The sequence below is a fragment of the Spirochaeta lutea genome (assembly GCF_000758165.1).
Taxonomy (GTDB): Bacteria; Spirochaetota; Spirochaetia; order DSM-27196; family Salinispiraceae; genus Spirochaeta_D; species Spirochaeta_D lutea.
Genome location: NZ_JNUP01000071.1, coordinates 10,604 through 68,274, shown reverse-complemented (window position 1 = coordinate 68,274; position 57,671 = coordinate 10,604). Strand labels below are relative to the sequence as shown.

At 57.4% G+C, this 57,671-nt stretch carries 43 protein-coding genes, 2 pseudogenes and 1 other annotated feature (1 of these 46 cut by a window edge); of the genes and pseudogenes, 30 read left to right on the top strand and 15 right to left on the bottom strand.

Features of this window, described 5'->3' with window-relative positions; all coding sequences use genetic code 11:
- On the bottom strand, positions 1-1,158 hold the 5' portion of the coding sequence (locus DC28_RS12980) for a M28 family metallopeptidase (protein WP_037549522.1). It extends 267 nt beyond the left edge of the window; only the first 1,158 of its 1,425 coding nucleotides appear in the window; it begins with the start codon at positions 1,156-1,158; its stop codon lies off the left edge, out of view.
- A gap of 93 nt (positions 1,159-1,251) precedes the next feature.
- On the opposite strand from DC28_RS12980, the gene DC28_RS12975 reads away from it, so the two are divergent.
- Positions 1,252-2,343 carry a hypothetical protein gene (locus tag DC28_RS12975; RefSeq protein ID WP_037549519.1) on the top strand — a complete coding sequence of 364 codons (1,092 nt, stop codon included), beginning with the start codon at positions 1,252-1,254 and terminating at the stop codon, positions 2,341-2,343.
- Positions 2,344-2,702: 359 nt separating this feature from the next.
- Here the strand turns inward: DC28_RS12975 and DC28_RS12970 are convergent, their stop codons facing one another.
- Complete coding sequence (locus tag DC28_RS12970; protein ID WP_037549516.1) at positions 2,703-5,411, bottom strand: CHASE2 domain-containing protein; 2,709 nt, start codon at positions 5,409-5,411, stop codon at positions 2,703-2,705.
- Positions 5,412-5,534: 123 nt separating this feature from the next.
- Here DC28_RS12970 and DC28_RS12965 point away from each other — a divergent pair, with 123 nt between their 5' ends.
- The 17 genes from DC28_RS12965 to DC28_RS12885 all read left to right on the top strand — a co-directional run bounded on the left by DC28_RS12965 (position 5,535) and on the right by DC28_RS12885 (position 25,766).
- Positions 5,535-5,987 carry a hypothetical protein gene (locus DC28_RS12965; RefSeq protein ID WP_037549513.1) on the top strand — a complete coding sequence of 151 codons (453 nt, stop codon included), beginning with the start codon at positions 5,535-5,537 and terminating at the stop codon, positions 5,985-5,987.
- The gene (locus tag DC28_RS12960; RefSeq protein WP_037549511.1) at positions 5,984-7,378 is read left to right on the top strand and encodes an alginate export family protein; all 1,395 of its coding nucleotides are present in this window, start codon (positions 5,984-5,986) and stop codon (positions 7,376-7,378) included. Before DC28_RS12965 ends, DC28_RS12960 begins: the two co-directional genes overlap by 4 nt.
- A gap of 15 nt (positions 7,379-7,393) precedes the next feature.
- Positions 7,394-8,320, top strand: coding sequence for a FecR family protein (locus tag DC28_RS15870; RefSeq protein WP_052078887.1), 927 nt, complete (start codon positions 7,394-7,396; stop codon positions 8,318-8,320).
- Position 8,321: 1 nt separating this feature from the next.
- Positions 8,322-9,857 (top strand): hypothetical protein, encoded by a 1,536-nt coding sequence (locus DC28_RS12950; RefSeq protein WP_037549508.1) that lies wholly within the window; start codon positions 8,322-8,324, stop codon positions 9,855-9,857.
- Positions 9,858-9,987: 130 nt separating this feature from the next.
- Positions 9,988-11,073 carry an alpha/beta fold hydrolase gene (locus DC28_RS12945; RefSeq protein WP_037549505.1) on the top strand — a complete coding sequence of 362 codons (1,086 nt, stop codon included), beginning with the start codon at positions 9,988-9,990 and terminating at the stop codon, positions 11,071-11,073.
- Positions 11,074-11,129: 56 nt separating this feature from the next.
- Positions 11,130-12,035 carry a helix-turn-helix transcriptional regulator gene (locus DC28_RS12940; RefSeq protein WP_037549502.1) on the top strand — a complete coding sequence of 302 codons (906 nt, stop codon included), beginning with the start codon at positions 11,130-11,132 and terminating at the stop codon, positions 12,033-12,035.
- 18 nt (positions 12,036-12,053) lie between these two features.
- Complete coding sequence (locus DC28_RS12935; protein ID WP_037549500.1) at positions 12,054-13,004, top strand: sugar ABC transporter substrate-binding protein; 951 nt, start codon at positions 12,054-12,056, stop codon at positions 13,002-13,004.
- The gene (locus DC28_RS12930; RefSeq protein ID WP_037549495.1) at positions 13,001-14,485 is read left to right on the top strand and encodes a sensor histidine kinase; all 1,485 of its coding nucleotides are present in this window, start codon (positions 13,001-13,003) and stop codon (positions 14,483-14,485) included. The genes DC28_RS12935 and DC28_RS12930 overlap by 4 nt, the downstream gene beginning before the upstream one ends.
- Positions 14,470-15,993, top strand: coding sequence for a response regulator (locus DC28_RS12925; protein ID WP_037549491.1), 1,524 nt, complete (start codon positions 14,470-14,472; stop codon positions 15,991-15,993). The genes DC28_RS12930 and DC28_RS12925 overlap by 16 nt, the downstream gene beginning before the upstream one ends.
- On the top strand, positions 15,986-17,155 hold the full coding sequence (locus DC28_RS12920) for a substrate-binding domain-containing protein (RefSeq protein ID WP_238565824.1): 1,170 nt from the start codon (positions 15,986-15,988) through the stop codon (positions 17,153-17,155). The genes DC28_RS12925 and DC28_RS12920 overlap by 8 nt, the downstream gene beginning before the upstream one ends.
- Before the next feature lie 314 nt (positions 17,156-17,469).
- Entirely contained in the window at positions 17,470-18,567 is a 1,098-nt protein-coding gene (locus DC28_RS12915; RefSeq protein ID WP_037549488.1) for a substrate-binding domain-containing protein, read from the top strand.
- Between the two features lie 98 nt (positions 18,568-18,665).
- Positions 18,666-20,207, top strand: a complete 1,542-nt coding sequence (locus DC28_RS12910) for a sugar ABC transporter ATP-binding protein (RefSeq protein ID WP_037549485.1) — start codon at positions 18,666-18,668, stop codon at positions 20,205-20,207.
- The gene (gene mmsB, locus DC28_RS12905; protein ID WP_037549482.1) at positions 20,200-21,396 is read left to right on the top strand and encodes a multiple monosaccharide ABC transporter permease; all 1,197 of its coding nucleotides are present in this window, start codon (positions 20,200-20,202) and stop codon (positions 21,394-21,396) included. The genes DC28_RS12910 and mmsB overlap by 8 nt, the downstream gene beginning before the upstream one ends.
- 331 nt (positions 21,397-21,727) lie before the next feature.
- Entirely contained in the window at positions 21,728-22,726 is a 999-nt protein-coding gene (gene osmF, locus DC28_RS12900) for a glycine betaine ABC transporter substrate-binding protein OsmF (protein WP_037549479.1), read from the top strand.
- Complete coding sequence (locus DC28_RS12895) at positions 22,719-23,891, top strand: ABC transporter permease (RefSeq protein ID WP_156104691.1); 1,173 nt, start codon at positions 22,719-22,721, stop codon at positions 23,889-23,891. Before osmF ends, DC28_RS12895 begins: the two co-directional genes overlap by 8 nt.
- Positions 23,888-25,015 carry an ABC transporter ATP-binding protein gene (locus DC28_RS12890; RefSeq protein WP_052078884.1) on the top strand — a complete coding sequence of 376 codons (1,128 nt, stop codon included), beginning with the start codon at positions 23,888-23,890 and terminating at the stop codon, positions 25,013-25,015. Before DC28_RS12895 ends, DC28_RS12890 begins: the two co-directional genes overlap by 4 nt.
- Complete coding sequence (locus DC28_RS12885; RefSeq protein ID WP_052078883.1) at positions 25,008-25,766, top strand: ABC transporter permease; 759 nt, start codon at positions 25,008-25,010, stop codon at positions 25,764-25,766. Before DC28_RS12890 ends, DC28_RS12885 begins: the two co-directional genes overlap by 8 nt.
- Before the next feature lie 95 nt (positions 25,767-25,861).
- On the opposite strand, the gene DC28_RS12880 is transcribed toward DC28_RS12885, so the two are convergent.
- The 3 genes from DC28_RS12880 to DC28_RS12870 all read right to left on the bottom strand — a co-directional run bounded on the left by DC28_RS12880 (position 25,862) and on the right by DC28_RS12870 (position 28,784).
- The gene (locus DC28_RS12880; protein WP_037549476.1) at positions 25,862-26,764 is read right to left on the bottom strand and encodes an AraC family transcriptional regulator; all 903 of its coding nucleotides are present in this window, start codon (positions 26,762-26,764) and stop codon (positions 25,862-25,864) included.
- A 164-nt stretch (positions 26,765-26,928) separates the two neighbouring features.
- On the bottom strand, positions 26,929-28,044 hold the full coding sequence (locus DC28_RS12875; RefSeq protein WP_037549473.1) for an ROK family protein: 1,116 nt from the start codon (positions 28,042-28,044) through the stop codon (positions 26,929-26,931).
- Between the two features lie 182 nt (positions 28,045-28,226).
- A complete protein-coding gene (locus DC28_RS12870; RefSeq protein WP_037549472.1) occupies positions 28,227-28,784 on the bottom strand; it encodes a hypothetical protein in 558 nt (185 codons plus the stop codon).
- A gap of 214 nt (positions 28,785-28,998) precedes the next feature.
- Between DC28_RS12870 and DC28_RS12865 the strand changes: the two genes are divergently transcribed.
- On the top strand, positions 28,999-30,858 hold the full coding sequence (locus DC28_RS12865) for a methyl-accepting chemotaxis protein (protein WP_156104690.1): 1,860 nt from the start codon (positions 28,999-29,001) through the stop codon (positions 30,856-30,858).
- A 108-nt stretch (positions 30,859-30,966) separates the two neighbouring features.
- Here DC28_RS12865 and DC28_RS12860 read toward each other — a convergent pair whose 3' ends face one another.
- The 6 genes from DC28_RS12860 to DC28_RS12835 all read right to left on the bottom strand — a co-directional run bounded on the left by DC28_RS12860 (position 30,967) and on the right by DC28_RS12835 (position 37,629).
- Positions 30,967-31,485: a flavodoxin domain-containing protein gene (locus DC28_RS12860; RefSeq protein ID WP_037549466.1), complete on the bottom strand. Its 519-nt coding sequence runs from the start codon at positions 31,483-31,485 to the stop codon at positions 30,967-30,969.
- Positions 31,482-31,754 carry a hypothetical protein gene (locus DC28_RS12855; protein WP_037549464.1) on the bottom strand — a complete coding sequence of 91 codons (273 nt, stop codon included), beginning with the start codon at positions 31,752-31,754 and terminating at the stop codon, positions 31,482-31,484. The genes DC28_RS12860 and DC28_RS12855 overlap by 4 nt, the downstream gene beginning before the upstream one ends.
- Positions 31,755-31,759: 5 nt before the next feature.
- Positions 31,760-34,477, bottom strand: a complete 2,718-nt coding sequence (locus DC28_RS12850; protein WP_037549462.1) for an efflux RND transporter permease subunit — start codon at positions 34,475-34,477, stop codon at positions 31,760-31,762.
- Entirely contained in the window at positions 34,474-34,788 is a 315-nt protein-coding gene (locus DC28_RS12845) for a transcriptional regulator (protein ID WP_037549460.1), read from the bottom strand. The genes DC28_RS12850 and DC28_RS12845 overlap by 4 nt, the downstream gene beginning before the upstream one ends.
- Positions 34,781-35,416, bottom strand: coding sequence for a hypothetical protein (locus DC28_RS12840; RefSeq protein WP_037549459.1), 636 nt, complete (start codon positions 35,414-35,416; stop codon positions 34,781-34,783). The genes DC28_RS12845 and DC28_RS12840 overlap by 8 nt, the downstream gene beginning before the upstream one ends.
- A gap of 95 nt (positions 35,417-35,511) precedes the next feature.
- Positions 35,512-37,629, bottom strand: coding sequence for a putative bifunctional diguanylate cyclase/phosphodiesterase (locus DC28_RS12835; RefSeq protein WP_037549456.1), 2,118 nt, complete (start codon positions 37,627-37,629; stop codon positions 35,512-35,514).
- Between the two features lie 237 nt (positions 37,630-37,866).
- Between DC28_RS12835 and sdhA the strand changes: the two genes are divergently transcribed.
- The 8 genes from sdhA (at position 37,867) to DC28_RS12795 (ending at position 50,108) form a co-directional block, all read left to right on the top strand.
- The gene (sdhA, locus tag DC28_RS12830) at positions 37,867-39,597 is read left to right on the top strand and encodes a succinate dehydrogenase flavoprotein subunit (protein WP_052078882.1); all 1,731 of its coding nucleotides are present in this window, start codon (positions 37,867-37,869) and stop codon (positions 39,595-39,597) included.
- 18 nt (positions 39,598-39,615) lie between these two features.
- On the top strand, positions 39,616-40,509 hold the full coding sequence (locus DC28_RS12825) for a succinate dehydrogenase/fumarate reductase iron-sulfur subunit (RefSeq protein WP_037549453.1): 894 nt from the start codon (positions 39,616-39,618) through the stop codon (positions 40,507-40,509).
- Between the two features lie 14 nt (positions 40,510-40,523).
- On the top strand, positions 40,524-41,666 hold the full coding sequence (gene sucC / locus DC28_RS12820) for an ADP-forming succinate--CoA ligase subunit beta (RefSeq protein ID WP_037549450.1): 1,143 nt from the start codon (positions 40,524-40,526) through the stop codon (positions 41,664-41,666).
- Positions 41,663-42,532, top strand: coding sequence for a succinate--CoA ligase subunit alpha (gene sucD, locus DC28_RS12815; protein ID WP_037549446.1), 870 nt, complete (start codon positions 41,663-41,665; stop codon positions 42,530-42,532). The genes sucC and sucD overlap by 4 nt, the downstream gene beginning before the upstream one ends.
- A 1-nt stretch (position 42,533) precedes the next feature.
- On the top strand, positions 42,534-45,572 hold the full coding sequence (locus DC28_RS12810; RefSeq protein ID WP_037549443.1) for a 2-oxoglutarate dehydrogenase E1 component: 3,039 nt from the start codon (positions 42,534-42,536) through the stop codon (positions 45,570-45,572).
- Between the two features lie 9 nt (positions 45,573-45,581).
- The gene (odhB, locus tag DC28_RS12805; RefSeq protein WP_037549440.1) at positions 45,582-46,958 is read left to right on the top strand and encodes a 2-oxoglutarate dehydrogenase complex dihydrolipoyllysine-residue succinyltransferase; all 1,377 of its coding nucleotides are present in this window, start codon (positions 45,582-45,584) and stop codon (positions 46,956-46,958) included.
- 212 nt (positions 46,959-47,170) lie between these two features.
- Positions 47,171-48,967, top strand: a complete 1,797-nt coding sequence (locus DC28_RS12800) for an FAD-dependent oxidoreductase (protein ID WP_052078881.1) — start codon at positions 47,171-47,173, stop codon at positions 48,965-48,967.
- 4 nt (positions 48,968-48,971) lie between these two features.
- Positions 48,972-50,108 carry a citrate/2-methylcitrate synthase gene (locus DC28_RS12795; protein ID WP_037549437.1) on the top strand — a complete coding sequence of 379 codons (1,137 nt, stop codon included), beginning with the start codon at positions 48,972-48,974 and terminating at the stop codon, positions 50,106-50,108.
- A 117-nt stretch (positions 50,109-50,225) separates the two neighbouring features.
- Here DC28_RS12795 and DC28_RS12790 read toward each other — a convergent pair whose 3' ends face one another.
- Complete coding sequence (locus tag DC28_RS12790; RefSeq protein ID WP_037549434.1) at positions 50,226-50,897, bottom strand: DNA alkylation repair protein; 672 nt, start codon at positions 50,895-50,897, stop codon at positions 50,226-50,228.
- 133 nt (positions 50,898-51,030) lie between these two features.
- Between DC28_RS12790 and DC28_RS12785 the strand changes: the two genes are divergently transcribed.
- On the top strand, positions 51,031-51,798 hold the full coding sequence (locus tag DC28_RS12785) for a hypothetical protein (protein WP_037549431.1): 768 nt from the start codon (positions 51,031-51,033) through the stop codon (positions 51,796-51,798).
- Positions 51,799-51,926: 128 nt separating this feature from the next.
- The gene (locus tag DC28_RS12780; RefSeq protein ID WP_156104689.1) at positions 51,927-52,157 is read left to right on the top strand and encodes a helix-turn-helix transcriptional regulator; all 231 of its coding nucleotides are present in this window, start codon (positions 51,927-51,929) and stop codon (positions 52,155-52,157) included.
- Positions 52,158-52,202: 45 nt separating this feature from the next.
- Here the strand turns inward: DC28_RS12780 and DC28_RS12775 are convergent, their stop codons facing one another.
- Together DC28_RS12775 and DC28_RS12770 are read right to left on the bottom strand one after the other, a co-directional pair.
- The gene (locus DC28_RS12775; RefSeq protein WP_037549426.1) at positions 52,203-53,783 is read right to left on the bottom strand and encodes a chitobiase/beta-hexosaminidase C-terminal domain-containing protein; all 1,581 of its coding nucleotides are present in this window, start codon (positions 53,781-53,783) and stop codon (positions 52,203-52,205) included.
- A gap of 185 nt (positions 53,784-53,968) precedes the next feature.
- Positions 53,969-55,241: pseudogene (locus DC28_RS12770) on the bottom strand (IS3 family transposase).
- Positions 54,850-54,960: a sequence feature (AL1L pseudoknot), on the bottom strand. Its footprint overlaps the pseudogene before it by 111 nt.
- A 475-nt stretch (positions 55,242-55,716) precedes the next feature.
- On the opposite strand from DC28_RS12770, the gene DC28_RS12760 reads away from it, so the two are divergent.
- Positions 55,717-56,406, top strand: a complete 690-nt coding sequence (locus DC28_RS12760) for a hypothetical protein (protein WP_037549421.1) — start codon at positions 55,717-55,719, stop codon at positions 56,404-56,406.
- Between the two features lie 71 nt (positions 56,407-56,477).
- Here DC28_RS12760 and DC28_RS16965 read toward each other — a convergent pair.
- Positions 56,478-57,671: pseudogene (locus DC28_RS16965) on the bottom strand (IS256 family transposase); the annotation flags it as partial.

The following is a 57,671-nucleotide window of genomic DNA, read 5'->3' as shown; positions in this document are numbered from 1 at the left end:
GGCCGATGCCAGGGTTAGGGCGGTCTTGTTGGAATGGGCCACCATATCGATGTTTACGACCCATACACCGGGTCCTGCCCGTCCTGCCAGCGCTCCGGCAAAGGCCCGGGACCCCAGCAGCCCCTGTTCCTCCCCGTTAAAAAAGAGAATCCAAACCGGACGGCTCGGTAAATCATTCCCGGAGGACTTGCCCACTCCGGCACGGTTTTCTGAAAGGCTTCGCGCCAACTCCAGCACCAGGGCGGTTCCCGAGGCGTTATCGATAGCCCCGGGATACAAAACCTCAGAGCCGAGCCGGCCCTGACCGTCGAAATGAGCCGACAGGATGATCGGCGGCAGATCCCCGTCTCCCCCGGGTATGGCCCCTCCAATATTTACCGCCTCTTGCACCGCGACCTCCTGATGCACGGATATCCGGACCCTGGTTCCTTCCCCCTGGGAGAATACCTCGGAGGCTCGGTGGCTTACCTGGATAAAAACCGGACCAACCTCGGGATAGGACTCTTCGGTTAAAAACACCCCCCGGGGAAGGCTGTTCATACCCGCGGGCATGGCCAAGATGATTCCTCTCGGGCTGTGTTCCTCATGGAAGAGGGCCTGCATGACCGGTGTATTGTGGACAATGGCCTCAAAGTCACGGGCGTGGATGAGTAGTACCGCATCCCGGTTCTCCCGAACCCACCCCGGACTGACTGAGGAGGCTTCCAGGGTGACGACCCGGGCCTCAATATCTGCCCTCAGCCGGACGCCCTTGCGGACCAGCACCTGGTAATCCACTCCGGCGGACAGACTGGTCCCGGCACCCGAACCCTTGGGAAAAATCTCCACCACGCTCGGCGTCCTCTCCCGGAGAACGGGCTGAGGGTAGGGAAGATAAAAATCCCCACGGCCGGGCAGGGGCTTCAGCCCAGCCTTGGAAAGTTCCTCGGCAAGCCACCGACCTGCCCGGGCATTGCCAGCGCTCCCGGTTAGGCGACCCTCCATTTCCGGGGAGGAAAGCCGCCTCAGGGATTCCCCGAGGCTGTCACCATCCAGGTCCGGTTCCCGCCCGGCCGGGACGGCGGAAGGCAGGGTGACGGATTCATTCTGAGGCCCCGCCATCAGGGGACTGAAAAAGGTAACTAAAATTGCCAGGATTATGCATAGTTTTCGAGCCATAGTACCCATAATACATTAGAATACAGGGAAAAGTGAGTTGAAACTGATATATTCAGTGATAATCATGTATCATATATAGAAGGGGCCTTAGATATGAAACGACTTTTACCCTTGATCCTTATACTTTCCCTGGGAGCTGCGGGACTCTCCGCCCAGAGCGGTGCTATAAACCTTACTCCCTTAGAAGAGGATTTTAGTACCGTATTTGATTCTATAGCCTCGGGGGTTGAGAATTCCATGCTCCTGAGTCAGACCTCAGGGAATATCATGGGCCAGGCAACCCTGGGCAACCGGAGTTTTTATATAAGCCTGCTGCCTCCCCTCGGGGTTACATTTGGAACCGGTTTGCTAAACCTTCCGGATGCAGAGAGCGAAACCTGGCGCTTTGATGTACCGGTGCCTACGATCCTGGAACAAGCCTTAGGGGAGAACGAGGATATTCTGAGCTTTGCCCAGAAGCTCATGGCCTACCCGAATCTTTCCATGGTTCAGTTCGGATTCAAGCTGCCCGCGGATCTGGAGCTTCATGCCAGGACGATGATTATGCCCGCAGGGTTGACCAAGGTGATTCTGAATGCAGTAGATCCCACCATTGGGGAAGCGGTCAGCCTGCAGATGATCGGCGGCAGTGTTCAGGTGCGCCGGACCCTGGTACAGGACCGGGGGTTTGCGCCGGGTCTGTCCATCGGCGCAGTGTACGGCTTCAACCATTTTTCCGCCGGCTTCGACCTCGGCGGCCTCGGACTGGAGCCTATCGATTTTAGCGGCCAGGAACTGGTGTTCGGGGGCGGCATCTCGACGGTAGCCAACGCCCATACCTTCGGTCTGGATCTCCATGTGTCAAAACAGCTGCTTTTTCTTACGCCCTTCCTGAAGATTTCCCCCCGGTATCAGGTCCGTACAATTGATGTAACCTCGGATCTTACCGCCGATGTAGCCGGCGAGGAGAGCTCCTTCGCCCCGGGAATCGCCCGGAACACCGCTGCATCCTCCCTGGTATTTACCACAGGTATGGAGATTAACCTCTTTGTACCGGTCATTCATCTCGGGCTGGTCTTCGACCTCCAACGCCCGGAGATAGATCTGACCGATGCAGGAAACCTCTTCGCCGGGGATTTTGCCAATCTGGATAACCTGAAACTCAACCGGGTAGGTCTGAACATCGGCTTACGGCTCCAGTTCTAGTCCTCAGCGGGTCTGTAGAGACCGCCGCCGGGCCATCGGTTGTCCGGGGGTCTCTCTTCCTCCCATGTGCGGGTACAAAAACCGGGTGCCACCCTTGGGTGAACCCGGTTTTTATGTGCCCTGAGCCCTGAGCCCTGAGCCCTGAGCCCTGAGCCCTGAGCCCTGAGCCCGGATACCAGGATCCTCCTACCTTCGGGGCATCCGGATCTGGTTTCTCCGGTAGGTAGTTCGAAACAGGATCCTAGTGCGCACAAGGTTGTAAACCACACCAGGTACAGCGCCGCTACCCACGATTCTACCTAGGGTAGTGTAACTGTGATGAAATGGTGCACCCTTTTGCAACCGGCCTTTTTGAACGCCTACTTGGTTGTCATGTTGAAAACCCCGTCCCAGTCAGCCTTCGGTGGGGAGGAGATGAATTTTTCACAGCGTTCCAGGTACAGCTTGCTCGGGCCGTCTTCCGGGGCCTTGGATAGGATCTGGGCGAACCCCTTCCGGGCGGCCTCCCAGTCCTTGGCTTCAAAGAGGTCGAAGGCCCTATGGTATGCCGGGAGAATCTCGGACAGCTGGCCGTCGAGGTGGTCCCGTTCCTCCACTACCTCGTAGAGGCGGACGGGTTCCTTAATGCCCACTACCCGGACTCGGTCCAGTTTTCGGAACACTAGGTCGGAAGTGCATGCAGTCTTGGTGGCTTCGCTGGTAAGGATCCAGGTGCCGTAAAGCTTATTTACCCCCTCTAACCGGGCGGCCAGGTTCACGTGGTTCCCCATGATGGTGTAGTCCATCTTCTTTTCGGTTCCCATGTTACCCACTACCATTTCACCGGTGTTTATACCGATCCGGGTCAGGAGATGGTCCGGGCTCATACCCTGGGCTTGAAATTCCTGGTTTAGTTGTTGCTCCAGGCGTTTCATCCGTACTGCGGAGAGGCAGGCCCGGTCCGCATGATCGGGAATATCAATGGGGGCGCCGAAGAAGGAGATAATGGCGTCTCCCTCGTATTTATCGATGGTTCCGTTCATATCCAGGATGATATCGCTCATGGCACCCAGGTAGCGGTTCAGGAGCTTAACCAGATCCACGGGGTCAAGTTTCTCGGAGATAGTGGAGAACCCCCGTACATCGGTGAATATGGCCGTGAGCACCTTTTTATCTCCCCCGAGCTTCAGGCGTTCGGGATTTGATACAATCTCCTTAATAACATCCGTTGACAGGTAGTGGGAAAAGGCCTTCCGCAGGAAGCTCTTCTCGCGCTCTGTGGAGAAAAACTTCACGATGCTGGTGGTAATGAAGGTCAGGAAGAAGGCCAGAATCACCCGGGCGCTATCGGGGTAGATGCCCGTCAGGATAAAGAATACCAGCAGGGCCACCACCAGGATGGTCAGAAGGATGATTCCCAGGATCAGGATTTTTTTGGAATCCAGATTCGATGCAACGATCCCGTAGGGAATACAGATCAGGGCGGCAATAAGTAGTCCGACCCAATCCGGTGTCTGGTCTAAGAAGCGGTTGTTCAAAATAGTATTGGCTATGGACGCGTGGGTACCGACGTTCATGTATTCGCCGTGGAAGGGGTTCACCCCGATATCGGTGGTCGCCGTGGCGGTGTGACCGATGATGGCGAATGCACCGTCCAGGTATTCGGTTAAGCGCTGGCGGGAGGCATTTAAATCCCTTAGAACCTCAGCGGTAGCCTCAAACCACTGGGGAATATCCTGGCGGAGAACCTGATAATCCTCTTCTGGTAGATTCCCCGCTGCGTAAACCTCCTCGATGCTGGACTCCAGAGCCCGGCGCGTTTCGGGCTGGAGCAGGCTGGCTACCTCGGCGAGGAACTGTTCCCGAATCTCATACACGCCCTGGGCGTCCAGCTGGTCCGGGGCGGATTCCATCTCCAGAATGAGGCTGTGCCAATAATTCAGGAAATCCCCCAGGGGGGTCTGCCCCTGATGAGCCTGGAGATAGCCCCAATCCCTGCGGGCGTCAAGGTTCCTGATGAGCAGGGTAAAGAGCTGATCGTGCAGCATCAACTCTCCGAAGGGAAGGTGGGTAAAGCTTTCCACGTAGGGGGTGTGAAGCCAGTTTATGAGCATGGTGCCGTCGGGGGCCAGGGGAATGGTAACGGTTTCCCCCAGGCTGCCCCGGGGATCCTTCACAGCCGAGAGGACGATTTTATCCTTATAGATGGTGATTTCCGGGTTTCCCAGGTAGTCCAGGAGGGGGCGGAAGGCCAGCTGTCCGTAGTAGCGGTCCTGGAATTTGTAGATGAGATTAATCCGCCGGCGGATGCCGTCGGAATCGATGATAACGTTAGGAAATCCAGCTCCCGCGGCCCGGCTCAGAACCGGATAGATGGTGGGATTCATGCTGTTCCGCCGGGGAATCCGGGAATCATCCACCACTGTAATTCCCTCCAGGGGAATGGATGTTTCGATAAGGAATGCCAGTTCTTCGTCCTCGGGAAGGACCGGCGTGGGTATGTTGAACATATTAATCGTGAAGAATGAATCCTGGAAGAAGGCTGCCGCCCTACCAAGATACTCGTCATTATCAATCACCACCCCTTCGATGCTCTTTAAGAGAGTTTCTTTACGGTTCTGGGCATCCGCCCGCAGATCGGGCAGGTACTCCTGGGCATCTTCCGGGGGAATATACCCCTGGCTCAAGGCCTCGATGAGCGCCCGGGTATTGGACTGCAGGCTTTCAAACTCATGGTTGAAGATCCGCGGCAGCTCGGTGTCCAGGTAGTCTGCGTTGATTCCCCGCTGACTGGCGTCAACGTACTCAATATCAAAAACCGCGGTTCTGGCCCCGAGTTCCCGCATGACCAGCAGGGCCCTGCCGAAGATAGAACGCCGCATGGGCCAGGAGCCGGCCATCTCTACAGCCCGGTCGTCAACATCCACCAGAATAAGCTCCGGTCTCTCTGCAATCTGTTCCTTGCTCCCGAGAAAGGCGTTGTAGGTAAGGCCGTCAAACATGGAGAAAAACCGGGTAAATCCAAAGAGGGCGACAATACCTATAATAATGAACGGGATGATCAACTCGGCCTTGATTCGAAGCTTCATACCTACCACCTTTTTATTTCTGAGGGTTATAATCACATATTATAGGGTATTATAGGAGTTGACGATTGAAAATGGTACCAAGTGGCTATAGTTTATACTATAGTGATACTCGAAGGAGAGATAATGAAAAAGTATTTCCTCGTAATTCTTCTCACGGCCTTGGCTGGGGGGTTCCTGGGAGCCCAGTCAAATGCGGTCATTGATGAGATTTTGGATCAGGATGAGGTTCATCTTTCCCATGCGGCCTACCTGTTAGCCACCGCCGGAGATCTCCTGGAAGATTCCGCTCAGCCCCAGGATGCCCTGTCGTATATGCAGGATGCGGGATGGGTAGACCGGGGTGCCAACCCCCAGGATATGGTAACCGCCGAGTTGTTCTCCTATTTATTAATGCGTACCCTCAATATACGGGGAGGGATTATGTATTCCCTCTTTCCCGGACCCCGCTACGCCTACCGTGAGATGGTCTTCCAATCCATTCTTGATTCAAGTGTCGGCCGGAAGGATTCCCTGTCGGGCGATCAGGTGCTTCGGTACCTGGCAACAGCCATGGAGAACCAAGGGGGGCAATCATGAAACGGATACTTTTTTCAGTGATCTGCCTTTTAGTACTTGGGGTTCCGGCCTTCTCGGAGATCGGTCTTTCCCTGGATCTCGGAACGGGGATGCGTTTCGATAAATCTGAGTTTACCCCTTCAACCAAGGCGACCTTTTTCCTGAACGAATCCGCCAGCGAGGCACTGAACTTTGACCTGCGTCTGGGGTTCAACGGTGCCTGGACGGCCGGGCTGGATGTCCCTGAAGCGGATCCGATCCACCCCCTCCTATACCTGAGCATCGATTCTCTGGCCCTTTCGGGGCAAACCTATTCCTCAGAATCCGGGGATGGTTTTTCCTACCGTGTCGGGCGGTTCGCCCATAGCGAACCCTCGGGCCGGGTTTTCTCCGGAACACTGGACGGGTTCTCCCTGGGGTTTGAAACCGGGGCAGTGACCACGGGGATAACCCTGGGATACACGGGGCTTGTCTTCAAGAATGCTTCCGGCATCATGATGAGCTATGCTGATCTGCTCCGGGCCGGAGACAGCACCAAGATTTTAGGGTCACCCCGGGTTATCGGGGCGGTCCGGATGGCGCTCCCACCCCTGGCAAATCAGAGTATTACCCTTCATGCCTTAATCCAGGAGGATTTGACGGCCTTGACGGACGGTCAGGCTCCCGAGAGCGCCATTCGAAATGAAGACGGCAGCCTTATAACCGAGGGCGATCCGGTGCAATCATTCAAGGGCGGTTCTCTTAACACCTTCTACGCCGGCCTGGGAGTCAGGGGGCCGATTCTTCCCACCCTGTACTACAATGCCGGGATGGTCTACGGGGGCGGTTCGGTGCTCTCCAATAACGGCCAGGATGTCTATAAAAATGCGGCCCTGCATAGCCTTGGACTATACGGACGCTTGAGTTTCTTTACTCCCCAGTTTCTGAGCGGGGCGTACAATCTTGTGGTTAGTTATGCCAGCGGTGATGCAGATACCGAATCGGTCTGGGGAGTAAACGGCACGGGGTCAGCAAGCCAGTTTACCCCCGTAGCAGGTCCGAGTTTCGGTATGGTCTTCTCGCCGGCCTTTTCAAACCTTCTGGTTATCCAACTGGACGGAGGAATTAAACCCTTCCAAAACCTGAGGTTCCTGGGCTCTGATAAGCTGCAGATGCAATTGAAGCTCTTCGGGTTTATCCGGCCGACCCTCGGGGCGGTTTCTGAAACCGACATCGTTGTGGGCGACGGTCACAACTATCTCGGGACTGAGGCCGATCTTATGATTAATTACCGACCGTTTTCCGATCTTGGAATCTCCCTGGGTACAGGCTTGTTTTTCGGAAACACAGAATCGTTTGTAGTGGATGGGGAGGGCGCAGTAGTCTCGGCTGTCCGAGCGGCCCTTCGCCTCGATGTTTCTTTTACCATGTAAGTAAGGGGGATTAGTATGAAAAAACTTGTGTTATTAGTAATGCTTGCGGGACTCCTTGCCGGGGCCCCGCTGTTTGCCCAAGAGGGACAGCTGACGGATGTCACCGGCAAGGTGGAGGTTCGTGGGCAGGATGGTGCCTGGCGCCCGGTGAGCAACGGTACGGTGGTTGCCCTGTCGGATACCATCTCTACGGGATTCAATTCCTCTGCCACCCTCAAACTGGGTTCGAACAATGTTCTTATCAAACCCCTCACCAGAATGGTTCTGGATGAATACGTTGAACGGGAAGGAGCAGTTTCCACGAGTCTACACCTCCGGGTCGGTTCTGTACGGGCTTCGGTGGACAGCTCCAGGAATATAGATCAGAAATTTGAGGTAACCAGTCCCTATTCTACCGCCTCTGTCCGGGGAACTGAGTTTGATTTCAACGGCCTTAACCTCCAGGTGCTGGCCGGGATTGTGGCCCTGCGTCTGGGGCCACCCCGACGGCCCCAAGGGGCTCCGGGACCCGGTACTCCACTGCCCCAGGAACCGGGAGCGGGTGATGATGGAGATTCCGGCGATTCCGGTACCGGCGAGGGCGGCGGCCAGGGTGATGGTTCTGGTGAGCCCGGCGAGGGCGAAGGCGCGGGTGAACAACAGCCCAGTGATTCCGGTGACTCAGGAACCCCACAGCAACCCGGCCAGGATGATGGCCCGACCATCATTGTTGGTGCCGGAGGGCAGGTTGTAATAAACAACCCGGGGCCCCGCCGGGGCGGAAGGCCTGACATTCGGACGGGGGATCAGATTCTCAATGATAATTCAAATGTATCCACCGACACATCCAGTGTAGGGAGGGGCGGAACCACCGGGGGCGGTGATGATCAACCCCAGCGGCCCCAAAGTCCCCGGCCGACCACCGGAACGGTCCGGGTAGAGTGGACCTGGAGGGAGGAATAGTATGAAAAAAATTATACGAATATCAGCACTACTAGGTTTGGGACTAATGCTGGTGGTAACCGGTTGTTCCCTGGTTGAGTCCCCCGGGGGTTCTGGAGATCTGGTGCTATCCCTTCCCGATAGCCCTGCCGGGGCTGTATCCCGGGCCACCGAACCGGATTATACCAAGGCGGTCGTGCTCTTGGTACGGGGCAGCAGTTACCTAAGCCTCAACGAATCCACCCGGTATCAGAATACAACCCGAACTGCAGCCAGAAAAGAGTATGCCAAGGGGGCCGAAGTTGCCCTGAAGGGTCTGCCGGTGGGAACCTACGGACTCATTGTTAGCCTGGTGAATGCCGAGGGCGCTACGGTGGGGTATGACCGGGTGAGCTTCACCATCCGGGCCGGAGAGGTTACTACGGCGACCGCCGCCTTATACCGGCAGAAGGTTCAGATTGTAGCTGCAGGTAAGAATACTGCCTTCGTCTCCGGCGTGGAAATACAGGGTACGGAATACTGGGTGAGCGAGGACGGGGTCCTCTGGGTGGACGGAGCTCCAGCCTCAGCCCAACCCAGTTTCGCGAACAGCGATGCAACCCTTTCCGGGATTGTTCGAGGCTATACCTGGGAGAGTGGAGAATGGGTGCCCGAGGCATGGTTATTAGTAGATAACCTGGGTATCGTACCCCTTCGAAACGGGGAATACCTGTACTCCTTCTCGGAGAACCTGGAGTCTACCGATGATGTCCAAAGCATAGAATCGGCCGAGGTGGTACTCTTTGATACCCGGAATCTGAACGATGCTGGACTATCCGAGGACCGGGAGCCCTTTGAGGACACCATGGTAGTTGCCGTGCTCCAGGGTTCTAAGACCCTTGCCATAACCTATCTCATGGAGGGGGAGGCAACCCCCGGTTCATGGATCGGCTTCGGGGAGATTTTGGGTGCTACCGAAGGTCTGGAAGACATCCTCGGATCAACCAACCTTATTAAGAGCGGAATCATCAGCGAAAGCTACGTGGCGGTCTCCACGCCCCTGAACGATTTCTTCTTTACCTACGAGGATATTGCAGAAAACCTGGATACCTTTGAGAGTCTCGGAGGGGAGGGGGAATCCTTTGATGTAGGGTCGATTCTGGCTAACTTCAGCGGGTACGGATTCTTCAACGGAACGGCCCTAGCCGGCCGTCAGGTTGGAGACATGATTCAAACCGGAACTGGCAGCAGCGAACGGTTATATGTTTTCGTTCCTGCATCGAATACGGCAAAGTCCGGAATCTATACCAGATTGGTTTCGGCCTCGGACTGGACCCTGGTGAGCGGGACAGAGGGCCTTCGCCGGGTTCGGTTTACCAAATCACCCCAGGGAAGGGTTGTTGCCCGGAATGCCGAGGGGGATTTGTTACGCTCGGTAATCCAGCTGGATGGAACGGGACTGAAAACCCAGGTTCCCTTCTACGCCGGGCTTCCCGATGTTGCCGCCGGAGTGTTTTGGGATGGTGAGGTACTGGCCATTCTGGGAGCGAAGGGCGTACGCCGGGTCTCCTTCCAGTAACCGCCAGGGTAGTTTCGAGGAATTACCATAGAAGCGAAAGTACAGAGCCCCTAGGACATCCGTCCTAGGGGCTCTTGTTCATACAAAGGTCGAATTGTGTGCCCCGGCCCGAGGTGGTATTCCTGGGGGCATGAAGAGTTTAAAAGAAAAAAGGGTTCAAGGCGGTGCAAAACGGGATTTTGTTCGTGCCTTAGGTGTTGTCGGTTTGCTCGTTTTGGCGGGGTGCGCAGGAACTCCGGAGTTTAGGGATGAGCAAGGAGATGTCGTTGAGGGAAGTATTGCATCCCTGGAGCGCCTGCAGATTAGGGGCAGGGATCAGGGTGTGGTCATTCGGGGGCGGGATGCCCAGGCTCCGGTGCTGCTCTGGTTGGCCGGGGGGCCAGGCGGTTCGGAGATCGGATGGGTGCGTACCTACCTTGGAGAGCTTGAGGAACACTTCGTGGTGGTTCACTGGGACCAGCCCGGGGTGGGAATGTCCTACGGGGCTGCGGATTATGTAGAAATCAGCGTACAGGATTATGTGGATGATCTAATTGATCTTTCCGCCCAATTGAAGCAGCGCTTCGGCAGGAAGGTGTATGTGGCCGGTCATTCCTACGGATCCGTTCTGGGGCTCTTGGCCAGCAGTCAACGGCCGGATCTATTTGCTGCGTATTTTGCTGTCGCCCAGCATGTGAATTCCCTGGAAAACGATTTGATCGGGTACCAGTACCTTATGGGACGGGCCCAAAGCCTGGGGAAAACGGAAATCGTCAAACGCCTGGAGGACCAAGGTCCGCCGCCTTACTCCGAGCAAAACGGGGACAACTACATTTACCTGTTTCAGAAACTCCATGTCTACAGTCCCCGGAACGCCGACACCGGCGGAGAGCCGGACTTCTGGTCCATGGTGTTCCCCGACGAGTACAACCTCGTGGATTCGATTAATTTGATTCGGGGCCTGTTGAAGGCGGTCCCCCAGGTGTATCCCCGGCTGGTGCCCTACGATATGGAGGAGATGGTTCCGGAGCTTGAGATTCCGGTGTTCTTTTTTCACGGCGGTCTGGATATGACCTGCGTACAGGATATTGCCTACCGGTATTTTGAGGGGTTAGAGGCCCCACACAAGGAGTTTATCTGGTATGAAGATGCAGGGCATAACATCTGTTACCAGGAGCCCCAGCGGTTCGTCAGGGATCTTGTAGAACGGGTGCAATGGGTGGGGCAGCACCTCTGATACCGGGAGGTGGGAAATCTATTGACCTGGCCGGTTCCCAGGTCTAGGATGGTCGGGTGAGCCACATACTATTTTTTTTGTACATCCTGCTTCTGGCCGGAGGAACTGCCGGCGTTGCATCCCTGGCGATTCTCCATTATCGGCTCCGGCATAGGCTGTCGGGGCTGTTTTTGTTTGTGAATACCTGTTTGGTAGGGGCATTGTTTCTGTCCCTGGTGAGCTATTACCTGAAAAGTCTGATTGTGTATCCCGCGGATCTGAGAGGGTTATTCGGAGGCATTTCCTATCTGCTGGGAATATTGGTTTACGGAGGAACGGCCGTTGCGCTTTTGCCCCTGCCCGGAACCCAGAGGGCAGGACTCATCGGGTTCACCGGGCTGGTAATTCTGGCTATGGGGATACAGTTTGGGTTTCTGGTGACCGAAAGTGTCAGAGCCATGGAGGTTATGCGGCTGCCCCTGATGGGGGTAATTTCCGGGTATCTCGCCTATCTGGGATGGACTATGATCCGGGTACGGGTCGTGCCTGCTTCGGAGACCCTGGATTGGTTGGTGACGGCCCTGGGATGGGTAACCCTGGTGTTTGCCCTGGGGTCGGCGGGCTATTACCTGGCTGCCAGGTTTTTGCCGGTCCTGGCGGGCCTTGAAATCTCCCTGGATTATATCGTCGCCCTGGCGTGGAGCGGGGTATCGGTGGCGGCATTTCTGCGCTACCTGCGGCTTCCCCAGGCGGTGTGGGCGGAGGAGGAGATCAGCCCGGCCTTTATCAAGCAGTACGGGATCACCGCCCGGGAGCTGGATGTGATCCGGCAGGTCAGCCGGGGTTTGAGCAATAAGCAGATAGCCCAGGAGCTGGGGGTCTCCTTCACCACCATCCGCACCCATCTGTATAATATTTTCCAGAAGACGGGGGTGCAAAGCCGGGTTGAGCTGCTGCGTTGCATCTCTGGTTATCGGGAATAGTCATGCTATACTGCTGCCATGGGCAGGGTACTTTCGAGGTTAGGATTTGTCGCTCTCGGCGCATTAGTGGTATCTCTGGTTTTTTCAGGGGTGCTTATTGTGGATCTGCTGGGTAGCCCCATCGGCAATACAGCCGGAGAGGATAGGCCCGAGCCGGACCTGTTTGTTTCGCTCTTTCTTCCGGCATCAGAATCACCCTATATGCAGCAAATCATTCAGGGAGCCAGGGAAAGCGCCCAGGATCATGGACTGGGGTTGTCGGTGCACCGCCTGGGAGACGGGAACTTTCGGTTTGCGGGACTGTCTGGGACCAACGGGGTTATCGTGTATCCCACCCTGGATGAGCAGTATATTCGCAGCACCCTGTACGATCTGCGGAACCGGGGAATCCCCACGGTACTGATGGAGCACGGGATTCATGATGTAGAGCCCTGGCCTCTGGTGGGGACGAATAATTTTGACCTGGGGCGGCGGATCGGCGAGATCCTCTTGGCCCAGAACCAGGAAGAGCGGGTGGTGATCGTCTACAGTCAGCGGTCTCCGGGAATTTGGGCGGAGAAGGAGCTGGTGGAGATGGGGATAGCCTCGGTTTCCGGGCTTTCTTTGGCTGCCCCGGTCCAGAGCCGGCTGACGAGTGAGAATCCCCTAGGCGCCGAGGATCTCATGAACCAGATTTTGAGAAACGAATCCCAGGTTACGACCCTGGTATTTACCGATACCGACGATACCCTGGCAGCCCTGCAGGTCCTCATCGATCTGAATATGGTCGGCAGGGTGGAGGTTATCGGATTCGGTACGGATGAGCAGATTCTGGATTACCTGTCTACGGGAATTCTGACGGCAACCCTGGTGATTAGGCCCCAGGAGATCGGCTACAATGCCGTGAAGGTGCTCAATGAGCAGATCCGCAGGGGCTTTTCCCCGGGATACCAGGATACTCCGGTGTCGGTGTTGTGGGGCGGATCATGAGGCAAACCCTGCGGACCCGGTTAATCTTCTACATGGTGTTAAGCCTTTCGGTGGTGGTGTTCTCCCTCTCGTTTATTCTCCTATTGTCTCTGCAGTTTCAGGGGATTCTGCAGGATCAGTTCTCTACCGAATCCTATCTCCAGCAGCTGCAAACCGAGGTCCATGGGGTCCGTCAGCCCTTTCTGCAGTACGTAACCAGCCGGTCGTCTACGGCCCTGGCCGAGCTGCTTGCCCGGCAGCAAACTATTCTGGGTGTGTTACCTCCCGCCCTGCCTAGGAGCGGAGACTCTCTTCTGCTGGCCCAGCGGGAGGTCTATTCGCTGATACGGGGATATCTGGGGATGATCGAGGAGGGAATCCAGCTCAAGCGCGCCCGGGCTATTCAGGAGTATACCCAGCTGTACGAGGATAGCGAGGCGTTGAACGAGCTGATTCTGAGGCGGATTGATGCCATGAGTCTGACGGGGCTGCGGAACCGGATTGCCGATTACGGGCGGCTCATGGAGGCCTTCCGGCAGCTCCAGGTTTGGAACCTGCTGGTGGTTATTTTTTCGGTGCTTTCGGCCCTGTTGTGGATGCTCGGTGCCATAAACCGGTTGACCGAGCCGATGCACCGCCTGGCAGTGGCGGCGGGGGAACTGTCAGCGGGGAATTTTGAGGGGCCGGATATCCAGGTGAGCGCTCTGCCTGAGGTTGCGACGGTTATTTCCGCCTTCAATACCATGCGCCGGGATATAAGCCAGTATATCGCCGAGATCGAACGCCGGAAGGCAGTGGAGAAGGGGTACCTGGCCGAGAAGCTTCGGAACCTGAATATGGAGCACCTGCTCAAGCGGATGGAGCTGTATACCATGCAGGCCCAGATGAATCCCCACTTTCTCTTCAACACCCTCAACACCGGGGTCCAGCTCGCCATTCTGGAAGAGGCGGATAAGACCGCTGAGTTCATGGAGAAGCTTGCCCATTTCTTTAGGCGCAATATGCGCCAGCAGGAACTCTTTGTGCCCCTGGGACAGGAGCTGGAGGGGCTAAAGGCCTACCTGGAGATCCTTGCCATCAGGTTTCCCACCACCCTGGAACTCCGGCTGGATACCGACGACAGTCTGGCGGACCGGGTATCCATTCCGGCCCTCATTCTCCAGCCCCTGGTGGAAAACTCCGTGGTCCACGCCTTCCAGGACATCCAGGGAAGGGCCTGCATCACCATCACCGTTCGGGAGAACCGGGGGTTGGTGGAGCTCGTTGTAGCGGACAACGGCAAGGGGATGGATCAGAATACCGCCCGGTCCCTGGTGGCCCGCAACACCCGGCGGGAGCGGGGCTACGGCTCTAAGGTGATGGGGCTGGAGAATGTTATTCAGCGCCTGTATTTCTTCTATCCCCAGAATCAGGACTGTGTAACCATTGAGAGCGAACCCTACAAGGGGACCACCGTCACAATCCGAATCAATCCCCAGGAGGAACCATGTATTCCGTCATGATTGTGGATGATGAAGAGCTGGTACTTCGCAGCTTTGCCTATACAATACAGAACCACGCCCCGGCCTTCCGGGTCTGCGCCCAAGCCAGCTCGGGCCTGGATGCCCTGGAGCTTGCGAAGGATAATAATCCCGACATCGTCATTCTGGACATAGCCATGCCCGGGCTGGACGGCTTGGAGACCCTGGAACAGCTCCGGGAGGTTAATCCGGATCTACAGTGCATCCTCTCCACCGCCTATGAGCGCTTCGACCTTGCCCAGCGGGCAATCCCCCTCGGGGTGTTCCGATACCTGGTAAAACCCGTGGGAAAAAAGACCCTCCTGGAGGCCCTGGAGGGCGCTGGACAGCAGATCGAATCCCGCCGGAAGCTCAGCCAGGAACACCGCCAGGATGCCCAGCGGCTCACCCACAGCCACCGGTTGGAGGAGGAGCACTTCATGCAGGAACTGCTCTGCGGAACCCTGGACGGCGAGTCCTGGAACCTCTACCGCCGCAGTCTCTGGATCTCCGCGGACAGGGGGTTCATTCTGGTGCTCTCGGCCCGGGGGGGATCCTCCGACGCCTCCCCCGGGGGCTTCACCGATCTGCGCCGGGTCTACCGCGAATTCGTGGACTGGGTGAATCACCGGGTTCAGTGTTTTGCCCTGGACATCGGCCGGCTGGTGCTCTTTATCGTCACCCGAAGGGAGAGCAGTTTTTTCCAGGGTGATTTGACTGCCCGGGCCGAGGACCTCGGACTTGTGGACCTGCGGATGGGGTGGGGAAGCACCCAACCCTACGATACCCTGGATGAATCCTACAAAGAGGCCCTGGCCATGATTACCCGGAGCCCCGGGAACCGCCAAAGCCATCGGCGGCAGGAGCGTGATCGGATCCTGGCGATTCAGCACAGCCTGAAGCGCTGTGAGGAGCTGGGGACTGGGGTATTCTTGGAGAATCTGAGGGAGTACTGGCGGTTTCTTATTCAGGAATATCCCGTAGGAATAGCAAAAAACAAGATTCTGGTGGCCCTGACGGCGGCTCAGGAGGGTCTGACCGTCTTTGTAGAGGAACTCCCCGATCTGGGGGTGGAGATTGCCGATCTGGAAACCCAGGATCAGGTCGCCGCCTGGCTGGACACTGCCGGACGGATGATCTGCGCCGCCGCCCGGCTTCAGATCCAGAGTAACCTGCCCCGGGTTCTGCACCATGCCATGCTGATGATTCAACAGCACTATGACCAGGCCCTGCAGCTTTCATCCCTTGCCCGGGAATGCGGGGTTAACCCCAATTACCTCGGCCGCCTGTTCAAGGAATACCTGCACACCACCTTCGTCGACTACCTGAATTCCATCCGGCTGCACCAGGCCGAGCAGCTTATGGCGAAGGGAACCCTTCGGCTCAAGGAGGTGTCCTGGGCCGTGGGGTACCGGGATCCCAACTACTTTAGCAGGATATTTAAGAAGTACCGGGGCCAGACCCCCAAGGAATTTATCGCCCTCAGCGACCAGGAGGTGTCCCATGGCTAAGCCGATGTCGTTCCGGAGTCTGTCCGGGGGAATGCCGCCCCCCCGCCGGGGATTTACCTGGTTCGGGGTGCTAGGGCTGGTAGTGCCGGTGTTGACGTTGGGATTGGTGTTATCGGGGTGTGTAAAATCCCGGCAGCCTGGGGAATCCCAGGATGGGCAGAGCGATCAGGTGGTGATCGGTTTTTCCGTGGCCACCGATACCTTCATCCTCGAAAGGTGGAATAAGGATATCCGGATTTTCACCAGCACCGCCAAGGATATGAAGGCCCGGGTTATCTTCCAACTCAGTGCCGGCGGCACGGATGCACAGATAGAACAGATCGGCTACCTGCTGACCCAGGATATCGATGTCCTGGTGGTTCTGCCCCACGATTCCCGGAAGCTGGGGCCGGTTATCCGCCAGGCCCGGGATCGGGGGATTCCCGTCATTGCCTACGACCGCCTTATCCTCGGTGTACCCATCGACGGATATGTGTCCTTTGATAATCAGGGCGTGGGACGCCTGTTCGGTCAGGCCCTTACCGAGGCGGTGCCCCGGGGCCGGTACCTGGTGGTGAACGGTTCGGTAAAGGACAATAATAGTTTTTTGGTAAACCGCGGATTGTATGAGGTGCTGCAGCCCTACATCGACCGGGGAGACATCCAGATCATCGATCAGATCTGGCTGGATGAATGGAATGCCGACGAGGCTTCCGAAAAAATTCTGGATGTCTTGAACCGCACCCAGGATATCCAGGCCATTTCAGCTGCCAACGACCAATTGGCCAACGCCGCCATCAATCTGCTCTCCCAGCGCCGGATGGCCGGGCGGGTTGCCGTAGTGGGCCAGGATGCAGACCTGCTCAGCACCCAGCGGGTGGTTGAGGGCTTGCAGCTCATGACGGTGTATAAGCCCATACCCAAGCTCGCCAGCCGGGCTGCGGAGTTGGCGGTGGCTTTGGCGGAGGGCCGGGAAATGGAGCCTGATTCCTGGGTGGAAAACGATACGGGAGTCTCCGTGCCCTTTTATATGGAAGAACCCATCGCGGTATACCGGTGGAACATGGAAGAGACCATCATCCGGGACGGATTCCACAGCCCCCGGGATGTGTATCGGACCCGGGACCAGGATTCGGGGTCTCCGGATGAATCGGAAACCGGGGGAGATACTGCCGCTCCCTAGGGACGGTTATCGTAATAGTGCGCAAAAGGTTGTAGCATAGCACCTCGGCGATACCCCCCATGGGCAGATTTCGATGGCGCCCCGCTATATCTGGTGTTGTTTACAACCTTTTGCGCACTATGATCCTCCCTCAAGGGGTGTTCGGAGACCGATCGCACAAAACCTACCTATGATATGTGCTAATTAGAGTCCCGTTTTGGGGGTGAACGGTCCGCCAGGTGGAAATCGTACAGAACTTATCAGGATTGTCTTGTAGTTAGAATACAAATCTCCTCCCCATAATGACCTACCAAACAAAAGAAGGAGGAGAGGCAATGAAGAAGATCGTAGCCCTCTGTTGTATGCTGGTTCTGGCAACCGGCTTGGTGTTTGCCGGCGGACAAGCTGCCGGATCCCTGGACATTGGCCTGGCCATGCCCGAAACCCATGTAGAGCGCTGGCAAAAAGACGGCGCAGCCCTGCTTGAGGATGCTCAAGCCCTGGGATACAAGGCCGAGGTTGCCTTTGGTGATGCTGATCAGGGAAAGCAGAATCAGCAGATCCAGGATTTCATTACCAAGGGAGCCAAACTGCTCATTATCGGCTCCATAAACGAAGGGGTTGTCTCCGTCGTACAGGAAGCTGCTGAAGAGGGTGTTATCGTTATAGCCTATGACCGGCTTATTACCGGGTCAGATTCCTATGACTACTACATCACCTTTGATAATTTTAAGGTTGGACAGTTCCAGGGAATGGCCATCGAAGAGGCCTTGGATCTTGCCAATGCTCAGGCATCTAATCCAAAAAACATAACCCTCTTTGCCGGGTCACCCACGGACAACAATGCCAACTTCTTTTTTGACGGCGCCATGTCTGTCCTGCGGCCCTATGTACAGAGCGGCGTGCTGAACATTGTTGGCCCCGCACCCCTGGAATCCTCTGATTCAGCCTTTACCCAGATTGCCACCGAGAACTGGAGAGCCGATCTTGCCAAGGCCCGAATGGAAAACCTGCTGAATAACGATGCCGCAGACGTTGTATTGGATGCGGTTCTGGCTCCCAACGATACCCTGGCTCGGGCCATCATCGAAGCCCTGTCCACGGATGCTAAGTACAATACCACTGCGAAACTCCCCGTCGTGACCGGTCAAGATGGCGAGGTAGCATCCATCCAGTACATTCGTGACGGTAAACAGTACATGACCGTATTCAAGGACACCAGGAATCTTGCATCAGCAGCAATAGCCCTGGCGGATGCCTTAATCAAGGGAGAAACACCCCAGATCAGCGGCGCCCGGCTGGACACCCAGACCTACGACACCGGTAAAAAGGTTGTGAACTCCTACCTGCTGGAACCGGTCAATGTGACCCAGGATAACTACCGGGAAATCATGATCGACAGCGGCTATTACAGCGAGGCTGACCTGCAATAGCGTACAGCCCTTACCACGAACCCCGGCCTCCGGGCTGGGGTTCTCTTTTTGGGTACAGGTACCAATCCAGGCACCTAGAACGATGGAGAGGCTCAACGGTGAGTGAATATATCTTAGAAGTAGAAGGGGTTACAAAATCCTTTCCCGGAGTCCGTGCCCTGGATGATGTGAGTTTCCAGGTGAAAAAAGGGGAAATTCACTGCATCTGCGGAGAAAACGGCGCCGGAAAATCAACCCTGATGGGGGTTGTCAGCGGAGTACATCCCAAGGGCAGTTACGAGGGCAGGGTCCTCGTCCACGGCCAGGAAACCCATTTTCATAGCGTCCGGGACAGCGAGCAGGTGGGTTTGACCATCATGCACCAGGAACTAGCCCTAAGTCCCTACCTCTCTATATATGAGAACCTGTTTCTCGGACACATGAAGACCAAGATGGGGATTATCAACTGGGACCAGCTCCTGGCGGATTCCAGGCAATACCTGGACCGGGTAGGCCTGAAGGATCACCCGGCAACCATTGTAAGTAAACTCGGGGTGGGCAAGCAGCAGCTGGTAGAGATTGCCCGGGCCCTCTCGAAAAAAACGGAACTCCTGATACTGGATGAGCCCACAGCCTCCCTGAACGATGAGGAAAGCGCCAAGCTTCTGGAGTTGATTCGGGAACTGAAGAAAGAGGGGCTTACCTGCATCATGATCTCCCACAAGCTGAACGAGGTGCTGAGTATTGCAGATACCATCACCGTTATGCGGGATGGAAAATCCATTATCAGCTACGACACCCGGCAGCAGAAGGTAACCCAGTCCATGATAATCTCCGGGATGGTAGGCCGGGATATGACCCAGATGTACCCGGATAAGCAGCCGAATATCGGCGAAGTGCTGTTCGAGGTAGAGGACTGGACGGTGTACCACCCCGATTACCACAGCATGAAGGTGGTGGACAAGGCCTCCTTTCACCTGCGGAAGGGCGAGATTCTCGCGTTTTGCGGCCCCATGGGGGCGGGACGGACGGAATTGATGATGAGCATCTTCGGGAAGTCCTACGGATCATCCAGCGAGGGCACCATCCGCCTCAAGGGGCAGGACGTACAGTTTTCTACCCCGAAACAGGCCATCAGCGCCGGTCTGGGATACCTTTCCGAAGACCGCAAGGAGCTTGGGCTCATCCTGATTCAGGATGTGAAAACCAATATTTCAAACTCCAGCATCCCCAAACTTTCCCGGTACGGCATCCTCGACAGCCTGCGGGAATTTCGGGCTGCAGAACATTATAAAGATACCCTTAATATTAAGACCCCCTCCCTGGCGCAGATGGCCAGGAACCTCAGCGGGGGAAACCAGCAGAAGGTGGTGTTAGGCCGGTGCCTGCTGGCCGAACCGGAGATTTTCATTGTAGACGAGCCCACCAGAGGAATCGATGTGGGCGCAAAGTACGAGATCTACTGCATCCTCAACGACCTGGCAGCCCAGGGGAAAAGCATCATCATGGTAACCTCCGAGCTTCCTGAAGCCATCGGTATGGCGGACCGTATTTATGTGATGAACGAGGGGCAGATTAAGGGGTGCCTGCCCAGGGCAGAGGCCACCCAGGAAAAAATAATGCACATGGCGTTAGTCGATCAGGAGAGCGAAAATGTCTGATACTAGTCGTACCCAGGGCAGGTTCGGGTTCTTAGAACTTGCCAAAACCAACATCCGAAACTATTCGATGTTCATCATGTTGGCGGTGATCTTCATCGTCTTTTCGCTTCTGACCGGGGGGGTGAACGGAACCTCCCGGAATATAACCAATATATTCATCCAGAATTCCTACATTCTCATTTTGGCGGTGGGAATGGTGCTGGTTATTATTGTGGGGAACATCGACCTTTCGGTAGGTTCCGTAGCGGCCTTTACCGGGGCGATAAGCGCCATGATTTATAATACCGGCATCGGAATCCTCCCCACCATACTGCTGACGGTTATGGTAGGCTTGGCCATTGGAGCCTTCCAGGCCTTTTGGATCGCCTATGCCAGGATACCCGCTTTCATAGTAACCCTGGCGGGCATGCTGCTCTTCCGCGGTCTGACCTACATTATCACGAATGTTACCCCGGTATCCCTGATGGACGATTCCTTCAAACAGATCACCTCGGGCAGCATTACCGTGGCCGGCCTCACCTTCGAGGGCTTCCACGCCCTGGCGCTGCTGGTGGGGCTGTTCTTGGCGGTTATGTATGTGGCATGGGCCCTGACCGACCGCCGCCGCAAGAAGCAGAAGGGTTTCCAGGTGCTGCCCATCGGCTATGTTCTGCTGAAACTGGTCTTCGTGGTCAGTCTGATTATGCTCCTGGCCTGGAAGTTCGGCGATTACCGGGGAATCCCCACGGTAGCAGTGGTCCTTGGCATTGTAGTGGCCCTGTTCGTATTCATCAGCAAGAAAACGGTTATAGGCAGATACATCTACGCCGTGGGCGGAAACGCCCGGTCGGCCAAACTGTCGGGCATCAATTCCGAGATGGTCATCTTCCTGGTACACACCATCATGGGCGGTCTTGCGGGACTCGCTGGGTTGGTGTTTACCGGTTACATGAATTCCGCCCTGCCCCAGGCGGGAAACCTCTTTGAGCTGGACGCCATTGCAGCCTGTTTCATCGGAGGCGCCAGCGCATCCGGAGGAATCGGCACCATCATCGGCGCCATTACCGGCGGTCTGGTCATCGGGGTTATCAACAACGGAATGTCCCTGATGAACATCGGCGCGGACTGGCAGTACGTGGTCAAGGCCCTGGTACTGCTCTTTGCGGTTCTCTACGACATCTACACCCGTCGGAAAAGCGGATTAGGCTAACCTCCGGATTTATACCGGGTACTTCATATCCTCCTGCCTCCTGGACATCCTTGGTTCCAGGAGGCCTTTTTTTTATGGGGTGATTTCCATGCCGGGCCAACATCCAGGATGGGGTGAACCCGGGGGGCTCATCCATCGGGGGACGGCCTTAGGGCTGTAGCCGGTTTCAGGCCGGAGTGTTGTCGGAATGCTGCCGGAGTGTCGTCGGAATGCTGCCGGAGTGTCGTCGGAATGCTGCCGGAGTGTCGTCGGTTCCGGGAGGGGCCGAGGCTGGTGAAAATTTGCCATTTTTTTTGGGACTCATTATTGTAGATTAAAACAGGAGGTTTCTATGAAGAGGTTCATAATCACCCCCAGGGGTGTAGGAATACTGCTGCTCGGGGCGATGCTCCTAGGCGGGTCCGGATTGCTGTTCGCCGGGGGATCGGGGGAACCCCAGGCCGAGCAGGGAGACCAGATGATGATGACCCGGACGGATGACCGTCGAATCACCATCGGATCAAAGATCGATACCGAGGGTGCATTGCTGGGGACCATGATGAAACTGCTCTTGGAGCAGCAGGGCTTCCAGGTGGTGGATCGGATCCAGACCGGGGCGACATCCATCGTACGCGGCGCCATAATCTCCGGGGAGATCGATGTATACCCCGAATATACCGGGAATGGATTTTACTTCTTCCCGGACCAAACCGAGGCTGAGCTGTGGAAGGACGCCCAACAGGCATGGCAGACCGTGAGCCGCCTGGACCGGGAACAGAATGATCTGGTATGGCTCGAATCCGCCCCGGCGAACAACACCTGGGCCATTGCAGTCCGGGGTGATCTTGCCCAGGAAGAGGGGCTTTCCACCCTGGAAGATCTGGCCCAGTACATCAACGCCGGGGGACGGTTCAAGATCGCAGCCAGCGAGGAGTTCGTTTCCAGCCCGGCTGCCCTGCCGAGCTTTGAGGAGGGCTACGGCTTCTCCCTGACGGATTCCCAGATGTTGGTGCTTTCCGGGGGAAATACGACCCTGACCGAACAGGCTGCCGCCCGGGGCCAGGAGGGGGTCAATGCCGCCATGGCCTACGGCACCGACGGCCAGTTAGCCGCCCTAGGCCTCGTGGTACTAAAGGATACCAAGAAGGTTCAGCCGGTCTACGAACCGGCTCCGGTCATCCGCCGGGAGGTCTTCGAAGAGTATCCGGAGATCGCCGAAATCCTGAATCCGGTCTTTGCCAGCCTGGATCTGGAAACCCTTCAGTCCCTGAATAGTGCGGTTTCCGTCGAGGGCCGGGCAGTGGAGACGGTGGCCCGGGACTACCTGACCGAGCAGGGCTTCCTTGACTAGGGAGGCAAAGGTCGGTCTTCTATGCACCATGGCGGCCTCCGCTGCCCTGGTGCTTCCTTTTTTTTCTCTCCAGGCAAACCGCGTGGCCCAGCCCCGGCATGTGTGGCTTTTTGAGGCCCTGCCGGGATGGATGACCCTGGGGGTGTTACTGCCCCTGGGGGCGGCCTGGGCGGCGGTTTTGGCGGTGCGGGGGCGTTGGCAGGGCCGGGTGCTCTGGGGAGCGAGCGCCGCCGGGGTCGCCGGGGCTCTGGCGGTGTTGGGGGCGGCCGGTCTGGTTCAGGGGCAGATGCTGCCCCCGGCGGGGCGGCTGGGGCTGGGAGCCGGCTGGGTGCTGTATACCCTGGCTATGGCGGTGCCCTGGTTCGGTCTGGAGCAGGGCCGCGTCAGAACCCTCCTCGGGGCAGCGGGTATTCTCGGGGTTGCCGCTGTGGCGGCTCTGGGAGGCGGATTTGATTCCCTGGGAATTGTGAAGGAGGCGGGGAACCAGCGCAGCCGTTTGATCCTGGAGGTGGGTAATCACCTGCGGATAACCGGGGCGGCGGTGTTCCTCGCCGGACTCGGGGGTATTCCCGGAGCCTTCTGGGCATACCGCCGACAGGCAGCTCGGAAGGTGCTCTTCACGGCAACGAATCTGCTCCAGACTATTCCGACCATCGCTCTGTTCGGGTTGCTCATTGCGCCTTTGACCTCCCTGGGGCAGGTTCTGCCCTGGTTACGCCAGGCGGGCCTCCGGGGAATAGGGGATACGCCCGCCATTATCGCTCTGGCCCTGTACGCTCTGTTCCCAGTGCTGCGGAACAGTTATGAGGGGTTAGCCGGGGTGGATGCCCGGGTACTGGATGCCTCCCGGGGCATGGGCATGAGCCGCTTCCAGGTTACCTGGTTAGTGTTACTGCCCGCAGCCTCACCGGTGATCCTCCACGGGCTGCGGGTCGCCCTGGTGCAGACCCTGGGGAACGCGGTACTGGCTAAATTGGTGGGAGCCGGTGGGCTCGGTGTCTTTGTGTTTGAGGGGCTGGGTCAGTATTCGGTGGATATGGTGCTCCTGGGGATTCTCCTGGTGGGGGGGATTACCCTGGTTGTAGACGGCCTCATGCGGGGAATTATGGCCGTGCTTACCCCCCGGGCGTTAGCATCGGGTTTTGCCAAGGAGGTTGCAGGGTGATTTCATATCAAGATGTTCATGTGCGCTACGGAAAAACCCAGGCTCTCCAGGGGATCGATCTGCTGGTTCCGCCGGGCAAGGTAACCGTGCTCATAGGTCCCAGCGGATGCGGAAAATCTACCACCCTCCGGTGTCTGAACCGCCTGGTGGAGATCCAGGGCGGTCGAATCACCATAAACGACCAGGACATTCAGGATCAGGATGAGATCGGCCTGCGCCGGTCCATGGGGTACGCCATCCAGAGTGTGGGGCTCATACCCCATTTGACCGTTTTGGAAAATATCTGCCTTGTGCCCCGGTTACTCGGCTGGCCCCGGGACCGTCAGCTGGCCCGGGCTGCCGAGCTGCTGCAGCTCATCGGATTGCCCCGGGATGAGTACGGAGGGAAATTCCCCGGCCAGCTCAGCGGGGGAGAGGCCCAGCGGGTAGGGGTGGCCCGCGCCCTGGGGGCTGATCCGCCGATCCTGCTCTTAGACGAGCCCTTCGGAGCGGTTGATCCCCTGAAGCGCGAGGAGCTCCAGGATGAGTTCGTCCGGATTCAGCGCCGACTGCGGAAGACCGTGCTCTTTGTTACCCATGATTTGGATGAGGCCGTGCGCCTGGCGGACCATCTGGTTATTATGAAGGATGGTCGGATTGTCCAAGCCGGCGATCCCAGCGAGGTGCTCGGATCCCCGAACTCCCCCTTTGTGGCGGACTTTCTCGGCTCCGACCGGGCTCTAAAACGGCTTACCCTCTTTACTGCCGACCGCATCATGAAACCCCTGGGGCACGGGCAAGCTACCCCGGATACCGAGGTCTGCCTCTCCCTGTCCCATGCACCCCGGTTGTTCCCCCATAGTTCCCTAAAGGAATGCATGGCCCGGATGCTCGCCCAGGGCACCCCCTGGGTGCATATCTACGCCGCCGACCCCGCTCCCGGGAATACCCCAGGGCACAGCCCCGGGCCAGAAGAATCCCCACCCCCGGAAACACCCCTGGGCACCGTCTACTTCGAAGACATTCAAGAGATCAGTTTTCAGGGATTCTCTCTGGCCCCCAAGGCAGCCTCTGCCTCCGCTGTACCCGAACAAACCCCTCCTGCCGCCTCACCGGCAGCGGGGAGGGAGTACGGAGATGAGTAAGACCCTCAGAACCCGCCCGGGTTGGATTCTGCCCCTGGCCGGTACCGTCCTGTTAGCACTCTATATAAGCATGCCCGAGGTCCAGGAACGGGTCCTGGGTCTGCTTTTTCCATCCACCGGAACCTACACCCACTCCCGGTTAAACCTCTTGCAGATGAGTCTGGACCACCTGATCATCACCACCCTGGCTACGGGAATCTCATTCTTCATCGGCCTGGGCCTGGGTATTCTGGTGACCCGCCGGGCGGGCAAGGACTTTCTGAGCCTGGTGACCCGGCTCTCCGCCCTGGTCCAGACCCTGCCCCCCTCAGCGGTGATCATTCTGGCATTTCCCTTTCTCGGTTTCGGATGGGCCCCAACCCTGGCGGCATTGTTTCTGTACTCCCTGTTTCCTGTCATGGGCAATACCATCCTGGGGTTCCAGACCGTGGATCCCGGGGTAATGGATGCGGCTAGGGGCCTGGGCATGGCCGAGGCCCAAGCCCTCAGGATTGTTGAATTTCCCATGGCCGCACCCTACATCCTTACCGGGCTGCGCCATGCCTTCATTCTCAACCTCGCCACGGCTGCCATCGGGGCCGTCATCGGAGCCGGCGGGCTGGGGGTCATCATCATGAGCGGCCTAACCCTGCAGAACAGCGCCCTGGTATTCTCTGGAACCCTGGTTATTACCGGTTTTGCCCTGCTGGGTGAATACATCTTTGGGTTGATTCCAACGCCCCGGCCTCCCCAGGGGCAATCCGCACCCTGAACCGAATCTCTTCGGTTTGCCTAGTGCGCAAAAGACTGTAGCAATGCACCCCGTGGAATCTCACAACGCTTTAGGTAGTACTGGGTATTGATGGTTCATTCTTCCCTTCTTTTCACCGCGGTTACAAGAAATGTTACCAGGAGTTCGGGGTTTTCCAGATTATTTTGGTACCATTCGTAGTTGGGACGTGAGAAATCCGGTTCCCAACCGCTGTGAGGAAGCCATTCCGTCATCCACGAATGCCAAACGGGGCCAATGGCCTCGGAACTACCGAAGTGAACTGTCACCGCATATAACCCGGAGGGGATTAGTAGTTCCTCCAAATCAAATTGCGTTTCTAGGGTTTCCGTCGTCACGAACCCCGCGTAGGCTCTTTTTTGGTCCTGGGGTATTGAATCCGCATTGTCTAAGAACACGGAGATAAATTCCTTCCCGAGCTGGTGAATGTTCTTGTCTTGTACAGTGGTGAGAAATCGATTCCACTGCTTGGGCAACTGCCAATAGTCGCCGACGATTTTGTACCCGTAAAAAATCTTTTCTTCAAATTGAACGATCTTGGTCTCCATAGCCTCTTTTCCTCCTTTGGCATAGAACCAGGTCTTTCGTTCATTCTTTCTAGAATAATGAACGCCAACCCTGGACGGAATGTAGGGATGCCAGGAAGACTGGCGGCGCAGTTGTGTCGGACTCAGGCCCCATGTTCTTCGAACCGCCTTGGATAGCATTTCTACAGTGGAATACCCGCAGTCAAATGCAATGTCGGTTATCCGTTTCTTTTCTCGGAGCATGGTCATGGCTTTTTCCAGTCTCAACCTGTCTGCACATGCCTTGAAGGTCTCACCGGTAAGATCCTTGAATTGCTTATGAAAGTGGTACGGTGACGCCGCAACGCTCTCAGCGATTCTTCGGAAATCCGGCGGATCATCCAGGGTATTGAGAAGCGTGATCAGGGCCTCATCAACCTTTCTGTGCCAGTCGATTCTCGTGTCATCCCTCATGGCTCCCACCTTATTACGTTTTGCCTACCCATACTTGTCAAATCTTGGGATCTTTCCGCCCGGCGGTGTTCCGGTTAGAACCCCAGGGGGATACGTACCGTCCAAGGGTATGCGGTTCTTTTGCAACACCCGGCCAGGAGGTGAGGGCACGGACCCATAGGTTCCTACACTGCCGGATTTTCCCCGGCGGCCAGGGCAGCTAACACCGCCGAACCTACGAGGTTGGCGTTCAGACCCCGTTCGTCGATTACCGATGGGCGCAGATAGTTCATCAGTCCGAATCGTCCGAAGAGGCGCTGGGCCGATGGGCCGAAGTAGGGCAGGGCGTAGCTTGGTTTTCCTCCCAGGCAGATGGGTACTCCGTCGGCGAGGCCGTCGGCCTGGGCTTGGCGGAGGAGGATCCGGGTGGCGTGGGCCAGGATCTTGCCGTAGAGCCGGTCGGTGTTCAAGGCAGCCTCTACCCGCATACTGGAGAGCTTGCTGATGTGTCGTCCGGCGATGCTCGGATCGGACATCTGCCGGGTTTCATGGATGTCCAAAAAGCGCTCGTAAAAATCATCATCGGCAACCACTGCCCGGAATAACCGGCATCGCCCGGGTCCGCTGAGAATCGTCTCGGCCCGAAGGGCATCCTGGCGTCCTCCGGGGCCGACCAAAGCCCCCTCTCCTAAATCCTCGGCTAAGATGCGTTCAAACCGTGGGTAGGAGCTCTGTACCTCGGTAAAGAGGCTTTCCAGGGTCAGTTTCTCCAGGGGGATTGCATAGCCGGGCTCGTTGGAAAAGTGCAGATCCTCGTCCTTTCCGCTCCAGTTTACCGATGGGTACATGACCCGGCCGTCTCGGCTGATCCAGGCGCCGCCCCAGCCGCCCCCGAAGACCCAGTACAGGAGTTCTACCTGGAGCACACTCCACTCCGCCAAGGCACCGGCGTTGGCGTCGTTTTCAATGGCCGTTGGACGGTCTAACCGCTCCTGAAAGAAGCTGCGCAGGTTATGGCCGTTAAAATGATCAAGATTGTGAATCAGCTGGAATGCCCCTTCGTCGGTCAGGATTCCAGCCGTGGCGATTCCTGTTGCCCGGATATCCGTGGCTGAAAGCCCGTGGTCCTCCAGGAGCCTTAGAATCCACCCGAGAAGACCCTCGCTGTAGCTGGCGAAGTCCGGTCCGTAGGATTCAATGGGAAAGACCGTTTCGGCCTGAAGCTCTTTGGTTCCCCGGAACAGGCCGACTTTTGTTCCCTGGCCGGCGCCCAGATCCAGGGCAAGATACAGTGGTTTCATGGGTTCTATGATGCACCATAATGGCTGGGGAGGAAATACCCAAGATGCAAAATCGTGGTGAGCCCCCTAGGTGCCTACCCATGACGGTGGGGATTTTTACGGCCGTTCCATGGATGGGGGCGTAAAAAAAGCCGCCTCGGGAGAGGCGGCTGTTAACCCTGGGTTTGGATAAGCCAGGGAGATTACTGGACGATGAGCTCGCCGGTTACCGCGCCGCCGTTGGTCATCTGGAAGCTATCACGGTATTCTTGGCTGGAGAAGTATACCGAACCCTGGACTGTGGCGTCGGTGATGAGGAAGTTCGGAGCTTCCACGTACACATCGCCGTTGAAGGTTCCCCCCTGGATCCGGGCGTTTTCGCTGCGGACTGTCAATTTCGGGGCGCTCAGGGTGAAGCGCGCGGTGACGTTCCGATCAGCATCCTGGGTGTAGAGGGCGATTTTCCTGGCGGGTGTGTCCCGGTTGGTAAAGGCTCCCTCAAGAACGAGGTCTTGGTCGAAGCTCAGATCCTTCAGGGTAGCGATGATCCAGGTACCGTCACTGCTGATTGCCTGGAGGAAGGCTTGGTTCGTATTCACAATAGAGGCGGTGGTTACCACATCTGCTGCCTCGGAAGCCTCCTCCTGAGCCTGATTTTGGGATTGGGCGGGTTCTTGCTCAGCACCGCCGCCGCAGGCTGCTAGTACTATAACGGTCAGTATCAGGAGCAGGACTCCCGGGAATAATCGATTCTTAATCATGGTTTGTCTCCTTGGACATGGATTTGTGATTTCTTGCAGGCCCCGTAACCTAGCAAGGCCCGCTTTAGAGAAATCCTATCAAATATAAGAAAAAAGGTAAACAATACCCGGTACGCAAAGCCCTGCCCAGTTTCAGATATTTCTACTATTCGTAGTGATTCTCTTTTGGGAATAGCGTATTATTGGATGAGAAGTAAGAATACGAGGTAAAAACGTGAAAACAACTAAACGGGGCATGACCATCGGTGCCAAGATTCTCTTGGTAGCGGCCGCGGGGTTCATCATTATGGGAACGGTTATTTCCGTGTTCTATGTGGTGGATATTAGAAACGAAGCCGAGAAGGCCTTGCTGGAAAAAAGCCGGGCCCTGGTTCTGAATGCCGAAGCGGTGCGGGAGTATATGGCGGCCCGGATAGCCGACGGAACCATTCAACCCCTGGAACAACTTGCCGAGGAGATGGGTTACGATCAGGCGGTTGCTGCGGTGCCGATCATTGCGGCCATCCGGGTGGCCGAAGAGTATGCCGAGGAAGGAAACTATGAGTTTCGTGTCCCCAAGTTTCAGCCCCGGAATCCCCGGAATGAACCTACTCCCTTGGAGGCTGAGGTGCTCCAGGAGCTGCAAGCCAGCGGCAGGGATGAGCAGGTTATTTTTGAACGAAATCAGATACGGTACTTTAAGGCGATAACCCTAACTGAGGATTGCCTGCTCTGCCACGGCGGCCCGGCGGGCACGCTGGATCCCTTGGGACTGCCCAAGGAGGGCTGGCAGGTAGGGTATAAGCCCGGTGCCTTTGAGATTATTTCCTCCCTGGATAATGCACAGCTAGCTCAGCAACGAGCAGGGATTTGGGTGAGCACCATTACCCTGGGGTTATTCTTAGCCATCGGTTCGGTGCTATGGTGGATGGTCAAGGTTATTACCAAACCCTTGCAGGACTATGCCGGCAATTTTGAGACCGCCGCCGGAGGCGATCTTCGGGTTCGATCCAGGGCAAACACCCGGGATGAGATCGGTACCCTATCCGGGCACTTCAACCGCTTTCTGGAAAACCTCGGCGGCCTGGTTTCCCAGGTGCGCCACACTGCCTATACGGCTGACAGTACCGGTCAGGAACTTGCATCCATGTCCGAAGAGTCTTCGGCGAATCTCACAGAAATAAAAACCACTATTGAGAGCATGGAGGAAAAATCCCGCCGGCTGGATAATGAAGCTTCCCAGAGTACCCAGGCTGCACGGGAACTTCGGGAACTGCTTGAGCAGTTAGGTGGGATTATGGCCGATCAGGCCTCAGCTATTGATGAAAGCTCGGCCTCCATCGAACAGATTTCCTCCTCGATCCAGAACATCGCCCGGTCGGCAGAGCAGAAGCTCAGCATCGTTACCACTGTGGAAACCATGGCGGAGAAGGGCGAGCGGGACATGGAGGATACGGTAAAGGTTATTGCCCAGGTGGAACTGGCCGCCGGAGGCATTTCCGAGACTATTGCAGCCATTACCGAAATAGCCAGTCAGACGAATATGCTGGCCATGAACGCCGCCATTGAAGCCGCCCATGCCGGTGATGCCGGCCGGGGCTTCGCCGTGGTAGCCGAGGAGATCCGCCGGTTAGCCGAGATGAGCAATCAGCGGGTAAAGGTCATCTCCGACTCCCTCACCGAGATTGCCACCTCGGTTTCCCAGTCTGCGGCCAGCGCAGAGGAATCGGGCCGGTCCTTCCACGAGATTGTGGCAGGGGTACGGGACATAGCCGGTGGTATGCAGGAGATGTCCAATGCGACGGCGGAGCTTTCCGGGGGAAGTAATCAGATTGTCGAAGCCCTGACCCTGCTGATCAACCTGACCAGCGATGTGAAGCTGGCGTACCAGCGGATGGAAGAAAAGGCCGAGGCCATCCGGGCATCCATGGATACCCTGGGCATGGTTTCGGTGGAGAATAAACAGGGAATGGCCGAGGTCACCCAGGGTGTCCGGGAGCTGAACGAGGCGGTGCTCATGATGTCCGAGCTGAGTACCAAAAATGCCGACATGGTGGTGGAATTAAACCGGATGCTGGGGGCTTTTAAATTGTAGATGGTGCGCAAAAGGTTGTAAACGACACCAGATATAGCGGAACAACCAGTACGTCCACCCATGGGTGGGCGTGCTGGTTTACCAGAACTCCGGGATCGCCAGGGGAGGTTAATCTTCCGAGGGGGCCGGAGATTCCAGGGCGGCGGCCAGGGAGCGGGCCAGGGGGCCAAGGCTTTCCGGACGGCGTTTGTCCGTGGTTTGTGTAAGCCCGCTGACCTTTTTTAGAACGAACTTGAACAGCCAGTTCATCTTCTCAAAGTTGGCCATGCCGCCCGGGGTTACCTTGACACATGCGTGGGCTAGGAGTGCCGGGGGAAAGTTGGATTCTAGGTATTCCATGGCGGCCTCTCCCTCGGCGAGGCAGGTTACGTACAGGCCCAGGGGTTTTTGCTTGAGCTCGGAGGCGTGGGCGTCAGCGAAGCTGCGCATCCGGGAGGAAATTTGTCCCGCATAGACCGCCGCTCCGAGCACAACGGCGTTAAAATCCCCTAGAGAAGGGAGAGGATCCTTCCCCAGACGGACAAGACTGCTCTGAATGCCAAATTCCTGTTCCAGGATAAGGGCGGTTTCCTGGGCAGCCCAGGCTGCGCTGCCGTACTTGGTGGTGTAGAGAAATAGTACCTTCATTCTCCGGTCTCCTTTATGTACAAGAGTTTGTTGCGTATGTACAGGCCAATGTCGATGGCCACCATGGTGCCGTTGAGGATGTACAGAAAGATTACCGGGTCGTAGGCGAAGAAGGCCTTGTGCAGGACTCCGGATACATAGCCGATAAAGAGTGCCACCAGAAAAACGAGGCTTTTAGAGCCAACCTGCCGGCTGGTCCAGCTCTTATAGATCGAGAAGGGCCAGGCCATGCCGAAGCAGATTAGCATGATTATTTCAAAGATGCTCATACGCCTTAGTATGGTTTATGAAATCGTTTTAGTATACCTCCGTGAAAGCAAACCGAGTAAAACAGGGCCAGAGTCACCGCCAGGCTTAGGACGATCCCGGTCCCCTGCATGCCCCGCATGGGACTTGGTATGAAAGAGAGAAAGCCGATAACGGTGGTCAGGGTTGTCATGACGATGGCCTTGCCAACCCGGGATAGAACCCCGGCCATGGATGCTCGGCTCCCGCTGTCTTGGGTGGCTGGGCTGTCTTGGGTGGCTGGGCTGTCTTGGGTGGCTGGGCTGTCCGCTGCCCCGTGGTGGACTTCGGCCGGCCGGTCTTCCCCGGGGGTCAGTGGCAGGCTCTGGGATTGTTGCAGGCTCTGGCGGCGGGCGTGGCTGAGGTGGACCGCGTCATCGATGCCGATCCCGATGAGCAGGGGGATGGCAATGAAATTCATGAAGTCGATTCTTAATCCCGTCAGCGCCATGATGCCGAAGAGGCTGGCGACACTCAATACCAGGGGCATCATGGTGGCCAGGGTGTAGGGTAGATTCCGGAAATCCAGGAGCAGGACCAGGAAAATCACACCCAGGGCAAGCAGGCTAACCTGCAACCCGTCCCGGCTCACCATGGAATTCAGCTGGTCCGAGGCCAGTACCATGCTGGTGGCCTGGGGGGCCAGGGGTTCCAGGGCGTCAATAAGGTCCCGGCGTGCCTGGGCCTCCCATAGGTTTCCCGTGGGGTAGAGGGTTATCAGGTTTTCGCCCCCCTCCCTGGAGAGGTATAGATCCTTCATACTCCCGGGCAGCTGTTCCAGGGTCGGGGCAGGCTCGTCGAGGGTTTCCTGCATCCACTGCGTTAGGGCCTTCTCCAGAGATAGGATGTAGGCCGCAAAGTCCTGGGTTCCCTGGGAACCTGAAAGGGCTGCGGTGTAGGGTTGGGGTGCATCCAGAACCCGGGAGAACAATGCAGTAACTGCCTCTTTCAGGGCCTGGATCTGAACCAGAATCGCCGGATCCTGGAGGCCGGGGCCGGCGAATTGGGCCGATCCTGGTTCCGGGGTCGATTGATTCTGACCTGCCAGGTACCGGGAAAGGGCTTGCTTCCGGCGGGTTATATCATCCGGGCTGGGTAGGAAGGCGGCCAGGGAGTCCACCTCCTGGATTCCCGGAATCTCCCGCAGGCGGGGCACCAGAGCCGCGGTTTCTTCCAGGGAATCGCTGAGGATGTACAGGGGATCCGGAGCCAGACCCATTTCTCGGACCATGGTGTGCTGAAGTTCGATGCTCTCCAAGCCTTTGGCTTCCAGGTTCATAATGTTGTCTTCCATCTTCAGCCCCGGAGCCTGGGTTACCAGGAGAATGGCAAGCAGTCCTGAGGTAAGGGTGATTCTACCGCCATAGGCTGCAAAAAACGATGCGATTCTACCGGGCTGGGATCCGGAAACAAAGCCCACCGGGGGAAGGGAGAACTCGGGCTTACCCTTCTTAGCCAGCCGGCCCGCCCGCAGGCTTGTCAGGGCCGGAACCACCAGAACCATGGCCGCCAGTTCGAGGATAATCCCGCCCCCGGCAACCACTCCGAGCTCCACAGCCATCTGGGACTCCGCAGCCAGGAGGCAGAAGAAGGCGGCCGCGGTTGTCAGCCCCCCGGTGAGCAGTCCCCGGCCGATGCCCTTCAGGGCACGGGCCATTTTTTCCCGGCTGGGGGCGTTTCCGTTCTCAGCCTGGAGGTACGCGGTAAGGATATGAATACCGAAGTCTATTCCCAGGCCCATGAGGGCAATAAGGTACATGGCCGTTAGGATGTTCAGCCGGCCGAGAATGAAGCCGGTGTAGCCCACGGTCCAGAGGATTCCTAGGAGTAGGGGGAGTCCCAGAAGAATCGGGGCCTGGGGCATCCGGAAGTTGAGGATCATCAGGCCGGCAATCAACCCAAGAGCCACCACGAAGCCCAGGGCCAAGCCCCGCTCGCTGGTAACAGCCTCGTCCTTGGCCACCACCAAGAATCCGGTGAGGCCTGCTGTTACTCCGGAACCCTCCAGAGCACCGTGCACGGCCTCTTCAATCCTGGTAACAGCCGGAGCCAGTTCGAAGAAATCATTCACTCCGACGGTTGTAACGATAGTCATGATGCCCCGGGTGCCCTGGGCGTTGGTTATCAGCTCCGGTCCGGTTAGGGCGTTTTGCAGGGCGGATAGCCGCTGCGCATCATCAGCGCCATCCCCGGTTCCCGAGAAGGCTAAAAAATCGTTTCCCAGGGTTGTCAGGGAGTGGCGGAGACGGGCTGTCTCGGTTTGGGAGAGTTCATCGGGGTTTATCCGGCCAAGTTCCCGGGCGAGTTGGGCCAGGGATTGGCTGGGGTCCGAGGCGGCGAGGTCAAAATCCTCCAGCAGCAGGGCGTAGCGCCGGAGGTACTCCTGGTCCGCTCCGAGGATGACCCGGTGGACCAAATCAGTCAAATCACCCTGGGAAAGACGCCGGGAAATACGTTCCGCCCCGGCTGCTAGACTTTGGGAATCCGGACCCTGGAGGTACACCAGGATGGAATCGCTGGAGGGAAATTCCTCCACAATGGTCTGTAGATCCCGGGTTGCGGGGGTGTTCTGGGGCATGATGGAATAAAAATTCATCTCCAGGGTCAGCATCAGGCTGCCCAGGGCCGCAATCAGGCTGATACCCAGGGCTAGGATGAGAGCGCGCCGGGGGTGGGTAGCGCTCCAGGTTCCTATACGTTGGATCATGATCGTTTCTCCTTTGTTTCTGCGAGTAGTTGTTCTAAAAAGCCGAGGTAGGCCTCGTAGGCTTGGATCCCGAGGCCGGTTAGGGAATAAATGGTGGCTGCCTGGCCCGACACAATGCGCTTTTCTCCATGGATCAGGTTCTTGGCGCTCAGTTTCCTAATGTGGCTGTACAGGGCTCCGTCGCTTAATTCCAGGGTGGACCTAAGATCAGCGAAGCTGGTTTCGCCGTCGGTGTACAGCAGGGTTAGGATGGATAACCGGGTGCGTTCAAAAAAATCCTGGTCGAACTGGGTGTGCAGTCCATCAGGCATGGTCATCCTCCGTTACTCCGTCCCGGTAGGGTCCCTTCTTGGTAAAATGCCGGTACACAAATCCGCCCAGGAGCATGGCCAGACTGATGGAAAATCCGACTGCCGGGACAAGCACCGGGCTTCCCGGAGCAACGGCCAGGACGGCGATTCCGAGTATCCCGGCGGAGAGCCCGACCTGGTAAAATCCCTTAAATCCCATAATACCCAGCACACTGAAGCTCAGGGCAATGGTGGGCAGGAGCAGGTAGGGTATGGCCTGGGCTGCATCGGCCCGAATGAGTCCCAGGATGAACCCCGCCGCCGTCAGGCTGCCGGTTCCGAAGAACCAATAGAAGGGATGGTAGCGCTTCGCCCAGGGACCCAGGCCCAGGGAGATGCTCTGGCGGATGAAGGCCAGGCTCTCCAGGAGTATCCCGAGGCCGACGATCCCGGCCCATAGCAGGGACGGTGCCGATCCGTCTTGTAATCCCAACCCCGGAAACATCCATGTTTGAACTGCCGTTCCCAGGGCGATGAGCACTGCCCAGGTAAAAAAGGCCCAGGGCTCCAGTACCCGCCGGGCCCGGCGGCGCTCTAGTACCTCCTGGAGGATGTGAATCTGCTCGTTTGAAGGCCTTGTATGGTTCATGAATTCTCCTTTGTACTTAAGAGTAACTTTGCGTTGCAAAGTTGTCAAGAGAGGCTGTTCCTACCGAGGAGATGAGGGGGTATCAAATGGGGAACCTACTCCCGGCTTTCCAGCCAGCTGCGGTAGGATTCGAAGTCCATGGGCCGGGCGTAGAGGTAGCCCTGGGCGAGGTCGCAGGCCCGGGAAAGTAGGTAGTCCCGCTGGAAGGGGGTTTCAACCCCCTCGGCGGTGGTGGAGAGGGAGAGGGTCTTCGCCATGGAAATGACGGCATCCACGATGGGGCTCTGGGGGTTCGATTCGTTAATTGGCTGGATAAAGCTGCGGTCGATCTTCAAATTGCTGGCCCGCAGGCGGTGCAGGTAGCTCAAGCTCGAGTAGCCGGTACCGAAATCGTCAATGGCGATACGAAAGCCCCTGCTACGGATAAACTCCAGGTTCGACTGTACCGTGGCGCTTTCATCCATCAAAATGCCTTCGGTAATCTCAAACTCAACCATGGCCGGATCCACCCCGCTGCCGCCATCGACCCCGGCCTCGGATTCCATCCCGGGTTCCAGTGTTGCTCCGGACCCTGAAGCGACCTCGGTACCCTCGCCCTGAACCGGATCGGCCTCCGGGGTCGGAGTGGTTCCTTCCCCGGGGCGGGGATGCTCGGGAGTTTTTGGCGCCGGGGCGCTTCCCTGTTCGGTGGCGGTGAACTCAAGAGTCCCCCGGGCTGTATCGGGCTTTTCTTCATCCCGTGCAAATTCCAGAGACCCCAGAAACTCCCGGAATGCCGGATCGGAGAGGTCCAGGGGACTGAGGTTGATTGCATGGACGAGTCCCGGGTGGCGGCCCCGGGGGGCGGTTAAGGCGCCCAGGCGACTGATCTGGGAAAACGCGGTCTGGATAACCCACCGGGTGATGGACTGAATAAGCCCCCCTTCCTCGGCCAGGGGAATAAACACATCCGGCCCCACGGGTCCGAAGAGGGTGCTGTTCCACCGCAGCAGCACCTCGGCGCCGTGGCACCCCCCGGAGGCCAGGTGAATCTTGGGCTGGTAGACCAAGTGCAGCTCCTGGTTCGCCACGGCGTGACGAAGCTCTCCCAACATGGTGTAGCGCCGGGCCTCAGCCTGGTGGATGGATTCATCAAAGAAGCTCACGAAGCCCGGCTGACCCGCCAGACGGGAGAAGCCAGCCATAATATTGGCCATGAGGGTCTCGTACCGGTCCGCATCCTGGGGGTACCGGGTTATACTGACGCTGGCCTGAACCCCCACGCTGTGGCCGTCCAGATCCACCGGCTTTTGAATCCTCTCAAGAAAGCGGCTACCCATCTCCTCAAGCTCCAAAAAATCCGTCTTGGGAGTCAGGACGAGGAAAACCGTACCGGTGTACCTTCCGGGAGAGTCCTGGACCCCGCAGACCGAGGTGATTCTGTTGCCCAGGGTTTCCAGCACATGGTCGGCAGACAGGGCGCCCTGAAAGGAATTTACCTGGGCGAAGTTGTGCAGCTTAATCCCCAGGAGGGAAAAACTCGCCCCGCCATGGCGGTGGGAGCGCATCCACTGGGATACCAGAAGCTCCAGGCGCTTGCGGTTCGGCAGGCCCGTTACATCATCGATATAGGCCAGGCGGTACAGGTGCCGGATGATGAAATGCTGGTAGAGCACCGCAAAGATCCCCAGGATGGTTGCCACGCTCAAGAGTACCAGGTAGGTGGTGTAAAAATCCGGGTCGTTCAGGTAGGACTCGGGATGGAAGTTGCCCAGGGAGATTCTGATGAGGGTTCCGCCCCAGATGTACAGGGGCAGCACAATGCCGCCCACCAAGCCCAGTACATAGTACAGAATGGCGTAGCCCACAACAAAATAAAAGAATCCCAGGCCGCGCACCCCCCCGGCATTAATAATGAGACCGGTAGCCAAAATAATGAGGGCGGCGGAAAAGAAGACCCGAATGGTGGTCAGGCTGCGCAGAGCCCAGAAACTCACTAAACCCATGAGCCCCAGGGCCATGAACACCAGCTGGAAGGCCATGAGGGTGTACGCCTGGTTTACATAGTCGCTGTACAGGTTGTAGGGCAGGGCAGCCAGGCTGGCGAGCACCGCTGCATAGAGGGCGATGATACTCACCCGGGTTTGAAGGGGAAAGGTGTTTTCCTCCGGTTTGGTCCAGAACAAAAAGTGAAGAATTTTTCGCCGCAATGCTGGATTGTCCGGGGTTGCCATGGATTTAGTATGATTGATCCCCAGGATTTGTCAAATCTATCCCCCACAAAGTGCAAAAATCACCCGGCTTAAAGGCCGAGGGAAATACTCAGGAAAACTTTCCTTGCGCTCCCGGAGGGGTGGCCATATATTAGTAAATAGGAAGGTTATTTCCCAGGCCCTCCCCGCGGGGTTATTACGCACCAAGCGTTATCCCGGCGGGGTGGATTTTCTTGGGGTTATGAAAGGAGCAGGAATTTGGTACACGAATTTGATGCAGTAATTGTGGGTGCCGGCGGGGCGGGATTATACGCTGCCCTGGAGGCCAGCAAGACAGCAAAGACAGCAGTAGTTTCGAAGCTCTACCCCTCCCGGAGTCATACCGGGGCCGCTCAGGGGGGAATCGGCGCAGCCCTGGGAAACCTGGATGAGGACAAACCCGAGTGGCATGCCTTCGACACCGTTAAGGGTGGCGACTACCTGGTGGATCAGAATGCCGCCATGATCTTGGCGGAGGAGGCTGTACGGTCGGTGTATAACCTGGAGCATATGGGTCTGCCCTTCAGCCGCACCGAAGACGGAACCATCGCCCAGCGCAGATTCGGCGGCCATACCCGTAATCTGGGGGAGGCGCCGGTACGACGCAGCTGTTACGCCGCGGACCGTACCGGACACATGATTCTTCAGACCCTGTATCAGCAGTGTATAAAGAATGATGTGGAATTCTACGATGAGTTTCAGACCGTGGATGTGATCCTGGATGGAAACAAGGTTGCGGGAATCATCGCTCTTGAGCTAAAAACCGGCCAGGTACATGTGTTCCGGGCCAAGGCGGTACTCTTTGCCACGGGAGGATTCGGCCGGATGTTCAAGGTCACCAGTAACGCGCTGGCAAACACCGGAGACGGTCCGGCCCTGCTCGCCCGGGCAGGAATACCCCTCATGGATATGGAGTTCTTCCAATTCCACCCCACGGGTATTTTGGATATGGGGATTCTGATAACCGAGGGCGTCCGGGGCGAGGGGGGAATCCTGCGCAACCGCGACGGGGAGCGCTTCATGGAACGCTACGCACCCACCCTCCTGGATCTGGCGCCCCGGGACATGGTGAGCCGGGCCATCATGACGGAGATTGCCCGGGGTAAGGGCATCCGGGGCGATAAGAAGATCGACGACTACGTGTACCTGGATGCCACCCATCTCGGACGGGAGGTGGTGGAAAGCAAGATTCCGGACATCGCTGATTTCTGCCGCACCTATTTAAACGTAGACCCCGCAGAAAAACCCATGCCCGTCCAGCCCACCGCCCACTATGCCATGGGAGGTATTCCCACGGATGTGCACGGCCGGGTAACCGACGGCACCACCACCTGGGAGGGCCTCTACGCCGCCGGGGAATGCGCCTGCGTCAGCGTGCACGGGGCGAACCGCCTGGGAACCAACAGTCTGGTGGATCTCATCGTCTTCGGCCGCCGGGCAGGCCAGCACATTGCCCAGTACGTCAAGGATGTGTCCATGCCCCAGCTGCCCGACGGAGCGGACGAACGCTTCCGGAGCTTTTACGACCGCCTTACCAGTCCGGGATCGGGCGCCCACCCAGGCCCGATCTACCAGGAGATGCAGGAAACGATGATGACCAACGTTGGGGTTTATCGCCAGGCCGGAAAGATGCAACAAGCCGTGGAGGACATTGCACGGCTGCGGAACCAGTTCGGCGAACTTCGTCTGGAGGATGAGAGCCCGAGCTTTAATTCCGATCTGTTGGGGATTCTTGAGCTGCAGAATCTCCTGGATATATCCGCGGTAACCGCAGTATCCGCCCTCAACCGGACGGAGAGCCGGGGGGCCCATAGCCGGGAAGATTTCCCCGACCGGGATGATCCCAATTGGCTTAAGCACACCCTGGCGGAACTCCGGGACGGCCAGGTATCCATCCGCTATAAGGATGTGGATGTGAGCATTTGGAAACCCAAACCCCGAACCTACTAGACCAGGAAGGAGCAATTCATGGAGCTTACCATACGTGTACAACGCTTTAATCCCGATACCGATTCCGACCCCTACATGCAGGAATACCAGGTGCAGCTGGAACCCGACAGCCGAGTGCTGGACGCCCTGATTCAGATAAAGCGGAACCAGGATGGAACCCTGGGCTTCCGCCGAAGCTGCGCCCACGGGGTCTGCGGTTCAGATGCCATGCGGATCAACGGCAAGGAGGGACTGGCATGCAAGACCCTGGTGAAACAGGTCGCCGAGAACGACGGGGATGTCATTGAGTTACTGCCCCTGCGGCACCTTAGGGTACAGCGGGACCTCATGGTGGATCAGACCACGTTTTTCCAGAACTACCGCCAGGTACAGCCTTTCCTCCTGCCCCAGGAGGGACTGAAACTGAGTCCGGGCACTCAGGCCGGGACGGACAGGGGATTCACCCCCACCCTGACCCCCGGAGCCCAGCCGTCGGCTCCCATGGAAACCCCGTCTACCCCGGGAGGGGTAACCGGTTCCGGTTCGGGAAGCAGCCCCGAGGCCGCCCAGCCGAACCAAGGGGAGTACATCCAGAGCCCCCAGGAGCGGGCCCTCTTCGATGAGGCTACCAAGTGCATCCTCTGTGCGGCCTGTTACAGCGCCTGTCCGGTGTTGGATAAGAATCCGGATTTTATCGGTCCAGCCGCCATCGTGCAGGCTGCCCGGTTTATCAACGACAGCCGGGACCAGGGTCTAGAACCCCGGCTCAAGGTTCTGGACAATCCCGACGGGGTGTGGCCCTGCGAGAACCACTTTGAATGCACCAGGGTTTGTCCCCGGGAAATTAAAATCACCAAACTCATTAACCAAACCAAACGGCAGATCAAGTCCCTCCGGGAGGGCCGAGGCGAGCAGGTTCACGATCAGAAATAAGGCGAGGAGAAACTATGAACATCCATGAATATCAGGGTAAGGAGCTCTTCGCTTCTTACGGCATTGAGGTAGGCCCCCAGGTATTGGTCACCACCCCCCAGCAGGCCCGGGAAGCCCAGGAATCCCTGGGCGGCACCGTGGTTCTTAAGGCCCAGGTATTGGTCGGCGGCCGGGGCAAGGCCGGGGGAGTCAAGGTCGCCGGTTCCGCCCAGGAGGCCGAAGAAAAAGCGCGACAGATCTTAGACCTTTCTATAAAGGGTATCCCGGTGGAAAAACTGCTGGTAGTTCCTGCTGCAGCCATTAAAAAGGAGTACTACCTGGGGCTGACCATGGACCGGTTCAATAAACAGCTGATTCTGATGCTCAGCGCCGAGGGTGGAGTGGATATCGAGGAGCTGGCGGTTTCCAGTCCCGAAAAGATCCTGAAATTCCCCATCCATCCCGAGGCGGGTATCGATATCCAGGGCCTGAACCAGGTCTTAGGGAAGGTGTTTGAGACACCGGAGTTAGTAAGCCAGGCCCGTAAGACCGTAGAGACCCTCTACACCTTGTACATGGAGAAGGATTGTACCCTGACGGAGGTGAATCCCTACGCCCTCCTGGAGGACGGCAGGCTCATGGTGTTGGATGCCAAGGTTAATTTTGATGACAATGCCCTGTTTAAGCACCCGGATATTGAGGCGATGCGGAATCCCGAAGAGGACAGCGAGGATGAGGTAGCCGCCCGGGAGGCGGGACTGAGTTTTGTGTCCATGGACGGGGATATCGGGTGCATCGTAAACGGCGCCGGTCTTGCCATGGCGACCATGGACATCATCAAGCTCTTCGGCGGCCAACCCGCCAATTTCCTGGATGTGGGGGGCTCCAGCAACCCCCAGAAGGTGCTCAACGCCATTCGAATCATCCTGAATAATAAAAAGGTAACGGCCATTCTGTTGAACATCTTCGGAGGGATAACCCGCTGCGACGATATTGCCCAGGGGCTGCTCCTGGCCATGAAGGAACAGCCCATCCCAGTGCCCCTGGTGGTACGGCTAATCGGCACCAACGACCAGGAGGGCCGCCGGATTTTAGAGGAAGAGGGCATCCAGGCCAAGACGGACCTGAACGAGGCGGTGAAGGCTGTGGTGGCGGCCGGAAAGGGAGGTAAGGCATGAGCATTCTGATTAATGAGACAACCCGGGTTCTGGTTCAGGGTATTACCGGCCGGGACGGTTCCTTTCACACCAAAACCATGCTGGCTGACGGCACCAAGGTTGTAGCCGGGGTAACCCCGGGCAAGGGCGGTCAGGAGATGGAAGGGGTGCCGGTGTATAACTCCGTGGCCGATGCCCTGGATGTACACCAGATTGATGCGTCGGTGATTTTTGTACCTGCTAAGTTCGCCGTGGGCGCCATCAGGGAGGCTGCAGACGCCGGGGTTCCCCTGGTTATCTGCATAACCGAGGGCGTGCCGGTGAACGAGATGCTCGGGGTCTACCACTACGTGAAGGCCAAGGGCGTACGGCTCATCGGTCCGAACTGCCCGGGGCTCATCAGTCCGGGGCAGTGCAAGATCGGGATTATGCCCGCCCGGATCCATGTTCCCGGGTCCATCGGGGTTATCAGCCGGTCGGGAACCCTGACCTACGAGGTGGTTCATGCCCTTTCCGGAGCCGGGATGGGACAGAGCACCTGTGTGGGAATCGGGGGCGATCCGGTGGTGGGATCGGGATTCATCGATTTACTGGATGAGTTCAACCGCGATCCGGATACCGCCGGGGTGGTTATGATCGGCGAGATCGGCGGCGAGGACGAAGAGGCCGCCGCAGCCTGGATAACCAAGCATATGAATAAACCCGTGGTAGGCTTCATCAGCGGCCGAACCGCCCCTCCGGGAAAGCGGATGGGCCATGCCGGAGCGATTATCAGCGGGGGCAAGGGAACACCCGAGGCCAAGGTGGCAGCCTTGGAGCAGGCTGGGGTTCCGGTTGCCCGGACACCCAGTGAGATTCCCGGCTTATTAAAGGAGCGGTTAGGATAACATGAACAATCCCCAAGGCATGGAGTTTTCTCCCTACGTCGAAGAGTTATACCTACAGTGGAAGGCGGAGCCGAACTCCGTGGACCCCCAGTGGCAGCGGATCTTCCAGGGCTATGAATACGGAGACACCGGAGCAGGGGGATCTACCCCCGGAACCGCCCCCGGGTCCGGGGGTTCCAGCGAGCCGGGTGGTGCCGGCCCAGCCTCCGGGGCCGGTGCGGAAAGGGCTCCGGGCAAGACGGGACAGACGGGTTCGGCGGATTCCCCGGGAGTCGTGGTAAACGATGTGGTACCCCGGCACCGGATGCCGCCCCGGGAGGTGCTTCCCCCGTCCCTGGGACGGGCAGGGTTCCCCGGGGGAAGGGGAGCTGCCGCGGGGGCACCCGGGGTAGCCGGAGGCTCCGGAGGAACCGACAGCGGATCCTGGGATCCCGTGACCCTCATCCGCCAGGGTCGGGTTAACTCCCTGATCTGGGCCTACCGGGATATCGGCTACCTCTATGCCAAGCTCAATCCCCTGGAAGGCTACATGACCCCCGAGCAGTACTACCAGTTTTTCAGTATTGAGGGGGACTACGAGAGCCTGACCCTGGAGGAGTTCGGGCTGACCCAGGAAGATCTGTCCCGGGAGTTCTACGCGGGCAAGTACCTGCATCCCACCATCATGCCCCTGTCGGATATCATCGACCGGATGAAGTCCATCTACTGCAGTACCATGGGCGCGGAGATTCTCCACATCCAGAACAAGGTCATGCGTAAGTGGCTCATCAACCATCTGGAGGGTGAGAAGGCCCAGCAGGGCTGGTCTGTGGACCACAAGATAGCCTTCCAGCGGAACCTCATCCGGGCCGAGGAGTTTGAGTCCTTCATTCACACCAACTTCATCGGGCAGAAGCGGTTCAGTCTCGAAGGAGCGGAAACCCTCATTCCCGCTCTCCGGTTCCTGGTGGGCGAGGCGGCCAGCCACGGCGTCCAGGAGCTGGTATTCGGCATGGCCCACCGGGGAAGGCTGAACGTGCTCTGTAATGCCATCGGCAAGGCGCCGGTGGAGATCTTCTCCGCCTTTGTGGATACCTACACCCCCCATAGCTACGGGGGGAGCGGAGATGTAAAATACCATCTGGGATACAGTTACGATTACCATGACGAGGAAACGGGCAAAACCATCCACGTGAGCCTGGTGGCTAACCCCAGTCACCTGGAGGCCGTGGATCCCGTGGTGGAAGGGAAGACCCGGGGCATCCAACGCCGCCGGGGCGACCGTCAGCGCAAGAAGGTCGTGCCAATTCTTATTCATGGTGATGCAGCCTTCAGCGGCCAGGGGGTGGTCAGCGAGACCCTGAACCTGAGCCAGCTCAAGGGATACCGAACCGGCGGCACGGTGCACCTGATCGTCAACAACCAGATCGGGTTTACCACCGCCAGCCGGGATGCCCGATCCACCTTCTTTGCCACCGACATTGCCAAGTCGATTAACATTCCCATCTTCCACGTGAACGGCGACGACCCCGAAGCGGTTATCCGGGCTGTGGACCTGGCCATCCGGTTCCGTCAGAAGTTCGCCACGGACGTGGTGGTGGACATGATCTGTTACCGCCGCCTGGGCCATAACGAGGCGGACGAACCGAGCTTCACCCATCCGAAGATGTACAACCTCATCGCCCAGCACGAGAGCGTACGCACCCTCTACGGCCGCCGCCTGGCACAACAGGGAATCTGGAGTCAGGATGACCAGGACGCCTACGGGACGGAGTACAAAAACTTCCTCAAATCCGAGCTGGAAAATGCCAAGGGGGAATACGTGCCCCAGCTGGATGACGCCTTCCAGCAAGGCATTTGGACCAAATACCGCCGGGGCTACTCCTTCGATCCCGTGGACACCGCCGTGCCCCGGGAGACCCTGGACGCCATCGCCCGAACCCTGACCACCATTCCCGAGGGATTTACCCCCCATCCGAAGCTCCAGCGCTTTGTAAAGGACCGCTGGGCCCAGTACAGCACCGAAGACCGGGTGGACTGGGCCTTTGCCGAGAGCCTGGCCTGGGGCACCATCCTGTTGGACGGCTATCCTGTGCGGTTATCCGGGGAGGACTGCCAGCGGGGAACCTTCAGCCAGCGCCACGCTGTCTGGTGGGATACCAGTTCGGAGGTACCCACTAGCTACGTGCCCCTGCGCCACATCACCGAACAGCAGGGATTCTTCGCCGCCTACGACAGCCCCTTGAGCGAGTTTTCGGTGCTGGGCTTTGAGTACGGCTACAGTCTGGCCCTGCCCGATGCCCTGATCCAGTGGGAGGCCCAGTTCGGTGACTTCGTAAACGGAGCCCAGGTTATCATCGACCAGTTCATCGTAGCCGGGGACACCAAATGGTTCCGGTCCAGCGGACTGGTCATGCTCCTGCCCCACGGCTACGAGGGCCAGGGCCCGGAACACTCCAGCGCCCACCTGGAACGCTTTTTAAGCCTCTGCGCCGAGAGCAACATCCAGGTGGTAAACCCCACCGCCCCGGCCCAGTACTTCCACCTGCTGCGCAAACAAGTACACCAAAGCTTCCGCAAACCCCTCATCGTCATGACCCCCAAGAGCCTGCTGCGCCACAAGGCCGCCCGCTCATCCGTGCAGGACATGACCTCGGGCCGCTTTGTTCCCGTCATCGACGACGATCAGGCCACGGGGGAGGAAGAAGTGGTGCTGCTGTGCAGCGGTAAGGTCTACTACGACCTGGTGCAGGAGCGGGAAAAACGCCAGATGGCCGGCAGGGTCGCCATTATCCGGGTAGAGCAGCTGTACCCCTTCCCCCAGGAAGACCTGTACCTCATCTGCCATCGGTATAACGAGGCCCGGCATTTCCGCTGGGTTCAGGAAGAAAGCCGGAACCGCGGAGCCTGGTATTTCATATTCCAGCGCTTCCCGGACTTTGTACCCCGGGGAATCCGCCTGGCCTACGCCGGACGTCCCAGCGGGGCCAGCCCTGCCACGGGCAGCCACAAACAGCATGTTGAAGAACTTCAGGCCCTCTTGGATCAGGCCTTTGCATAGGAGATTGGAATGATTGAAATCACAGTACCGGAAGTCGGCGAATCGGTAAGCTCGGGCATCCTCGCCCTCTGGCTGAAAAAGGACGGCGAATACGTTCAGGAGGGGGACGAGCTCTTCGAGCTGGAAACCGATAAGGCCACCATGGCCGTACCCAGTCAGCACGCCGGGGTGCTCCATATCCAGGCCGAAGAAGGCCAGGAGGTTGATGTCGGAGCAGTAGTCGCCCAGATCGATACCCAGGCCTCAGCCTCGGATTCGGCAGCGGCGGAGCAGGCCCAAGGTGATTCGAATGCCCCGTCCTCATCCGGTTCGGGTGCTTCCCCAGCCCCGGCCCTGGACGATCTGAGCCCCGCAGTCCGCAAGCTCGTTGCCGAGCACCGGCTGGACCCCGGGGCCATTCCCGCCAGCGGCCCCGGCGGCCGGCTGCTCAAGGAGGATGTGCTATCCTACCTGGATTCAGCCGGGGCTCCCGCCTCTTCGGGCTCCCAGCCCGGAGCCGGTGCAGCCGGCCGGGGTCCCCAAGCCGAGCCTGCAGGCAGCTCAGGGGCTAGGGGAACCGCCGGGTCCGGAGCAGCGGCCGGCCAGGCACCGGGTAGCGCATCGGCCGCTCCGGCAGCCAGAGGCCAGGCCGGGAATGCCGGGGCATGGGAATCACCCTGGAACCAAACCTCTGCCCAGGAAGCAGACCGCCAGGAACGCCGGGTTCCAATGACCACTATCCGGAAGCGGATAGCCCAGCGTCTGGTGGAAAGCAAACAGAGCGCCGCCCACCTGACCACCTTCAACGAGGTGGATATGTCGGCGGTTATGGAGATCCGCAGCCGGTACAAGGCGGATTTTGAGAAACGCTACGGGGTTCGCCTGGGGTTCATGAGTTTCTTTATTAAGGCGGCGGTCAGCGCGCTCCAGGCCTTCCCGGGGGTGAACGCCTTCATCGACGGTGAGGATATTATCTACCACGATTACGCCGACATCGGAGTGGCCATGAGCACCGAACGCGGACTGATTACCCCGGTTCTGCGCAGTTGTGAGACCCTGAGCTTCGCCCAGATTGAGGCCCAGATTCTGGATTACGGCCAAAAGGCCCAGGCTAAGCGTCTGCTGCCCGATGATCTTCTGGGAGGCACCTTTACGGTGAGCAACGGCGGGGTGTTCGGTTCCATGCTCTCCACCCCCATCCCCAACCCGCCCCAGACGGCGGTCCTGGGGATGCACACCATCCAGGAGCGGCCCGTGGTCCGGGACGGCCAGATCGTTGCCCGGCCCATGATGTACCTGGCCCTGACCTACGATCACCGCATGATCGACGGCAAGGAGGCCATCAGTTTTCTGATGCATCTCAAGCAGCAGCTGGAAGACCCCTCCCGGATGATTCTGGGATTATAAATCCAAAGAGCCCGACCCCGGCAAACCCGCCCCGGGACAGAGCCTGGTCACCAGGAGACACCCCAGCCCGGGCTACCGGGTTTTAGGGGCTCGGAATACTACCAGTCCGCGGCCCCGGCAGCAGCAGGCACCCCTTCAGTAGGCTGCCGGAATGAAGAGCTTCCATGGATGGGCCCATGGGAGAACCAGGGGAACGATGATAAGGAGGATCCATGTCAACCCGATCTGATAACCAACAACCCAATGCAGCACCATCCCGGGGTACAGCCGGTCCGGGTCCTGGCCAGACCGCGGGATCACAGGAGCCGGGCGGATCGCCCCGGACATCCAAGACTCCCGGACCAGGCGGATCATCCCGGGCTGCCGAAACTCCCGGCCCAGGCGAATCGGCCCAGCAGCAGGGCGATGCGCCCCGGGAGGATCAGCTGGTAATAATCGGGGCGGGCCCCGGGGGCTATGTGGCCGCTCTACGGGCTGCCCAGCTGGGTATATCTGTAACCCTCATTGATCGGCGTCCGACCCTGGGAGGTACCTGTTTGAATGTGGGATGCATTCCCTCCAAGGCCCTTCTGAACAGCTCGGAACACTACCATCATACCCGCCACGGCCTGGACAGCCACGGTATCTCGGTGTCCGGGGTTACCCTGGATCTGCCGGCCATGATGGCCCGGAAGGACCAGGTGGTGGAGCAGCTGACCCGGGGGGTGGGCGGATTGGTATCTGCCGCGGGGATTAGGGTGATTCAGGGATTCGCCCGGATTGCCCGAGCCCTTCCCGGGGGCGGCGCTGAGGTGGAGATAGCGTCGGTTGACGCCGGGGGTGAGGACCCCCAGGGCGATCTGCCGGCGGATCTTGATCCCTTCGCCGGGAACCCCGGGGTGACCCGGATTACGGCCCGGCAGGTCATCCTGGCTACGGGTAGCGAACCGGCGGACCTCCCGGGAATGGCTTTTGACGGGAACCTGGTTCTGTCCAGCACCCACGCCCTGGCCCTGCAGTCGGTTCCCAAACGCCTGGGAATAGTGGGGGGCGGCATCATCGGCCTGGAGATGGCCAGCCTCTGGGCCCGGCTGGGCAGTCAGGTAACGGTATTCGAACTAACCGATCAGATTCTACCCGGCTGGGAACCCCGGATTGCCGGCCAGCTGAAAAAACAGCTTGAAGGGCTGGGGATCCACTTCCATCTGGGTACCAAGGCCCGGATTATGAAAAAGAACAAGAAGACCATCCAGGTGGCCCTAGAGCCCCGGGAGCCGGCCGCCGGCACCTCAGCCGGTGACGCATCCCCGGCCCGGGACAACGCCGGGGCCGGGCGCACCGGGAATACCGGGCAGCCCGGGAAGGGGGAGCAGTCTCTAACCCTGGACCGCCTCCTGGTTTCCGTGGGACGCCGGCCCCGTACCCGGGGGCTGGGTTTGGAGGCCCTGGGGGTTCAGCCGGGCCGGGGAGGGTTTCTTCCCGTGAACGACCGGTGGCAGGTTCTCTCCGGGAATGAACCCCTGGAGGGTATTTACGCCATCGGCGATCTGGTGCCCGGACCCATGCTGGCCCATAAGGCTGAAGAGGAAGGGGCCGCCCTGGCGGAGATTCTGGCCGGTCAGGCCGGGCATGTGAACTACCAGGTTATTCCCGGGGTGGTGTACACCTGGCCCGAGGCAGCCATGACGGGACTCACCGAGGCACAGCTCAAGGAGCGGGATATTCCCTACCGGAAGGGAAGTTTCTCCTTTCTGGCCAACGGCCGGGCCCTGGCCATGGGTCATACCGCCGGGCAGGTGATTATCTATGCCCACGAGAAGACCGACCGGATTCTCGGAGCCCATATCCTGGGCCCGGGAGCCTCGGACCTGATCGCCGAGATCGTCGTTCTTATGGAAATGGGAGGCAGCAGCGAGGATCTTGCCCGGATCGTCCACGCCCATCCCACCCTGAGCGAGGCGGTCAAAGAAGCTGCCCTGTCCGTCGACGGCCGGAGCATCCATAGCACAAATCCAAAACGAAAGAGGTAACACCATGTCAGACCAAGAGAAGCCCAGTTACGCCAAGGGGCTGGAGGGAGTCATTGCAGGAGAAACGTCCATCAGTAAGGTTGACGGCGAGGCCGGACAGCTCTATTACCGGGGCTATCCCATTGCGGAACTCGCCGAGAACAAGAGCTACGAAGAGGTGGTTTACCTCCTTATCAACGGCGAGCTGCCCGATACCGAGCAATCCATTCTATTCAGCGCCAAGATGCGAAACGCCCGGGACCTTTCCGAGCCCATTCTGCAGATGATCCGGAACTTTCCCCGGGGCAGCCATCCCATGGAGCTCCTGCAATCCGTCATTGCATACCTCTCGGCCTACGTGGAACATCGGATTCACCATGGACCCCACTGCAACTGCCGGGACACCCTGCACCAGGTGGCCCAGTTGGCCAGCGTTATTGCCGCCTACCACCGGATCAGCCAGGGTCTCGAGTACGTGCCCCCCCGGCGCAATCTGAGCCACGGGGCCAACTTCCTGTACATGCTCCGGGGCGAAGAACCCAGCCCGGAGGAGGGGCGGATAATGGACACCGCCCTAGTCCTCCATGCCGACCATAGCTTTAACGCATCAACCTTTACCGCCCGGGTTATAGCCAGCACCCAGAGTACCTGCTACTCCAGCATCAGCGGGGCCATCGGCGCCCTCTACGGCAGCCTTCACGGCGGCGCGAACGAGAAGGTGGTGGATATGGTGGAAGAAATCGGTTCTGCCTCGGCGGTGGAACCCTGGCTGGATCACGCCTTGGCCTCGGGCCGGAAGATCATGGGCATGGGCCACCGGGTGTACCGTGCTAAGGATCCCCGGGCCGTCATCATGGAGGGATTCCTGGAAAAACTCTCCGAACAAACCGGCGACCGCCACTACTACGATATCCTCAAGGCCCTGGAAACCTCCATGGCCCGCCGGATGGCCGAAAAGGGCAAACCCATCTACCCCAACGTGGACTTCTTCTCCGGGGCCATCTACCGGCTCCTGGGAATCCCCAAGGGCCTGTTCACCCCCATTTTCGCCATGAGCCGGGCGGCAGGCTGGCTTGCCCACATCCTTGAGCAGCGGGTGGATAACCGCCTCTACCGTCCCAAGGCCCTCTACACCGGTCCGGAGCCCCGGCACATTACCTAGGGTCGGCTTCCTGAACCCTTCCTTGCTCGGCCACCTTCAACCCCTAGGTTGTCGGACCGGGCTGGTTCCCCCGGCGCCGGGCGGCAGGTCAGCATATCCGGTTTTCCAGGCCGGTTCTTATCCCCGGCGCCCCACCATCTCCCGGATCCATTCCGGGGCGAAGGGGGAGGTGCAGCCCTTGGGCACCGGGTAATCCCGGTAGGCTCCCAGGGATTCGCCGATGGACAGGGCCCGCTGGCGGTACTCTTCCAGGTTGATTCCAATGCCCGCCAGACAGAAATTCATGGTCCACCGGACCTGCTCCGGCGCTTCATTCATCTCTGCCTCGATCCGCTCCAGCAATCCGGGAATATCCAGCCCCTGGGGTTCCTTCTCCACCCTTGCCGCGGTAAGGCTCCATCCCGCCCTGGCCGTCCAGGGGTTATCATCCTCCATCCATTTCTGACGCAGGGCCTCCCGGTCGGGATGCTTTTTAATCACATAGGAAATAAACCAGTCCGCCACACCGGTAAAATCGGCCTGAGCCATCATTTCTTCAACCTGGGCGGCAGACAGCTCCTTGGGTTTCATAAGGAGAATCGCTAGGTACCGGGCATCGATGTTTCCGGTCTGCCAGAGGGCCAACCCCAGGTTGTGATCGGTCTTCAGCTCCTTCGCCAGCTTGCGGATATCCCCCATCCGCAGTCCGAACTGATTTTCACCCGCCCCCGCCTTTGCATTTCGCTCCCGAACCTTCGAATCTCCCAGGGATTTCAGGCGATCCAGGATTTCTTCTACTCGTTGTTCCATGGTTCCAGTATAAAATTCATGAGTGTATCCATCAAGTTTTGCGCACTATACGAGGCGTTGCCAGCCTCCCGGAAATGACTGGAACAATGTCCCGGGCCCGGGCTATGATAACAGCCATGATACGGGGGGTAGTATGAATACAGTAGAACAGCTGGAGCAGCGTCTCCAGGATATAGCCCGGGTTCTGGAGGCTCATCCCGAAGGACTTGCGCTCCTGGGCCTGGGATCCGTGGGGGTGGAAACCCAGCGCCTGGACCAATGGTCCGATCTGGATTTTTTCGCCATTGTTCAAAAGGGCGCCAAGGCCCGGTGGCTCGGCGATACCGCCTGGCTCTCCCAGGCCCATCCGGTGAGCTACCTCTTTCAAAATACAGCCGACGGCTTCAAACTGCTCTTTAAGGACGGCATTTTTGCTGAGATGGCAATCTTCGAGCCCCAGGAGCTCGCTGCCATTCCCTTCAGTCCCGGCAGGGTAATCTGGTCCCGGGCCGGGTTCGACACCGCCTGCCTGACCCCGGTCAGCACCGCCGGCACCCTAGAGAAACCTGCATCCCGGGAGTACGTACTTGGCGAGCTGATCACCTGCCTCTACGTGGGGCTCTGCCGCTACCGCCGGGGCGAAACCCTCTCTGCCTGGCGCTTCATCCAGGGCTACTGTCTTGACCGGGTCCTGGAGCTGGCGGAACTCACCCTGGATCCTGCCCCGGTTCCGCCGGACGCCTATAACCGCGACCGGCGTTTTGAAAGCCGCTACCCCTCATGGACCCCGGTACTGGACGGGCTGCTCCGGGGCTACCACGCCATTCCCCAAAGCGCCGTCTTCCTCGTCGAATGGGCCGATGAAACCTTCGGAATAAACCAGGCCATGAAGGCCCGGATTTTAGAGCTGGCGGGAGAGTAGAGCGGGGCCGCTTGAAAAGCTGATGCTCACCATCCGTCCCCATGGTGAACAAAGGGTTTCTGGCCGGTACGTACTCAACGGATCTTTCGGCGCCTAGTCAGCAGCCCCTTCTCAGGTACAATGCCCGAGTGGACAGGTGCCTTCAGGCTAGGTATGGTGTAACTGATGAATTACTATCAAGCCATCCAGCGGGCCATTCGCTGTATAAATATGTACAAACACGGCGGCTCGCTGAGGCCGGGGCGGAGCTGCTCCTTGGTAGGGGGAAGGTTATCGACCTGGCATTAAAATACCAGTACGGATCCCCGGAGGCCTTCACCCGGGCCTTCGACAAGGAATATGCGGAGCCGAATACATAAAAAAAGCCGCCCCAGAGGGCGGCGTATGAAACCGCTGATTGATGCCTATTGGATATTCTGATAGTACAGTTTGGCGTCCTCATTGGTAAGCATCCACAGCGTGCCGCTGGAATCGAAGAACATCTGATCAATGCTTTCGGCAGTAACCTTTGCAACCTCATTGTAGGTATCGTACTCAAACACCGTTGTTTTGCTGGCGATCCTCTTGTTAGCCTGATCTATAGCGTAGATCACTTCACCAAAATCATAGTATACGGACTGGAGGGAGGCGGCATCAAAAACACGGGTTTTTGCAAAAATCTTAGCCTCGCTCTCGTCCAGGAATATGGGGCTGTCCAAGGGATCACGGGCCATGCCGGGATAGCCGATTTCTGAATCACCGGTCTCGGTAAGGCCATCTGGCCCAATTGCGTATTTCTGGACATCCGAACCTGCATATCCTGCACCCCATCCATACTGGTACCAGGAGTAAAAGGCATTACCAGCGGCGGTAAACGCAAGGTCACCGATACCAATGCCGGATGCGGTATAGTCGGTAACACTATTTTCGCTGAGATCTATGGCATGTAGGGATGGGGCCCATACACAATCTACGATATAGAGGATTCCATCGACATACTGTATGTGGAAGGTTTCGTTATGGTCGCTGCTGTCGGGGTCCACCGAACTATGGGGAGTTGAACTGAAGGGAATGTTCTGGGTAACCGTTTTTGTGTCTAGATCGAACTCTGTCACAAATGAGGAGCCCCAGTTCATGATAAACAACCGGTTATTCTCTGAATCATAGGTCAGATCTACCGGCTTGTATGTGAGAGAGGTCTGAGATTCAACCGCCTTTGTGTTCAGGTCGATGATGACGACTTCCTTATTGTAATAATCAATAGCATACACCTTGTCGTTAGCAGCATCGTATACGATATCCTCCAGAGCAGCCCCGACGTCGATGGATGGCAGTTCAATAACAATAGTGGCGGTCGCGACCTCGCTGGCGACCATACCGTCTACCACCGCTATGGCTTTGACTGTAGTCGTGCCCAGGATATCGAGGGTAAATGGGGTAGAGTACTCGGTGTCGGTGCTGTCCGGTGTGGATCCGTCAGTGGTGTAGTAAATTGTGGCTTCGGTTGTATCTGTGGTGATGGAAACCGTTTGTGCTTCGGTAAAGGTACCGCTGGCTGGGCTGATGACCGGTGTTTTAACCTGGGTTGGGTCCGGTATCTCATCTCCGTCGCCAATACTTTTTTCATAGAATTCGTAGGATGACGCACCGAGAATGAGGATGTAGTTCTTGTCTTCGTCCAGGTCGAACACGGCAGTCGAGTCCTCATCGGACAACTTTATGTAGTATGGAACCCCTCCCGATGTATAGGTGAACCATAGATGAAAGGGTAATTCAACATCCACCTCAAAAATGGAGTTCTCACCGGTTCTAATGGCGGGAGTGGAGGCGGTGGGAACCGAGGAGGTGTCGGTATACGTACCCATATGAAGGGTAATGGTTACACCTGTGTTATTGTATACTTCGATCCGGGCAGTAGGCGCCTCAGGCGGCGGTACGATGGTGCATGAAGCGAAGAGTACAAGACCTATAAAAGTAACGAACCAGAGGCGTTTGAATCCCTGCATAGCATTTGCTCCTTTTGGTTTTGCGATACAGAAAATATACCATAGGTTCTTTATGTTCTTAGGAAAAAATTAAGATTCCGGACTTTCTTTTAGAAAAAAATGCAATTTTGATTTTCTTATAAAACAGAGTTTTGTAATTGGCTACTACCAAAGACTGAACCGCCCCGGAAATCCCGGAGAGCATTTTATGTGAGTCCAGTCCCTATGGCTGTGACTTCCCGTTGATTATAATACACCTGCTCAAACTCAGCAGGGGTGGTATACCCGATCGGCTCCAGTAGCCGTTTTGTATTGAACCAGTTCACCCATTCCAGCATTGCGAATTCCACCATCTCCAGATTTCTCCAGGGCCCGCGTTTATAGATCACTTCTGACTTGAACAGGCCGATAATCGACTCAGCAAGCGCATTGTCATAGGAACTGCCAACGCTTCCTACCGACGGGGCAACGCCTTCATCGGCCCGTCGTTCGGTATGCTTGATCGGCAGGTATTGGCTACCACGATCACTGTGGTAGATCAGTCCCCGTTTTACTTGTCTGACCCACAGTGCTTGCTCGAGTGCATCGAGGGTTAGATCGACCTTCATCGAGGATGCTACACCCCATCCCACAATCATCCGGGCGAACACGTCGATAATGAAGGCGACATACGCAAACCCTTCCAGGTCGCAACGTACGTAAAATCACCAACTCACAACTGGTTCGGCCGGCTGGCAACAAACTCCCAGTTCACCAGGTCCAAGGGCCGCGGAGCTGTTTGATCCGGAATCGTGGTGCGAATTCGCCTGCCTCGAACCACTCCTTTCAGCCCAAGGCTCCGCATCAAGCGTTCTACGGTGCATTTAGCCACATTGAAGCCCTCACGCATCATCTAGTGCCATACTTTTCGGGCTCCATGCACCTGGTAGTTCTCGTCCCAGATGCGCTGGATTTCGGGCTTGAGCGCTTCATCACGGCGCACACGCGGCGGCGCAGTTTCTGGATATTCAGTACGCCTGGTTAACTCGTAGTAGGTCGATGGGGCGATTGGCATGACTTCACAGATCGGTAAGGATGCATAGGCGAGCAGCGCGCTACGCGCGCGAACAGCCCCGACTCCGTAGACCTCCCGGTGTTCATCAATAAAGGCAGCTACTTCTTCTGTGGGCGGTCGAGCTCCGCCTTCGCGAAATATGCCGATGCAAGGCGCAGGATTTCATTGGCTCGCTTGAGCTCCCGGTTCTCTTTCTCCAGCTGTTTAATCCGAGCTTTCTCGTCGGTCGTAATCCCTTCACGAGCACCGCTTTCCTTCTCCGCTTGCCGTACCCAACGCCGTAAGGTTTCCGGCGTACATCCGATTTTCGAAGTAATCGATTGGATTGCTGCCCATTGGGATCCATATTCATTCGATGAATCAAACACCAACCGTACAGCCCGCTCCCGCACTTCCTGGGAAAACCTGCTGTTTTTCTTTACCATGACTCCATCCTCTCACAAGCTTTTGTCTCCGGTAAAGTCGGGGCGGTTCAAGGAGGTGCGGAATGTGGGTTTAATAGAAAGCTATCTGGGTAAATGGTAAAATCTGGGCTTTACTGTGTACAATTGGGTTGAAAGCCAAGCTGTTTTTTACTTTCAAAAATAATTGGGCTTGCTTTTCAAACTGATACCTTTATAATTTAATTAATTCTGTTTTTATATCTTAAATATTTATAAGGAGAAGTTGTAGAATTTTCGCCTCTGCTACTCGTACAAAATAAATAGTGAAACAACCAACAAAGACTGAAAACCAAGAATTCACTTGCAGAGATTCTTGATGCTCTGAACGTGTAGTACCGATGAAGTTTGATACTCAACCATTAGGAATCACCCAAGTGGAATCAATTTGTCCAACTTCCGTAGTCCCTTAGGGGATTTTTTGAGCATGGCTGACACAGGATCAACTATGTGCGAATAAATGAGTGATGAACAAAATAGATTAAAGGAGAATGGAAAGTTGAAAATTAATTCTCAGACTCGGCGTTTTATAATATTTCTGTTTCTTATATTTATTGTCCAGTATGCTATTTCCGCGCAAGATTCTGGTGAGGAGTACAAAACCGGAGCCCTGTGTCGTAACCTAAGACCCTCGTATTGGGATTTAATTCTTTCTGGGAACATGGATGTATTTAATGAAGGAATCAAGGACTTGGGCTATGAAATTCTTCTTAGCCTCGGAGGTTCACTCGGATGGGACATTATTCAGAACCTAATATCTATTGGATTAAACTTAACGGTGGATTTACCCAGTGGTGGATATCCTGAGCCTGATTTCAGTTACACTATTCCTCATGATTCGTACAGCGTTCGTGAACACCTTTCAGGCATTGGCATAACACCTGCCTTAGAGGTTGGAATCAAATTGTTTGATTGGGTACACATAATCGGAGGCATTGGCTACAGCTATGGACATATAGGATCCAGTCTGGTGGCAGTTAGCTCTGTTACTGGTCTTTCCTATGATATGAACCAATCAGGTCAAACAGACTACATTTATCAAAATTTTGAATACCTTGTAAGAATTGGAATGAGCCTCACGGGAATACGATTAGGGGTTGGTTGGTCAAGGACACGAGGTTTTGCAATTTCAATAGGTGCGGGCTCTTAATGATAGATATGGAAACCCATCAGGAAGTTTGTTAAAAGCAATATTCCTAGCTGTGGCAATTTTCTTAAAGATTACGCAACACCCTTTCTGTAAATTACCGTCTCAGCAGGCCGGTCAAGCGCCTTTGGTAAGTACCGTTTCTCCGAATTCCACTGCTCTTCCTGTTCGATCAGCATCGCTCCGACCAGGCGAAGCAATGCTTCCGGATTGGGAAACACCCCAACTACTTTTGTCCGACGCTTTATCTCCTGCATCTGACGTTCTGCAAGATTAGTTGTCCGCAATTTTCGCCGGTGATTTTCCGGTACATGAAATACCGACAACCCTTCCGGTAGATTTTCGTCTGCCCACTGGGATAAGCGCGGTTGACGCTCTCGGTACTTTTCCACCAGCTGCTGTAAATATCGTTCGGCCATTTTCAAGGTCCGGTGCATTGAAGACCCGCCGGATGTCCGAATGGACTTCCGGGATATCCTCCTTTCGAGAGACAAAACTCCGAGCATTCTGCTGCAGATGGAATTGTCACCGTTGACACAGAATCCCGGGGAAAACCGCATCGATTGCCGAGCGCAGTCCACTATGGTCATCAGAGCTGATCATTCTCAAACCATGAAGACCTCGTTTTACCAAGCCTTCCAGAAAGCGCCGCCAGTTGATCTCGGCCTCATTGAAGGCCACCTCAGCGTCGAGAATATGCCGGTGGCCCTCATAGTCCACTCCAAAGGCCACTAACAGCGCGGCTTTGGTCGCCTTATTGCCCATCCTTACCGTCTGATAGGTCGCATCCAGCACCAGATACTGAATTTGGCCGATGCTCTCAGTCTTCCAACCGGCGATCTCCTCATCCAGTTCTTTTGATACCCGGCTGACCTGTGACGAAGAAATGGCAGAGCCGCACAGGATTTCTACGATGTCAGAAACCTTTCTGGTGCTCACCCCTTTCACGTACATCTCGGCCATGGCGAGTTTTAAGGCTCGCTCACTCCTGATTCCCTTCTCTATGCTGGAAGGATAAAACTCAAGGCCGCCACGAACCTGCGGGACCTTCAGAAGTACCTTTCCATTTGCCAGCAAAACCGTCTTGTTCTTAAAGCCATTGGCATAGCCGGTGCGGTCATTAGTTCTCTCATACGGTTGAGCTTTAAGCGCTTCGATACGCTCAAACTTCATCGCCTCATTGAAAACCATCTCAATTCACCGGGCGAATTTCTTTTCATCACTCTGTCCAAGCATTTGGACAACCTGCTCCAGCAAGCTATACTCTT

Excerpts from the sequence above, each read along its gene's own strand:
- DC28_RS12860 (WP_037549466.1), bottom strand. The coding sequence starts at position 31,485 with ATGAAGGTACTATTTCTCTACACCACCAAGTACGGCAGCGCAGCCTGG.
- mmsB (WP_037549482.1), top strand. The coding sequence starts at position 20,200 with ATGTCTGATACTAGTCGTACCCAGGGCAGGTTCGGGTTCTTAGAACTT.
- DC28_RS12825 (WP_037549453.1), top strand. The coding sequence starts at position 39,616 with ATGGAGCTTACCATACGTGTACAACGCTTTAATCCCGATACCGATTCC.
- DC28_RS12855 (WP_037549464.1), bottom strand. The coding sequence starts at position 31,754 with ATGAGCATCTTTGAAATAATCATGCTAATCTGCTTCGGCATGGCCTGG.
- osmF (WP_037549479.1), top strand. The coding sequence starts at position 21,728 with ATGAAGAGGTTCATAATCACCCCCAGGGGTGTAGGAATACTGCTGCTC.
- DC28_RS12950 (WP_037549508.1), top strand. The coding sequence starts at position 8,322 with ATGAAAAAAATTATACGAATATCAGCACTACTAGGTTTGGGACTAATG.
- DC28_RS12930 (WP_037549495.1), top strand. The coding sequence starts at position 13,001 with ATGAGGCAAACCCTGCGGACCCGGTTAATCTTCTACATGGTGTTAAGC.
- DC28_RS12810 (WP_037549443.1), top strand. The coding sequence starts at position 42,534 with ATGAACAATCCCCAAGGCATGGAGTTTTCTCCCTACGTCGAAGAGTTA.
- DC28_RS12875 (WP_037549473.1), bottom strand. The coding sequence starts at position 28,044 with ATGAAACCACTGTATCTTGCCCTGGATCTGGGCGCCGGCCAGGGAACA.
- DC28_RS12915 (WP_037549488.1), top strand. The coding sequence starts at position 17,470 with ATGAAGAAGATCGTAGCCCTCTGTTGTATGCTGGTTCTGGCAACCGGC.
- DC28_RS12795 (WP_037549437.1), top strand. The coding sequence starts at position 48,972 with ATGTCAGACCAAGAGAAGCCCAGTTACGCCAAGGGGCTGGAGGGAGTC.
- DC28_RS12945 (WP_037549505.1), top strand. The coding sequence starts at position 9,988 with ATGAAGAGTTTAAAAGAAAAAAGGGTTCAAGGCGGTGCAAAACGGGAT.
- DC28_RS12800 (WP_052078881.1), top strand. The coding sequence starts at position 47,171 with ATGTCAACCCGATCTGATAACCAACAACCCAATGCAGCACCATCCCGG.
- DC28_RS12870 (WP_037549472.1), bottom strand. The coding sequence starts at position 28,784 with ATGATTAAGAATCGATTATTCCCGGGAGTCCTGCTCCTGATACTGACC.
- DC28_RS12965 (WP_037549513.1), top strand. The coding sequence starts at position 5,535 with ATGAAAAAGTATTTCCTCGTAATTCTTCTCACGGCCTTGGCTGGGGGG.
- DC28_RS12880 (WP_037549476.1), bottom strand. The coding sequence starts at position 26,764 with ATGAGGGATGACACGAGAATCGACTGGCACAGAAAGGTTGATGAGGCC.
- DC28_RS12790 (WP_037549434.1), bottom strand. The coding sequence starts at position 50,897 with ATGGAACAACGAGTAGAAGAAATCCTGGATCGCCTGAAATCCCTGGGA.
- DC28_RS12935 (WP_037549500.1), top strand. The coding sequence starts at position 12,054 with ATGGGCAGGGTACTTTCGAGGTTAGGATTTGTCGCTCTCGGCGCATTA.
- DC28_RS12970 (WP_037549516.1), bottom strand. The coding sequence starts at position 5,411 with ATGAAGCTTCGAATCAAGGCCGAGTTGATCATCCCGTTCATTATTATA.
- DC28_RS12840 (WP_037549459.1), bottom strand. The coding sequence starts at position 35,416 with ATGAACCATACAAGGCCTTCAAACGAGCAGATTCACATCCTCCAGGAG.
- DC28_RS12960 (WP_037549511.1), top strand. The coding sequence starts at position 5,984 with ATGAAACGGATACTTTTTTCAGTGATCTGCCTTTTAGTACTTGGGGTT.
- DC28_RS12785 (WP_037549431.1), top strand. The coding sequence starts at position 51,031 with ATGAATACAGTAGAACAGCTGGAGCAGCGTCTCCAGGATATAGCCCGG.
- DC28_RS12885 (WP_052078883.1), top strand. The coding sequence starts at position 25,008 with ATGAGTAAGACCCTCAGAACCCGCCCGGGTTGGATTCTGCCCCTGGCC.
- odhB (WP_037549440.1), top strand. The coding sequence starts at position 45,582 with ATGATTGAAATCACAGTACCGGAAGTCGGCGAATCGGTAAGCTCGGGC.
- DC28_RS12775 (WP_037549426.1), bottom strand. The coding sequence starts at position 53,783 with ATGCAGGGATTCAAACGCCTCTGGTTCGTTACTTTTATAGGTCTTGTA.
- DC28_RS12975 (WP_037549519.1), top strand. The coding sequence starts at position 1,252 with ATGAAACGACTTTTACCCTTGATCCTTATACTTTCCCTGGGAGCTGCG.
- DC28_RS12925 (WP_037549491.1), top strand. The coding sequence starts at position 14,470 with ATGTATTCCGTCATGATTGTGGATGATGAAGAGCTGGTACTTCGCAGC.
- DC28_RS12850 (WP_037549462.1), bottom strand. The coding sequence starts at position 34,477 with ATGATCCAACGTATAGGAACCTGGAGCGCTACCCACCCCCGGCGCGCT.
- DC28_RS12920 (WP_238565824.1), top strand. The coding sequence starts at position 15,986 with ATGGCTAAGCCGATGTCGTTCCGGAGTCTGTCCGGGGGAATGCCGCCC.
- DC28_RS12835 (WP_037549456.1), bottom strand. The coding sequence starts at position 37,629 with ATGGCAACCCCGGACAATCCAGCATTGCGGCGAAAAATTCTTCACTTT.
- DC28_RS12845 (WP_037549460.1), bottom strand. The coding sequence starts at position 34,788 with ATGCCTGATGGACTGCACACCCAGTTCGACCAGGATTTTTTTGAACGC.
- sucC (WP_037549450.1), top strand. The coding sequence starts at position 40,524 with ATGAACATCCATGAATATCAGGGTAAGGAGCTCTTCGCTTCTTACGGC.
- DC28_RS15870 (WP_052078887.1), top strand. The coding sequence starts at position 7,394 with ATGAAAAAACTTGTGTTATTAGTAATGCTTGCGGGACTCCTTGCCGGG.
- sucD (WP_037549446.1), top strand. The coding sequence starts at position 41,663 with ATGAGCATTCTGATTAATGAGACAACCCGGGTTCTGGTTCAGGGTATT.
- DC28_RS12760 (WP_037549421.1), top strand. The coding sequence starts at position 55,717 with ATGAGTGATGAACAAAATAGATTAAAGGAGAATGGAAAGTTGAAAATT.